This is a genomic window from Rhodococcus sp. NKCM2511, assembly GCF_014905595.1.
In the GTDB taxonomy this organism is placed as follows: domain Bacteria; phylum Actinomycetota; class Actinomycetes; order Mycobacteriales; family Mycobacteriaceae; genus Rhodococcoides; species Rhodococcoides fascians.
Genome location: NZ_BNHJ02000001.1, coordinates 692,132 through 749,321, shown reverse-complemented (window position 1 = coordinate 749,321; position 57,190 = coordinate 692,132). Strand labels below are relative to the sequence as shown.

Annotated in this window: 50 protein-coding genes and 2 tRNA genes (1 of these 52 only partly in view); 37 read left to right on the top strand and 15 right to left on the bottom strand. The window is 66.0% G+C overall.

Annotation, left to right across the window (positions count from 1 at the left end; genetic code table 11):
• Positions 1-607: 607 nt before the first annotated feature.
• Positions 608-2,764, bottom strand: a complete 2,157-nt coding sequence (gene glgX, locus JLZ96_RS03315; RefSeq protein WP_052057338.1) for a glycogen debranching protein GlgX — start codon at positions 2,762-2,764, stop codon at positions 608-610.
• Between the two features lie 61 nt (positions 2,765-2,825).
• On the opposite strand from glgX, the gene JLZ96_RS03310 reads away from it, so the two are divergent.
• Genes JLZ96_RS03310 through JLZ96_RS03290 form a run of 5 tightly spaced genes read left to right on the top strand, consistent with a single transcriptional unit; the run spans position 2,826 to position 7,656 of the window.
• Entirely contained in the window at positions 2,826-3,647 is an 822-nt protein-coding gene (locus JLZ96_RS03310; protein ID WP_027496614.1) for an ABC transporter ATP-binding protein, read from the top strand.
• A 47-nt stretch (positions 3,648-3,694) separates the two neighbouring features.
• Positions 3,695-4,510 carry an NUDIX domain-containing protein gene (locus tag JLZ96_RS03305; RefSeq protein ID WP_032387202.1) on the top strand — a complete coding sequence of 272 codons (816 nt, stop codon included), beginning with the start codon at positions 3,695-3,697 and terminating at the stop codon, positions 4,508-4,510.
• Between the two features lie 24 nt (positions 4,511-4,534).
• Entirely contained in the window at positions 4,535-5,314 is a 780-nt protein-coding gene (locus tag JLZ96_RS03300; protein ID WP_201009495.1) for an enoyl-CoA hydratase/isomerase family protein, read from the top strand.
• 56 nt (positions 5,315-5,370) lie between these two features.
• Positions 5,371-6,429, top strand: coding sequence for a class I SAM-dependent methyltransferase (locus tag JLZ96_RS03295; protein ID WP_032387204.1), 1,059 nt, complete (start codon positions 5,371-5,373; stop codon positions 6,427-6,429).
• Between the two features lie 54 nt (positions 6,430-6,483).
• Entirely contained in the window at positions 6,484-7,656 is a 1,173-nt protein-coding gene (locus JLZ96_RS03290) for a class I SAM-dependent methyltransferase (protein ID WP_201009494.1), read from the top strand.
• Here JLZ96_RS03290 and JLZ96_RS03285 read toward each other — a convergent pair.
• Positions 7,644-8,972, bottom strand: a complete 1,329-nt coding sequence (locus tag JLZ96_RS03285) for a PQQ-binding-like beta-propeller repeat protein (RefSeq protein WP_201009493.1) — start codon at positions 8,970-8,972, stop codon at positions 7,644-7,646. The two genes, JLZ96_RS03290 and JLZ96_RS03285, sit on opposite strands and share 13 nt — an antisense overlap.
• 151 nt (positions 8,973-9,123) lie before the next feature.
• Between JLZ96_RS03285 and JLZ96_RS03280 the strand changes: the two genes are divergently transcribed.
• The gene (locus tag JLZ96_RS03280; protein ID WP_027496620.1) at positions 9,124-9,885 is read left to right on the top strand and encodes an acyltransferase; all 762 of its coding nucleotides are present in this window, start codon (positions 9,124-9,126) and stop codon (positions 9,883-9,885) included.
• Between the two features lie 53 nt (positions 9,886-9,938).
• Here the strand turns inward: JLZ96_RS03280 and JLZ96_RS03275 are convergent, their stop codons facing one another.
• Genes JLZ96_RS03275 through JLZ96_RS03265 form a run of 3 tightly spaced genes read right to left on the bottom strand, consistent with a single transcriptional unit; the run spans position 9,939 to position 13,560 of the window.
• A complete protein-coding gene (locus JLZ96_RS03275; protein ID WP_032372654.1) occupies positions 9,939-11,186 on the bottom strand; it encodes a glycosyltransferase family 4 protein in 1,248 nt (415 codons plus the stop codon).
• Complete coding sequence (locus tag JLZ96_RS03270; protein WP_057474180.1) at positions 11,183-12,697, bottom strand: glycoside hydrolase family 57 protein; 1,515 nt, start codon at positions 12,695-12,697, stop codon at positions 11,183-11,185. Before JLZ96_RS03270 ends, JLZ96_RS03275 begins: the two co-directional genes overlap by 4 nt.
• A 23-nt stretch (positions 12,698-12,720) precedes the next feature.
• On the bottom strand, positions 12,721-13,560 hold the full coding sequence (locus tag JLZ96_RS03265) for a bifunctional 2-polyprenyl-6-hydroxyphenol methylase/3-demethylubiquinol 3-O-methyltransferase UbiG (protein WP_032366359.1): 840 nt from the start codon (positions 13,558-13,560) through the stop codon (positions 12,721-12,723).
• A 173-nt stretch (positions 13,561-13,733) separates the two neighbouring features.
• Here JLZ96_RS03265 and JLZ96_RS03260 point away from each other — a divergent pair, with 173 nt between their 5' ends.
• From JLZ96_RS03260 to ligA, 10 genes are all read left to right on the top strand, one after another.
• Positions 13,734-14,534, top strand: a complete 801-nt coding sequence (locus JLZ96_RS03260; RefSeq protein WP_027496624.1) for an electron transfer flavoprotein subunit beta/FixA family protein — start codon at positions 13,734-13,736, stop codon at positions 14,532-14,534.
• A 43-nt stretch (positions 14,535-14,577) separates the two neighbouring features.
• Positions 14,578-15,534, top strand: coding sequence for an electron transfer flavoprotein subunit alpha/FixB family protein (locus JLZ96_RS03255; RefSeq protein ID WP_027496625.1), 957 nt, complete (start codon positions 14,578-14,580; stop codon positions 15,532-15,534).
• A gap of 153 nt (positions 15,535-15,687) precedes the next feature.
• Positions 15,688-16,506 (top strand): GNAT family N-acetyltransferase, encoded by an 819-nt coding sequence (locus JLZ96_RS03250; protein WP_201009492.1) that lies wholly within the window; start codon positions 15,688-15,690, stop codon positions 16,504-16,506.
• Complete coding sequence (locus tag JLZ96_RS03245; protein WP_201009491.1) at positions 16,503-17,432, top strand: 1-acyl-sn-glycerol-3-phosphate acyltransferase; 930 nt, start codon at positions 16,503-16,505, stop codon at positions 17,430-17,432. Before JLZ96_RS03250 ends, JLZ96_RS03245 begins: the two co-directional genes overlap by 4 nt.
• A gap of 82 nt (positions 17,433-17,514) precedes the next feature.
• The gene (locus JLZ96_RS03240; RefSeq protein WP_201009490.1) at positions 17,515-18,753 is read left to right on the top strand and encodes a cysteine desulfurase family protein; all 1,239 of its coding nucleotides are present in this window, start codon (positions 17,515-17,517) and stop codon (positions 18,751-18,753) included.
• A complete protein-coding gene (mnmA, locus tag JLZ96_RS03235) occupies positions 18,753-19,841 on the top strand; it encodes a tRNA 2-thiouridine(34) synthase MnmA (protein ID WP_027496628.1) in 1,089 nt (362 codons plus the stop codon). Before JLZ96_RS03240 ends, mnmA begins: the two co-directional genes overlap by 1 nt.
• Positions 19,838-20,857, top strand: a complete 1,020-nt coding sequence (locus JLZ96_RS03230) for a methionine synthase (RefSeq protein ID WP_027496629.1) — start codon at positions 19,838-19,840, stop codon at positions 20,855-20,857. Before mnmA ends, JLZ96_RS03230 begins: the two co-directional genes overlap by 4 nt.
• A gap of 155 nt (positions 20,858-21,012) precedes the next feature.
• Positions 21,013-22,200 (top strand): diguanylate cyclase, encoded by a 1,188-nt coding sequence (locus JLZ96_RS03225; protein ID WP_201009489.1) that lies wholly within the window; start codon positions 21,013-21,015, stop codon positions 22,198-22,200.
• Between the two features lie 25 nt (positions 22,201-22,225).
• Positions 22,226-22,408 (top strand): hypothetical protein, encoded by a 183-nt coding sequence (locus JLZ96_RS03220; RefSeq protein WP_027496631.1) that lies wholly within the window; start codon positions 22,226-22,228, stop codon positions 22,406-22,408.
• Positions 22,409-22,462: 54 nt separating this feature from the next.
• The gene (gene ligA / locus JLZ96_RS03215) at positions 22,463-24,607 is read left to right on the top strand and encodes an NAD-dependent DNA ligase LigA (protein ID WP_370878680.1); all 2,145 of its coding nucleotides are present in this window, start codon (positions 22,463-22,465) and stop codon (positions 24,605-24,607) included.
• 30 nt (positions 24,608-24,637) lie between these two features.
• Here ligA and JLZ96_RS03210 read toward each other — a convergent pair whose 3' ends face one another.
• Positions 24,638-25,288, bottom strand: coding sequence for an amino acid-binding protein (locus tag JLZ96_RS03210; protein ID WP_027496633.1), 651 nt, complete (start codon positions 25,286-25,288; stop codon positions 24,638-24,640).
• A gap of 292 nt (positions 25,289-25,580) precedes the next feature.
• Between JLZ96_RS03210 and gatC the strand changes: the two genes are divergently transcribed.
• From gatC to JLZ96_RS03195, 3 genes are read left to right on the top strand one after another with little or no spacing between them, the layout of a single operon-like run.
• Complete coding sequence (gene gatC / locus JLZ96_RS03205) at positions 25,581-25,880, top strand: Asp-tRNA(Asn)/Glu-tRNA(Gln) amidotransferase subunit GatC (RefSeq protein WP_027496634.1); 300 nt, start codon at positions 25,581-25,583, stop codon at positions 25,878-25,880.
• Positions 25,877-27,349 carry an Asp-tRNA(Asn)/Glu-tRNA(Gln) amidotransferase subunit GatA gene (gatA, locus tag JLZ96_RS03200; protein ID WP_032366363.1) on the top strand — a complete coding sequence of 491 codons (1,473 nt, stop codon included), beginning with the start codon at positions 25,877-25,879 and terminating at the stop codon, positions 27,347-27,349. Before gatC ends, gatA begins: the two co-directional genes overlap by 4 nt.
• Before the next feature lie 6 nt (positions 27,350-27,355).
• On the top strand, positions 27,356-28,438 hold the full coding sequence (locus tag JLZ96_RS03195) for an esterase family protein (RefSeq protein WP_052053330.1): 1,083 nt from the start codon (positions 27,356-27,358) through the stop codon (positions 28,436-28,438).
• Positions 28,439-28,473: 35 nt separating this feature from the next.
• Here JLZ96_RS03195 and JLZ96_RS03190 read toward each other — a convergent pair whose 3' ends face one another.
• A complete protein-coding gene (locus JLZ96_RS03190) occupies positions 28,474-29,868 on the bottom strand; it encodes an alpha/beta-hydrolase family protein (RefSeq protein ID WP_057474112.1) in 1,395 nt (464 codons plus the stop codon).
• A complete protein-coding gene (locus JLZ96_RS03185; RefSeq protein WP_032407037.1) occupies positions 29,868-30,509 on the bottom strand; it encodes a hypothetical protein in 642 nt (213 codons plus the stop codon). The genes JLZ96_RS03190 and JLZ96_RS03185 overlap by 1 nt, the downstream gene beginning before the upstream one ends.
• A 220-nt stretch (positions 30,510-30,729) precedes the next feature.
• Here JLZ96_RS03185 and JLZ96_RS03180 point away from each other — a divergent pair, with 220 nt between their 5' ends.
• The 4 genes from JLZ96_RS03180 to gatB all read left to right on the top strand — a co-directional run bounded on the left by JLZ96_RS03180 (position 30,730) and on the right by gatB (position 35,305).
• Complete coding sequence (locus tag JLZ96_RS03180; protein WP_094622414.1) at positions 30,730-31,917, top strand: sensor histidine kinase; 1,188 nt, start codon at positions 30,730-30,732, stop codon at positions 31,915-31,917.
• 10 nt (positions 31,918-31,927) lie between these two features.
• On the top strand, positions 31,928-32,590 hold the full coding sequence (locus JLZ96_RS03175; RefSeq protein WP_032366365.1) for a response regulator transcription factor: 663 nt from the start codon (positions 31,928-31,930) through the stop codon (positions 32,588-32,590).
• Positions 32,591-32,691: 101 nt separating this feature from the next.
• Entirely contained in the window at positions 32,692-33,723 is a 1,032-nt protein-coding gene (locus tag JLZ96_RS03170) for an ATP-dependent 6-phosphofructokinase (RefSeq protein WP_032366581.1), read from the top strand.
• Positions 33,724-33,793: 70 nt separating this feature from the next.
• The gene (gene gatB / locus JLZ96_RS03165; RefSeq protein ID WP_027496639.1) at positions 33,794-35,305 is read left to right on the top strand and encodes an Asp-tRNA(Asn)/Glu-tRNA(Gln) amidotransferase subunit GatB; all 1,512 of its coding nucleotides are present in this window, start codon (positions 33,794-33,796) and stop codon (positions 35,303-35,305) included.
• A 72-nt stretch (positions 35,306-35,377) separates the two neighbouring features.
• Here gatB and JLZ96_RS03160 read toward each other — a convergent pair whose 3' ends face one another.
• Complete coding sequence (locus JLZ96_RS03160; protein ID WP_027496640.1) at positions 35,378-36,526, bottom strand: sorbosone dehydrogenase family protein; 1,149 nt, start codon at positions 36,524-36,526, stop codon at positions 35,378-35,380.
• Between the two features lie 93 nt (positions 36,527-36,619).
• On the opposite strand from JLZ96_RS03160, the gene JLZ96_RS03155 reads away from it, so the two are divergent.
• Positions 36,620-37,567 carry a DoxX family protein gene (locus JLZ96_RS03155; protein WP_032370766.1) on the top strand — a complete coding sequence of 316 codons (948 nt, stop codon included), beginning with the start codon at positions 36,620-36,622 and terminating at the stop codon, positions 37,565-37,567.
• Between the two features lie 76 nt (positions 37,568-37,643).
• On the opposite strand, the gene ilvD is transcribed toward JLZ96_RS03155, so the two are convergent.
• A complete protein-coding gene (ilvD, locus tag JLZ96_RS03150; protein ID WP_032370767.1) occupies positions 37,644-39,485 on the bottom strand; it encodes a dihydroxy-acid dehydratase in 1,842 nt (613 codons plus the stop codon).
• 59 nt (positions 39,486-39,544) lie between these two features.
• Positions 39,545-40,084, bottom strand: a complete 540-nt coding sequence (locus JLZ96_RS03145; RefSeq protein WP_179274019.1) for a PH domain-containing protein — start codon at positions 40,082-40,084, stop codon at positions 39,545-39,547.
• A 257-nt stretch (positions 40,085-40,341) separates the two neighbouring features.
• On the opposite strand from JLZ96_RS03145, the gene JLZ96_RS03140 reads away from it, so the two are divergent.
• The 5 genes from JLZ96_RS03140 to JLZ96_RS03120 all read left to right on the top strand — a co-directional run bounded on the left by JLZ96_RS03140 (position 40,342) and on the right by JLZ96_RS03120 (position 46,697).
• On the top strand, positions 40,342-42,300 hold the full coding sequence (locus JLZ96_RS03140) for an acetolactate synthase large subunit (protein ID WP_032366369.1): 1,959 nt from the start codon (positions 40,342-40,344) through the stop codon (positions 42,298-42,300).
• Positions 42,297-42,800, top strand: a complete 504-nt coding sequence (gene ilvN / locus JLZ96_RS03135; RefSeq protein ID WP_008717436.1) for an acetolactate synthase small subunit — start codon at positions 42,297-42,299, stop codon at positions 42,798-42,800. Before JLZ96_RS03140 ends, ilvN begins: the two co-directional genes overlap by 4 nt.
• Positions 42,801-42,861: 61 nt before the next feature.
• Complete coding sequence (gene ilvC, locus JLZ96_RS03130) at positions 42,862-43,863, top strand: ketol-acid reductoisomerase (protein WP_186439992.1); 1,002 nt, start codon at positions 42,862-42,864, stop codon at positions 43,861-43,863.
• Between the two features lie 184 nt (positions 43,864-44,047).
• Entirely contained in the window at positions 44,048-45,643 is a 1,596-nt protein-coding gene (gene serA, locus JLZ96_RS03125) for a phosphoglycerate dehydrogenase (RefSeq protein ID WP_027496645.1), read from the top strand.
• Positions 45,644-45,686: 43 nt separating this feature from the next.
• Positions 45,687-46,697 carry a 3-isopropylmalate dehydrogenase gene (locus JLZ96_RS03120; RefSeq protein WP_201009488.1) on the top strand — a complete coding sequence of 337 codons (1,011 nt, stop codon included), beginning with the start codon at positions 45,687-45,689 and terminating at the stop codon, positions 46,695-46,697.
• An 83-nt stretch (positions 46,698-46,780) separates the two neighbouring features.
• On the opposite strand, the gene JLZ96_RS03115 is transcribed toward JLZ96_RS03120, so the two are convergent.
• A complete protein-coding gene (locus JLZ96_RS03115) occupies positions 46,781-48,016 on the bottom strand; it encodes an MFS transporter (protein WP_201009487.1) in 1,236 nt (411 codons plus the stop codon).
• Between the two features lie 132 nt (positions 48,017-48,148).
• Here JLZ96_RS03115 and JLZ96_RS03110 point away from each other — a divergent pair, with 132 nt between their 5' ends.
• Genes JLZ96_RS03110 through JLZ96_RS03100 form a run of 3 tightly spaced genes read left to right on the top strand, consistent with a single transcriptional unit; the run spans position 48,149 to position 51,462 of the window.
• Positions 48,149-48,922, top strand: a complete 774-nt coding sequence (locus tag JLZ96_RS03110) for a fumarylacetoacetate hydrolase family protein (protein ID WP_201009486.1) — start codon at positions 48,149-48,151, stop codon at positions 48,920-48,922.
• Between the two features lie 7 nt (positions 48,923-48,929).
• Positions 48,930-50,405 (top strand): glutamate--tRNA ligase, encoded by a 1,476-nt coding sequence (gene gltX / locus JLZ96_RS03105; protein ID WP_032372644.1) that lies wholly within the window; start codon positions 48,930-48,932, stop codon positions 50,403-50,405.
• Between the two features lie 46 nt (positions 50,406-50,451).
• Positions 50,452-51,462 (top strand): YihY/virulence factor BrkB family protein, encoded by a 1,011-nt coding sequence (locus tag JLZ96_RS03100; protein ID WP_201009485.1) that lies wholly within the window; start codon positions 50,452-50,454, stop codon positions 51,460-51,462.
• Here JLZ96_RS03100 and JLZ96_RS03095 read toward each other — a convergent pair.
• Positions 51,414-52,985 (bottom strand): bifunctional 3'-5' exonuclease/DNA polymerase, encoded by a 1,572-nt coding sequence (locus JLZ96_RS03095; protein ID WP_201009484.1) that lies wholly within the window; start codon positions 52,983-52,985, stop codon positions 51,414-51,416. The two genes, JLZ96_RS03100 and JLZ96_RS03095, sit on opposite strands and share 49 nt — an antisense overlap.
• 240 nt (positions 52,986-53,225) lie before the next feature.
• On the opposite strand from JLZ96_RS03095, the gene JLZ96_RS03090 reads away from it, so the two are divergent.
• Positions 53,226-53,297: transfer RNA gene (locus JLZ96_RS03090), tRNA-Gln, on the top strand.
• Positions 53,298-53,396: 99 nt separating this feature from the next.
• Positions 53,397-53,469 (top strand) — tRNA-Glu (locus JLZ96_RS03085).
• Between the two features lie 91 nt (positions 53,470-53,560).
• Here the strand turns inward: JLZ96_RS03085 and JLZ96_RS03080 are convergent.
• Both JLZ96_RS03080 and JLZ96_RS03075 read right to left on the bottom strand, forming a co-directional pair.
• A complete protein-coding gene (locus JLZ96_RS03080) occupies positions 53,561-53,728 on the bottom strand; it encodes a DUF5302 domain-containing protein (RefSeq protein WP_157889886.1) in 168 nt (55 codons plus the stop codon).
• Positions 53,729-53,849: 121 nt separating this feature from the next.
• Positions 53,850-54,578 carry an IclR family transcriptional regulator gene (locus tag JLZ96_RS03075; protein WP_201009483.1) on the bottom strand — a complete coding sequence of 243 codons (729 nt, stop codon included), beginning with the start codon at positions 54,576-54,578 and terminating at the stop codon, positions 53,850-53,852.
• A gap of 145 nt (positions 54,579-54,723) precedes the next feature.
• On the opposite strand from JLZ96_RS03075, the gene leuC reads away from it, so the two are divergent.
• The 3 genes from leuC to JLZ96_RS03060 all read left to right on the top strand — a co-directional run.
• Positions 54,724-56,178: a 3-isopropylmalate dehydratase large subunit gene (leuC, locus tag JLZ96_RS03070; RefSeq protein WP_032366379.1), complete on the top strand. Its 1,455-nt coding sequence runs from the start codon at positions 54,724-54,726 to the stop codon at positions 56,176-56,178.
• Between the two features lie 47 nt (positions 56,179-56,225).
• On the top strand, positions 56,226-56,843 hold the full coding sequence (leuD, locus tag JLZ96_RS03065; protein ID WP_032366380.1) for a 3-isopropylmalate dehydratase small subunit: 618 nt from the start codon (positions 56,226-56,228) through the stop codon (positions 56,841-56,843).
• 149 nt (positions 56,844-56,992) lie between these two features.
• A protein-coding gene (locus JLZ96_RS03060; protein WP_027496655.1) for an HU family DNA-binding protein crosses the window boundary here: on the top strand, positions 56,993-57,190 show its beginning. 498 nt of this gene lie beyond the right edge of the window; the window shows 198 of its 696 coding nt (coding positions 1-198); it begins with the start codon at positions 56,993-56,995; its stop codon lies off the right edge, out of view.

The window sequence follows — 57,190 nt, the reverse complement described above, 5'->3', positions numbered from 1 at the left end:
GGCCGGACACTGACACCATGCCTTTCTCACCGCTACGCGTCGCCGGCCGTCGTCTCCCGTCTCGCCTGACGGCGCTCTACGTCGGCCTGTGGCTGTACGGCGCGTCCATGTCGCTGATGATCGCCGGTGGGCTCGGCGTCAACCCCTGGGATGTGTTCCACCAAGGTCTGTCGCGGCACCTGTCACTCAGCTTCGGAACCATCACTGCCATCACCGGCGTGGCGGTGCTCCTGATGTGGATACCGCTGCGGCAGCGTCCGGGTTTGGGGACCGTGAGCAACGTGATCGTCATCGCTGTCGCCGTGGATACGACGTCGGCGATTCTGCCCCATCTGGACGGGCCGATCGTTCGGACACTGGCAATGGTGTCGGGCATCGTCGTCAATGCCTTCGCCACGGCGCTCTACATCGGTGCGGGAATGGGCCCGGGCCCCCGAGACGGTTTGATGACCGGGTTGGTGGCGCGCACCGGATGGTCGATTCGCCTCACTCGCACGGGAATCGAACTGACAGTGGTACTCACCGGCTGGCTGCTCGGCGGAACTCTCGGTGTGGGTACGGTGCTCTACGCGCTCGGGGTAGGACCGCTCGTGCAGCTGTTCATGACTCACCTACCGGCGCTGCGGAACACGAGAACGGTCGAGCCGGTCACCGAAATCTTCGAACCTGCCTCGAGTGCAGTGGTATCGGGTGGGACGCCGTCCACGCGAGAGGAATCGAGGACGGGCACGAATCGAGACGACGACCAACTGGGGCAGGCCAGCGTGATCTCCGCGGGACCGCCGGAATGCAAGATCAGCAACGAACTCGCGTCGTCCACCTGCCCGCCGTCGGAGGCGTAGGAACGCACGTCGGACCCGTCGACCCAGGCGGAGATCGTGCGCACCGAATCGTCGTTCCATCTGTCGTGATCGAATTCGATTCCGGCGGAATCGAACCAGACGAGGTCCGGTCGACCGGTCGGCGTCGCCCGGCCGGTGAAGAACTCCTGCTGACGCAGTGTCGGGGCGCTCGCACGTACGCGCAGCAGGCGCGCGACGAATCGAATCATGTTCTGATCCGCGCTGTCCCAGTCGACGGCCCAGGCGTCGGATGCCGGTGCATCGTGAGATACGCAGTAGGCGTTGTTGTTTCCGCCCTGGCTGTGGCCGAGTTCGTCACCTGCGAGCAGCATCGGTGTTCCGGTCGACAGCGTCAGGGTGGCAAGCAGAGCACGGACGTGTCGTCCACGGTCGTCGAGGACGGAGGGATCGTCGGTCGGACCCTCGACGCCGTAGTTGACCGAGGAGTTGTTGTCGGTGCCGTCTCTGTTCTCTTCGCCGTTGGCTTCGTTGTGCTTTCGTTCGTACGAGACCAGATCGTGTGCGGTGAATCCGTCGTGTGCGGTGACGAAATTGATCGACGCCCACGGCAGTCGACCGCTGCCGGCATAGAGGTCCTCGGAACCGGCCAGGCGGGAAGCCAATTCGCGCACTCCGTGATGGCCGGCCCAGAATCCTCGCACAGTATCTCGGTAGCGGTCGTTCCACTCGGACCACATGACCCCGAAGTTGCCCACCTGATATCCGGCACCGGTCGCATCCCAGGGTTCGGCGATCAACTTGACGCCCGACAGCAAGGGATCGGTACCGATCGCCGTCAACAGCGGTGCACGAGAATCGAATCGCCAACCGCCCGGTCGGCCGAGCGTACTGGCCAGGTCGAATCGGAATCCGTCCACGCCCATGTCCTGCACCCAGTACCGCAGGCTGTCGCACACCATGCGAACCACGGCGGGAGACGCCGAATCGAGTGTGTTGCCGCAACCGGTCAGGTCGACGTCGGATCCGCGACCGTCGAGCAGGTAGTACCCCGGCGCGTCGAGACCCCGCCAACTGATCGACGGCCCGTCGACCGCGGATTCGCACGTGTGGTTGTAGACCACGTCGAGAATTACTTCGATTCCTGCGCTGTGCAACGCGTCGACCATCGTCCGGAACTCGTCCACTTCGTTGCCTCGTACGGCGGCGAAACGCGGATCGGGAGCGAAATACGCGCCCGTGGAGTAGCCCCAATGGTTTCGCATCCCTCGAGCGCGTACCCCGGGTTCGGTGAACGTGGTGTGGACCGGCAGCAATTCGACCGACGTGATGCCCGTTCGAGCCAGGTGTTCGAGTACGGCCGGTTGCGCGAGCCCGAGGTAGGTGCCACGGAGGTGTTCGGGTACGCCGTTGTGGCGCGCGGTGAACGACCCGACGTGCAATTCGTAGAGCACGGTTCTGTCCCAGGGAACGGCAGGCCGAACCGGCCGGTCGCCGTTGTCCGACGATCCGCGGACGACGCCGAGCGGGAGGTGGCCGAGGGAATCGCGACTGCTGGGGGCTCCGAACGGGTCGTCCTCGTAGGCCAACAGGGCCGCGGGATCCCCGAAGTCCCCGGACACCTGGCGGGCGGACGGGTCGAGCAGGATCTTGGCCCCGTTGAATCGTCGGCCCGAGTGGGGATCCCAGGTGCCGTGCGCGCGAAAGCCGTACCGCACGCCTGGTCCGACGTCAGGGACGAAGGTATGTCTGATGCCGAAGGTCCGGTTGGTCAACTCCACGCGCCGCTCGCCGCCGTCCGGGTCGATCAGACATACCTCGACGCCATCCGCACCGGGAGCGTGGACTGCGAATTGCGTACCACTGGGATGCGCAGTGGCACCCAGGGGGAACGGCTGCCCGGGCGGGTTCACGCGAGTGACCCCGTCGACGGGACGGCGGGAGGTGCGAGGTACATCGTCAATGGGCGACACGCGTGCACATCCTGCCGTGTCTGCGCGGGCAGTGTGCGGGAGGATAGGAGCCGTGTCTGAACCGGATCCCGACCTGCTCGTAGATTTCACCGATGTCGTAGTCCGCCGAGGTGGCGTGACGTTGGTGGGTCCCGTCACCTGGAAGGTGGAACTGGACGAACGGTGGGTCGTACTCGGGCCCAACGGTGCAGGTAAGACGTCGCTGCTCCGTATCGCTGCCGCCGAGATCCACCCCACGTCCGGTGTCGCTCACGTTCTCGGTGAGGTGATGGGCAGAACCGATGTCTCGGAACTGCGTCCTCGCATCGGCCTGTCGTCGTCCTCGTTGGCGCACCGAATCCCTGCCGACGAACTCGTCTCCGATCTGGTCGTATCCGCCGGCTACTCCGTGCTGGGGCGTTGGCGGGAGAAGTACGACGCGATCGACACCGAACGGGCCGTCGAGATGCTCGAGAGCCTCGGGGCCGAACATCTGGCGACGCGGACCTACGGCACCCTGTCGGAGGGTGAGCGCAAGCGTGTACTGATCGCCCGTGCCCTGATGACCGACCCCGAACTGCTGTTGCTGGACGAGCCCGCTGCCGGCCTCGATCTCGGTGGCCGCGAGGAATTGGTAGCCCGGTTGGCCGATCTGGCCGCCGACCCCGACGCTCCCGCGACCGTGCTGATCACCCACCACGTGGAGGAAATCCCGCCCGGCTTCAGCCACGCACTGCTCCTCAAGGAGGGCGGCGTGGTTGCTCAGGGCCTGGTCGACGACGTCATCACGGCGGAGAACCTGACCGAGGCATTCAGCCAGTCGATCACCCTCGATCGCGTCGACGGTCGCTACTTCGCGCGGCGCACGCGCGCTGCCGGGGCGCACCGCCGCTAGAGCGGACCCCGTGCCCGGGCGCACCGGCTCAGCGGTACGTTGCGGAGATGAGCTCGAGCACCGCCGCCGATTCCGTTCCAGCACGTGATGCGTCGACCGTCATTCTGATCCGTGACGGCCGATCACAACCCGGCATCGAGGTGTTCCTTCTCGAACGCGTCGGCGGGATGGCGTTCGCGGGCGGCATGACGGTATTTCCCGGTGGCGGTGTGGATCCGTCGGATGCGGCCGCGGACATCGAGTGGGCAGGTTCGCCGCCGTCGTGGTGGGCCGACCGGTTCGGCACCGACGAGGGGAAGGCGCAGGCGCTGGTGTGCGCAGCGGCGCGCGAGACGTTCGAGGAGTGCGGCGTGTTGTTGGCCGGTCCGACGGCGGATTCGGTGGTCGCCGACACCGCCCCGTTCTCTGCGGAACGCGGTCGACTGGAACGCCGGGAGCTGTCGTTCGCCCAGTTTCTCACCGACCACGATCTGGTTCTGCGAGCAGACCTGCTGCGGCCGTGGTCGCACTGGATCACCCCCATCGGGGAAGCCCGACGGTACGACACGAGGTTCTTCGTTGCCGTGCTCCCCGAGGGCCAGAACGCCGACGGTGAGACCAGCGAGGCGGCGTCGGTGAGCTGGCGTTCGGCCGAGGACGCGTTGACGGACTGGCGTTCGGGGACCACCGTCCTGCTGCCACCGACGTGGAGCCAGCTCGATGCGCTCGGCCGATTCGACACGGTGGCCGACGTTCTCGATCACGAGCAGACGATCGCGGCGGTCCTGCCCGTCCTGACCCGGGAGAACGGCACCGTCCGAGTGGAGTTCGACGGCGAGGACGCGTACTACGCGGGCACGGTCCATCCCTGGTCGGATCGCTGAACTCGGGCGCGGTAGCCTTCGGCCATGGCTGAGTTCGTGACTCTCGAAGTATCCGACGGTATCGGCACCATTCGCTTGGATCGCCCACCGATGAACGCGCTCAATCGTCAGGTGCAGGAGGAGATCCGGGCTGCGGCACGCGAAGCCACCGTGAACTCCGACGTCAGAGCGGTCATCGTCTACGGCGGCGAAAAGGTGTTCGCGGCCGGTGCCGACATCAAGGAAATGGCGGCCATGTCCGTCGTCGAGATGACCGATATCGCGGCGGAACTGCAGTCTGCCCTCGGCTCGCTCAGCACGATTCCCAAACCGGTCGTGGCCGCAGTGACCGGATACGCACTGGGCGGTGGACTCGAGGTCGCGCTCGGCGCGGACCGACGCATCGCCGGAGACAATGTCAAGCTCGGCGTTCCCGAGGTGCTGCTCGGAGTCATTCCAGGGGGCGGCGGCACGCAGCGCCTGGCCCGTCTGATCGGGCCCAGTCGCGCCAAGGGCATGGTCTTCACCGGCCGTTTCGTCGGAGCCGAGGAGGCCCTGCGCATCGGTTTGGTGGACGAGGTGGTTGCGCCGGACGAGGTGTACAACGCGGCACGCGCATGGGCGGGGCAGTTCACGACCGGAGCGTCACGCGCTCTGGCTGCGGCCAAGGCGTCCATAGATCAGGGGTTGGACGTCGACCTGACCAACGGACTGCGCGTCGAGGCACAGCAGTTCGCGGCTCTGTTCGCCACCGAGGACCGCACCGTCGGGATGGAATCCTTCATCGCGAACGGACCGGGAAAGGCCGCTTTCACCGGGCGTTGAGCATCGAGGTCGGTGGACGAACTTGTTCCATGGCTACCGGATAGTAGGCTCGCCTCATGACTGCAAGCCCCCACGACGGTGCGAATCGACCGACTGCTTCTGTGACGCCTCTCGTCTCGGCCGAGGCGCGAGACCGCGAGGTCGATCCGGCACCGAATCCGCACGCCACGGCCGAGCAGGTCGAGGCAGCGCGGTCGGACACCAAACTGGCGCAGGTGCTCTACCACGACTGGGAAGCCGAGACCTACGACGACAAGTGGTCGATCTCGTACGACGAGCGCTGCATCGATTACGCCCGAGGCAGGTTCGATCAGGCGGTGTCCGGTGACGCGTCGGCTCGAGCGGATCTGCCGTACGGTCGTGCGCTCGAATTGGGTTGTGGCACAGGTTTCTTCTTGCTCAACCTGATGCAGGCCGGGATTGCCGACAAGGGCTCGGTCACCGACCTCTCACCCGGAATGGTCAAGGTCGCGCTGCGCAACGCCGAGCACCTCGGACTCGATGTGGACGGCCGGGTGGCCGACGCAGAAACGATTCCGTACGACGACGACACCTTCGACCTGGTGGTCGGTCACGCCGTGCTCCACCACATCCCGGACGTCGAGCAGTCTCTTCGAGAAGTTCTGCGCGTTCTCAAGCCCGGTGGACGCTTCGTCTTCGCAGGCGAGCCGACCACGGTGGGCAACTTCTACGCTCGCTGGCTGGGCCGTATCACCTGGGAAGCGACCACTCGTGCCACCAAGCTGCCGTTCCTGGCGGACTGGCGCAAACCACAGGAAGAACTCGACGAGTCCTCGCGAGCTGCAGCACTCGAGGCCGTCGTGGACCTGCACACGTTCGATCCGACCGACCTCGAGAACATCGCGTTGTCGGCAGGTGCCGAGGCCGTTCAGGCGAACACCGAAGAATTCGCTGCCGCTTTGCTCGGGTGGCCGGTGCGCACGTTCGAGGCTGCCGTTCCAGCAGGCAAGCTCGGCTGGAACTGGGCCAAGTTCGCGTTCAACGGGTGGAAGACACTGAGCTGGGTCGACGAGAAGGTCTTGCAGCACGTGGTACCGCGAGGCATGTTCTACAACGTGATGATCACCGGAACCAAGCCCTCGCCCCGCGCTTGATTCGTTCCACCACCGTCGGCCGTACGGCCGACGCTGCATCGATCGGTCCCAACCGTGGGCTATGACTTCACCGGCACCGACCTCGACTTCCTGCGAAGCGAGGCCGGTGCCGAGGCACTCGGTGCAGTCGACCGACTCGAGCTCGACGCGCGAACTTCTCTGCGCGATATCGCCTCGGTACGCGCCCGCTACCCCGAGCACGTTGCTGCCCTCGTCGAGACGGTGACGGTGCGGCGGAAAGCACGGGCGAAGCTGCTGGGGTCCGACGGCTGGCTCGTCACCGACGACGCGGTGCAGCAGGCGACGCCGACGATCGTCGCTCGCAGGCGCGCGGACCGCCTGGCCGGACGGCGGGTGCACGATGTCACCTGCTCCATCGGCAGCGAGCTGGCGGCGTTGGTCGACACGACCGAACTTGCGGTGGGAAGTGACCTGGACCCGATTCGGGTGCGCATGGCTGCCCACAACGTGCCCTCCGCGACGGTGCTGCGCGCCGACGCACTGACCCCGACGACACGGGGGACCGTGATCGTGGCCGATCCCGGACGACGCGTCGGTGGTCGTCGACGGCACGATCCCGCAGCGCTCGAACCTCCGTTGCCCGATCTCCTCGACGCGTATCGGGGGCGAGATCTGGTCGTCAAATGCGCTCCCGGGCTGGATTTCGATGCCCTCGATTGGCCCGGTGAGATCGAGGTGGTCTCCCTCGACGGGGGAGTACGCGAGGCGTGCCTATGGTCGGAAGGTCTCGGCGACAGCGGAATTCGGCGTCGTGCCGCGGTCCTGCGATCCGACGGAAGTGCGCTCGAGATCACCGACGCCGAGTCGGACGAGATTCCCGTTCGGCCGCCTGGTGAATACATCGTGGATCCGGACGGTGCGGTCGTGCGGGCCGGACTGGTGCGGCATTACGGTGCCAAATTCGGCCTCTGGCAATTGGATCCGAGGATCGCGTACCTGACGTGCGACGCCGTACCCGTCGGCGTACGTGGTTTTCGAATCCTCGAACAGTCGAAGTTCTCGGAGAAAGTGCTTCGGCAGCAACTCAATCGACTGGGGTGTGGCGCGGTGGAGATCCTGGTGCGCGGAGTCGACGTGGATCCCGCGTTGCTCAGGCCCAAACTCAAGCTGCGGGGCCGGGTCTCGCTGTCGGTCGTCATCACTCGCATCGAGCGCTCGGCCGTGGCGTTCGTCTGCGAGCCGGGCGCGGTCCGTCAGCCGGTGTAGGTGAAGATCTCGCCCAGGTAGCTCGCCGTGACGACCTGCCCGTCGGGACCGACGGACGTGCCCACGGTGGTGCCGACGACATCGGGTAGGGGCTGCGAATCGATGCTGTCGCCCGTCGCCGCGTCGAACGTGAGCAGAGCCAGCCCGTCGCCGTCGCGAACGACGGTGTGGCCGCGCCCGTCCGCGGATTGTGCTGCTGCCCCGGCCTGTTCGACGTCGTCGCGAACCCACACGCGCTCGGCCGAGTCGCCGTTGTCTCGAAGTCCCATCAGGGTGCCGTCGCCGCCGGCCGGGACGATGGTGCCGTCCGAGGCGATCGATGGACTGCCTCCGATTCCGAGTCCCGTGCCCTCGGTCCACTTCTGTTTCCCGTCTGAGGTGTCGAATGCGGTCAGTCGCCCGTCGACGTCGGCGATGTAGACCGTCGTTCCGTCCTCGGAGAGCACCGGGCTCGACGCGACGCCTGCAGGGAGGAGCTCCGAGGACCACCGTTCGACGAGGCCAGGTGCGCCGTCGCGGGAGTACTGCAGCGAGACCAGTTGCGGCGCAATCGAACCCGGTCGCCACAGGGTCAGGTAGATGGCGTCGCTGTCGCGGTCCACCGCGGGCGCGGCGGGCACAGCGCATTCGGATTCGCCCGAACTGCACTGGGCGAGTCCGGTGTCCATCGGCTCGAAGTCCGCATCGGGGTCGGTCAAGAAGTCCGGTGCCGGAACGAGATCGAGAATGGGTACTCGCAGTTGGCCGTTCTGGGAATCGAGGACACTGACCTGACCCATCTGGGTGATCGACAGCACGCTGCCGTCGCCCAAGAACTGGGCGGATTTCGGAACACCGTATACCGGTGTACGCCAACGTAATTGCCCGTGATCGTTGTACGAGTTCAGCCCGCCTTCGTCGCCGATGTAGACGTTGATCGCAGAATCGACGGTGGGGGTGGCGGTCACCACGGAAGGGCCGATCCGGTTGCACCAGCGTTTGCGGGCGGACTCGATCTCGAACGAGAACAGATTGCAACCCGATTCGGTTGCGGCAGTGACGAACATCTGACCGTTCGAGCCGATCGATACCGGTGACGTCACGGTGCCGCCGGTGGGTCGAGTCCAGTCCAGCGTCAGTGGAGCACCGACCGATACGTCCGTCGAGCCACTGTTGCGAAGGTTCGCGTGCGCCGCGGGCCAGGAGTCGGGCGAGAGCGGTTCGATGGCAGCAGGTTCCGTGCTGCACCCGGCAAGGGTCAACAGGACCGTCGCAGCCAATGCAGTCAGACCCTTGCCTGCTCCGGACGTCGAACCTGCACCGAACCCGACACGCATTCGAGCACTCCCCATGATGTCCGTTGTGCCCTTTCGATCGGCGGTCGCTCGGCCTGCTGCGCCGATGCCCGGGCATCGGTCGAGAGACAACACTAGCCCGCTGACGGGTGCCGGCAGAGAGCGGGCGAGCGAGAAACTAGGGTGAACGTCCATGACGAGTATGTGGAACGCGCCGCTGCGAACACGCTGGCGCGGGTCGAGACGACGCGACAGCGAGCAGGCGCGGTTTCTCACGCGGGCGTCCCTCGACTGGGTGCTCGCCAACAAGGCCTACACCCCCTGGTACCTGGTTCGGTACTACCGTCTGGCCAAGTTCAAGCTCGCGAACCCGCACGTGATCCTGCGGGGCATGGTCTTCCTCGGCAAGAACGTCGAGATTCACTCGACCCCTGAACTGTCTCGCCTCGAGATCGGTCGGTGGGTCCACATCGGCGACGGCAATGCCATCCGGTGCCACGAGGGTTCGCTCCGCATCGGAGACAAAGTGGTGTTCGGCAAGGACAACGTCGTCAACACCTACCTCGACATCGAGATCGGCGCGTCGACGCTCGTAGCCGACTGGTGCTACATCTGCGATTTCGACCACCGGATGGACGACGTGAACATGCCCATCAAGGACCAGGGAATCGTCAAGGGCCCGGTACGAATCGGACCCGACACCTGGATCGCCGCCAAGGTGACGATCCTGCGGGAAACCAGAATCGGGCGAGGCTGCGTCCTCGGTGCCCATGCCGTCGTCAAGGGTGAGATTCCGGACTACAGCATCGCCGTCGGTGCCCCGGCCAAAGTCGTCCGCAATCGCAAGACGGCCTGGGAGGCCGGCGCAGCCGAGCGAGCTAAGTACATCGCGGCACTCGAAGACATCGCGCGCAAGAAGGCTCTCGGTCAGGCCGAGGCGGCGCGGGAGAGCTGAGACCCATGTCAGTGGAACCTCGTAGTGGACTACGAGGTTCCACTCACATGGGGTCAGCTGCGATCGGGCAGGGCGCGTTCGACGATGTGCGGGCGACCCAGCGGATGGCGAACCTTGCGCTTGGCTTCGAGGTACACCCGAGCCGTCGACTCCGCGACGTGCTTCCAGTCGAAGTCGACGGTGAGACGTTCCCGAGCGGCGACGGCTCTCTCCTGCGCCGCATCGGCGTTGTCCAACACCCGCCGCACCGCCGCCGTCAGCGCGGCCACATCACCCGGCGGAAAGGACAGCCCGGTGACGCCGTCGACGATCGCCTCGCCGAGTCCGCCGGCCGTCGATGCCACCAACGGAATGCCTGCTGCCGCGGCCTCGAGGGCGATGATGCCGAAGGGTTCGTACCGGCTGGGAAGGACGATGGCGTCGGCGCCGTGCAGCCATCCGAGCAGATCGGAGTGGTTCAGGTTGCCGAGGAACGACACCGACCTGGCGACGCGGTGGGTGCGTGCCAGACCTGCCAGCCACCCGAACTGAGTGCCTTCGCCGGCGATGTGCAGCGTGGTGCCGGGGTGACTTCGTCTGACGCGTGGCAGAGCGGCTATGGCGTCCTGGATGCCCTTCTCGTATTCCAGACGACCGACGAAGAGCAATTTCGCGGGCTCGGAGCGGGGCTGTCGGCGTCGGAAACTCCACGCGGATCCGTCGATGCCGTTGTGAATGACCGAGACCGTCGATTCGGCGACGTCGAACAGGGCTGTGACCTCGTCCTTCATCGACGCCGAGCACGCGATGATCGCGTCGGAATCGTTCGCGAGCCACCATTCGATCGAATGGACCTGGCGGTTGACGGTGCCCGAGATCCAGCCGCTGTGGCGTCCGGCCTCGGTGGCATGGATGGTCGAGACCAGCGGCACGTCGTAGAACTCCGCCAGAGCGATGGCCGGGTGCGCGACCAGCCAGTCGTGGGCGTGGACGACATCGGGCTGCCAGCCGTCGCCGAGGCCGGGTTTACCGAGGGCGACCCCTGCCCGCACCATGGCGTGCCCCATCGCCAGAGTCCACGCGAGCATGTCCTCTCCGAACACGAAGTGCGCCGGATCCTCGGCGACGGCGACCACCAGTACGCCGTCCTCGATGTGGTGGGAGGTGGGATGGGTGGACGCGTCGGTGCCGGTGGGTCGGCGAGAGAGAACGACGACCTCGTGCCCGCAGCGCACCAGCTCGGTCGCCAGGTGATGAACGTGGCGACCCAGCCCGCCGACCACGACGGGTGGGTACTCCCACGACACCATCAGAACTCTCATCTACGCCCCCCTGGGCCTTCTCGGCGTGCACCGGGCAGTCTGCGTGCGTCCAGCGCCGCGAACAGTCCGTCTGCGTGATTCCATTGCCGTGCCAATTCTTCGGCTCGGGCCGGGTGCTGCTGCGCGGCAGCGATTTCACGTAGCGCATGTGCGTGGACGTGAGCTCGCTCTCGGGCGTATCCGGCCGCGGAGTCCTTGCTGACCATGAACGCCCAGTCGCTGGCCACGGCCATGAGTGTCTCACGCAGAATCTGATCGTCGACTCGATTGCGCAGTTCGGGGCCACCCGCCCGGCTTCGGACGGCACGGGAGGCGTCGACGGCATCGAGCGCGGTCCGGGACACCTCGGCGTTGAGCTTCACCAGGTCGGCGACGTCGTCGCCCGCCCACACGCGCCAGTCCTTGCCCGATCCCCAGGAAGAATCCTGCAGTTCGAGTGGGGCTCCCACGTATCCCCGTTCCCGGGCATCGTTCAGCGTTCCGACGGTGACTCCCGCGGCGGGCAGTGCGCGCATCAACTTCTCGAGCCACTGTGGCCCCTCGTGCCACCAGTGTCCGAACAGTTCGGTGTCGAACGCGGCCACCACCACGGCATCGCGGCCGATCCGCTCGGATTCGGAGATCAAGCGCCGACGCACCACGTCGACGAAGTCGGCGACGTGACGGTCCACTGCTGCCGCGGCACGCTCGGGTTCGTAGGGAGCCTTGTCGTTCGAGTCGACGGTGCGGCCGGTGACCCGGGCCGGTTTGAGTCCGGTCGCGTGGTCGTAGGTGTGGAAATCCCGGTAGGCACCGTGGCCTGGGTAGCCGGACTTCGGTGACCAGACGCGGTAGCTGACCGGGAGATCGCGCCCGAACGCGACGACGTCCGAATCCCACACGGGCCGGCCGAGGGAGGTGTCGCCCCGCATGGCGGGGCCGTCGACCATGAAGTGCGAGACACCTGCGGCCGCGTATTCGGTTTCCATGCCGGGGGTGAATCCGCATTCCGGTGCCCAGATACCGCGGGGCGTGGTGCCCCATCGGGCGGCGGCGTCGCGTAGGCCCTCGCTCAGGGAGAACCGCCGCAGTCTTTCGTCGAGCAACGGTTGGAACGGGTGCGCGAGCGGCCCACCCAGCAGTTCGACGATGCCCGTGTCGATCAGCGGACGAAGTACTGCCGAGCCGCCGTGTCGCCATCGCGTCTCGAAGCGGTCCAGAGCCGCGGCGGATGCCCGGTGTTCACGTATCGAGAGCGCGGGGTCGGTTGCCTCGTGCGCGCGTAGCTGCCAGTTTCCGAGCCAATGGTGCATGCCGGCCAGGCAATGCGGATCGTCGAGCTGGGCCGCGAGTACCGGGGTGACGCCGAGCGAGAGGACGTCGGTGTAACCGTCGTCGGCCAGCCGTTCCAGTGCCGCGGTCAGTGGGAGGTAGCAGTCGGCCCAGGACTGGTACAGCCATTCCTCGCCGACGGGCCACCTGCCGTGATTGGCCAACCAGGGCAGGTGGGAGTGCAGGACGAGGGAGAACATGCCCGGCACGGTGGCACCGGATGTCACCCGATCACCGCAGCCGAGCTCTTTCGGGCGACGGCGACCAGGTCGAGGCTGTCGTCGATTCGATCGGCCGCGATGTCGAAGTCGGCGATGGTGATCGCGGCGACGTCCTCGGCGAGTTCGGCAGGCCAGGGTTCACCGGCGAGTGCTCGTTCGATCTGCGCGTCGATGAAGGATCCGCCGTGTTTGGCGTCGAGGGCGGCCAGCGTGCTGCCGTGCCGGACTCCGGTGAGCTCGGTGACCTCGAGGCGGGCGGCGACGAGCAACTCGGTCAGTTCTGCCGCGTCGAGTTCGCGGGTGTGGAAGGGGTTGAGGGGAGTGTCGCGTCCGGGCGAGAAGGTGATGCGGTTCGGTGTGCTGATCAGCAGCGTGCCGCCGGGCTCGAGGACGCGGTGCACTTCGGCCAGGAACGCTCCTTGATCCCAGAGGTGTTCGATGACCTGGAAGTTGACGACGACACCGACCGAGGAATCCGCGAACGGAAGGCGGTCGAGATTGCCGCGCACCATCGTCACCGCGGGGTAGCGCGCGTGGACGTGCGTCGCGGCCGAGACGTCGTAGTCGAGGCCGACGACGCAGGCCGCAACCTCGGCAATCATGTTGGCTCCGTAGCCTTCTCCCGATCCGGCTTCGAGCACCGTGCGGTCGCGGCACCGCTCTGCGAGGGCGCGGTAGACCACCTCGTGACGGCGGAACCAGTAGTTCTCCTCGGCGATGCCGGGCACAGTTCGCTCGCCGGTGAGGGGGAGTGGTTCCGGTGCCGGTGTCCGAGCCGATGAATCGTTCACCGACGGAAGGTTAGTGCCTCCGGCGATGAGGTAAGCCAACGTGGTCTCCATAACAGTCGGGGTGCGGATGTATGGTCGATCGGGCAGGGAGGTAAGTTACCCACCAGTAACTACGGTGGGGTAACCTCGTAGCGGAACGTAGAACTGCACCAACCGTTCGACTTGCAGCAACCGTTAGAACACTCACGATCAGCAGAACATGACCAGGAGGTCGACGCAGACCCATGACGAACATCGTTGTTTTGATCAAGCAGGTTCCAGACACATGGTCCGAGCGCAAGCTCAGCGACGGTGACTACACCCTCGATCGCGAGGCTGCAGACGCCGTTCTCGACGAGATCAACGAGCGGGCCGTCGAAGAAGCCCTGCTCATCAAGGAAGCTCAGGGCGGTGAGGTCAAGGTTCTGTCCGCAGGCCCCGATCGCGCCACCGACGCGATCCGCAAGGCTCTGTCGATGGGCGCGGACAGCGCGGTACACCTCAACGACCCGAGCCTGCACGGCTCCGACGCCATCCAGACCGGGTACGCCCTGGCTGCGGCACTGGGCAACGTCGCGTTCGAGAACGACGAGCCTGCCGATCTCATCATCGCGGGTAACGAGGCCACCGACGGCCGCACCGGCGCAGTTCCGGCGATCATCGCCGAATACCTGCAGATCCCGGCCTTGACGCAGCTGCGCAAGCTGTCCGTCGCAGACGGCAAGGTCACCGGCGAGCGCGAGACCGACGAGGGCATCTTCGGACTCGAAGCCACGCTGCCCGCCATCGTGAGCGTCACCGAGAAGATCAACGAGCCGCGGTTCCCGTCGTTCAAGGGAATCATGGCCGCCAAGAAGAAGACGGTGCAGACCATCACTCTGGCCGACATCGGTGTCGAGGACGGCATCGTCGGCGTCGACAACGCCGGAACGACGGTCACCTCGTCCACCCCCAAGCCTCCCAAGACTGCCGGCGAGCGGCTCACCGACGAGGGCGACGGCGGCGACAAGATCGCCACCTACCTCGTAGGCCAGAAGATCATCTGATCCCGCCCCACCGAGCAATCGAAGACCAACGAGGAGCAAAGTCATGGCAGAAGTACTCGTGCTCGTGGAGCACGTCGAAGGAACACTGAAGAAGGTCAGCTCCGAGCTGATCACCGCGGCCCGCGCACTGGGTGAGCCGTCCGCGGTCGTCACCGGCCCGGTCGGTACCGCCGACAAGGTCGCCGACGCGTTGACCGAGGCCGGTGCCGAGAAGATCTACGTCGCCGAGTCCGACGACGTCGACGGTTTTCTCGTCACGCCGAAGGTCGACGTCCTGTCGTCCCTCGCCGAGTCGGTCTCGCCTGCGGCGATCATCACCGCAGCGACGATCGAGGGCAAGGAAGTTGCCGGCCGCCTCGCCGCCCGTCTGGGCTCGGGCTACCACAACGACGTCGTCGCGATCAACGGCGACGGCAGTGCCGTCTACTCCATCTTCGGTGGTGCGTTCACCGTCGAGGCCAAGGCCAACGGCGACGTCCCCGTCCTCTCGCTGCGCCCCGGCGCAGTCGAGGCAGAGCCGAAGGCCGGAGCGGGAACCCGCGAGACCGTCGAGGTCCCGGCGCAGGAAGAGGGCACCGTCAAGGTCACCTCGCGTGACCCGATCGTCGGCGGCGACCGTCCGGAACTGACCGAAGCAACGGTCGTCGTCTCCGGTGGCCGTGGCGTCGGCAGCGCCGACAAGTTCACCGTCGTCGAGGATCTGGCAGATTCGCTGGGTGCCGCAGTGGGTGCCTCGCGTGCCGCCGTGGACTCCGGTTACTACCCGGGCCAGTTCCAGGTGGGCCAGACGGGCAAGACCGTCTCCCCGCAGCTGTACGTTGCACTCGGCATTTCCGGAGCCATCCAGCACCGTGCCGGCATGCAGACCTCGAAGACCATCGTCGCGGTGAACAAGGACGAGGAAGCTCCCATCTTCGAGATCGCCGACTACGGCATCGTCGGTGACCTGTTCAACGTCGCGCCTCAGCTGACCGAGGCCGTCAAGAAGCACAAGGGATAGCCTCTCGGCGAAAATCTCTGCTCGACGGGCCCTCATCGCGATTGCGGTGGGGGCCCGTCGCGTTTCGGCGGGCGCAATCGTGTTCATGCAAACTCTTCCGACACTTCTCCTCGGCGATGCCCGGTAGTCTTCCCCACTCGTTAGACACACCTCATGACCACTTCCGTCATGAGCTCGACTGCATCGATCGTCCCGGCCACCGACCGCTATTCGCTCGTGTTGTCCACCGACCCCGAACACCGACTCGCGGCGCAGCGCCTGCGCTACGACGTGTTCGCCTCCGAGCCCGGCTTTGCCATACCCACCGACACGGACGGTCTGGACGCCGACCGGTTCGACGATTTCTGCGACCACCTTCTCGTTCGCGACCAGTGGACCGACACGTTCGTCGGTTGCTATCGCATGTTGCCGCCGCAGGCCGCGGTGACGGCAGGCGGCTATTACACCGCAACCGAATTCGACATCTCCGCGCTCGATCCCGTCGGGATGAACATCGTCGAAATGGGTAGGGCTGCTGTGCATCCCGACCACCGATCGGGGTCGGTCCTCGGCCTGATGTGGGCGGGAATCCTGCACTACCTCGACGTGACGGGATACGAGTGGGTGATGGGTTGCGTGTCGGTTCCGATGCAATCGGCTCCCGGGGAAGCGGTCGGGGCCAACGTGCGTGGTGTTCGCGACCGGCTGTTGGATCGACACGCGACAGCGGTCGACAGGCGGGTCGTGCCCTACAACCCCGTGGTCGTCGACGGCGTCGATCTCCTCGACATTCCGGCCGCGAAGCGAACGTCCATGCCGCCGTTGATGAACGGGTACCTCCGGCTCGGTGCCTCCATCTGCGGTGAGCCCGCCCACGACCCGGAATTCGGAGTGGCGGATTTCGTCGCGCTCCTCGGCCTGCACGAGGCCAACACCAGGTATCTGGACCGTCTTCGTTCTGCAGCAACGACATTCGAGTCGGGTGCCCGATGACGCAACCCCTGGTTCGCGCACACGCCTGGATGCCGTCCTCGCCGTGCGGTGACGGGTGTCTGCCGAAGAATCCGCCCACGGTGTGTCGAATCGTCCTCGTTCTGCGCATCGCTGCGGCGATCGCGGCCTTTGCGCTGTTGCCGCTGTTGGTCGTCCTGGGGGTGCCCTTTCCCCGGGTTCGGCACGCGTTGACGCGGCTGGGCGCTCGGATGCTGCTATCGGCCATCGGCATCGATCTCACCGTGCTCGATACACGCTCGGAGCGGGAGCGGTCGCGTACGGCAGGTGGTGCCCTGCACGTTTCCGGACACATTTCGTGGACCGACGTCGTCGTCCTCACGGCAGTGCGCCCGTCGACGTTCGTTGCGCGAGCCGATCTGGTGGACTGGCCGCTACTCGGGCGACTGGCCCGGGCCATGAAGGTGCTTCCCATCGATCGCGCACGACTGCGTGAGCTCCCGGCCGTTGTCGACCAGGTTGCCGACCGAATCCGCGCGGGCGCATCGGTCGTCGTGTTCCCCGAGGCCACCACCTGGTGTGGGTTGGCCTACGGATCGCTTCGCCCGGCCCTGTTGCAGGCTGCCATCGATTCCGAGACGTGGGTGCAGCCCATCCGGCTGCGCTATCTCGATCGACACGGCGAACCGACCACCGCGACGTGCTTCGTCGGAGACGAGACGATCGGAGCGTCGATCGGCCGCATCTTCCGGCTCGCCGGACTGCGCGCCGAGGTCGAGTTCACCGCCCCGGAAGCGCCCGGCGGCGATCGACACGACCTCGCGCGGCGCTGCGAGGTGGCGATTCGACGCGACGACGGAATGGAGCCTGCGGAACGACCCCGGAAGGACGTCTACGACCCGACGGTGCACGAGGTGGTGGCCGAAGCCGAGCGAAGCCCCAGCGCGCCGACGGTTGCGGCCGCCTGATCCACAGCTGAACCGGGCGACCGTGGACCCACCTCGCGCAGGTAGGTCCGCGGTCGCTCGACCGGGTATCGTCGAGCGCGTTATGCCTTCTGTGCGCAGTACGCCTGCCCCCGCCCCGCCGCAGCCATCGGTGTACCTCGATCACGCCGCGACCACTCCCATGTTGCCGTGTGCGATCGAGGCGATGAACTCGGTGTTCGGCACCGTCGGGAACGCGTCGTCGCTGCACACCTCGGGCCGGTCCGCCCGTCGCCGAGTCGAAGAATCTCGCGAGTCGATCGCCGCGGACCTCGGTGCGCGCCCGTCCGAGGTGATCTTCACCTCCGGTGGTACCGAAAGCGACAATCTCGCCGTCAAGGGCATCTTCTCGGCCCGTCGAGACTCGAACGCCGCACTGACCAGGATCATCGCCAGCTCGGTGGAGCATCACGCCGTGCTCGACGCGGTGGAGTGGCTCGTCGCGCACGAAGGGGCGACTGTCACCTGGCTCCCGGTCGACGACGAAGGCCGGGTCACCCCCGATGTGCTGCGCGCCGAGCTGGCTCTGCACGCAGACGAGACCGCGCTGGTGACGGTCATGTGGGCCAACAACGAGATCGGCACCGTCATGCCGATCGCCGAACTCGCATCGGTGGCCGCGGAGTACGGCGTTCCGATGCACAGCGACGCCGTGCAGGCCGTACCGCACCTACCAGTGGGATTCGCCGACAGCGGTCTGTCCGCCCTGAGTATCGCCGCACACAAGTTCGGGGGCCCGCAGGGCGTCGGAGCCCTGTTGCTGGGCCGTCAGGTCCCGTGCGTGCCGCTGTTCCACGGTGGTGGACACGAACGTGACGTCCGGTCCGGCACGCCCGACACGGCCGGCGTCGTCGCGATGGCGGCCGCACTGCGCTCGACGGTGCAGAATCTGTCGCTGCACGGGGAACGAACTCGCGCGTTGCGTGATCGACTCATCACCGGGGTTCGCGAGGTGGTGCCCGACGCCATCCTCAACGGCCCGGAGGGCGACGGGCGGCTCGCCGGAAACGTGCACTTCACCTTCCCCGGGTGCGAGGGGGATTCGCTGTTGATGCTTCTCGACGCCGCGGGCATAGAATGCTCGACGGGATCCGCCTGCACGGCGGGTGTGGCGAGCGCGAGCCATGTTCTGATCGCGCTCGGGTGCGATCCGGGCGTGGCCCGCGGATCCCTTCGGTTCTCTTTGGGAACCGGCTCGTCCGATTCGGACATCACCACTGTGCTTGCGGCCCTGCCGCAGGTCGTCGAACGTGCTCGTGCCGCCGGACTCGCCGGCGTCGGAGCTCGAGGAGGAAATCGCTGATGCGTGTTCTTGCTGCCATGAGCGGGGGAGTCGACTCCGCAGTCGCCGCGGCTCGAGCCGTCGACGAGGGGCACGACGTCGTGGGCGTTCATCTGGCGCTGTCCACCGCTCCCGGGGCGCTGCGGACCGGCTCTCGCGGGTGCTGCTCGAAAGAAGACGCCGGGGATGCACGCCGAGCTGCCGACGTCCTCGGAATACCGTTCTACGTCTGGGACTTCGCGGATCGGTTCAAAGAAGACGTCATCGACGACTTCGTCGCCTCGTACGCCGCGGGGGAGACTCCCAACCCGTGCCTGCGGTGCAACGAGAAGATCAAGTTCTCCGCGCTCGCGGACCGCGCGTTGGCACTGGGCTTCGACGCCGTCGCGACCGGGCACTACGCGCAACTGCACGACGGAGTTCTGCGGCGTGCGGTGGACGCCGACAAGGATCAGTCCTACGTGCTGGCCGTCCTGAACCGCGGGCAGCTCTCGCGTGCGATGTTCCCCATCGGCGACACCCCCAAGTCCGAGATCCGCGAGGAAGCAGCCGAGCGGGGTCTCGCCGTCGCCGACAAGCCGGACAGTCACGACATCTGCTTCATTCCCTCGGGCGACACCCGGGCCTTCCTCGGCGCACACATCGGCGTTCGTCCCGGCAAGGTCGTCGACTCCGAGACCGGAGCCGAGTTGGCGGACCACGACGGTGTGCACGGCTTCACCATCGGCCAGCGTAAGGGTCTCGGGGTGGAAGGACCGGCCGTGGACGGCCGTCCGCGCTACGTCACCTCGATCGAACCGGACACCGGCACCGTCATGGTCGGTTCGGCGCAGAAGCTGGACGTCTGGTCCATCACCGGAGACCGCGCAGTGTGGACCGAGGGCACCGCGCCCACCGGGCCCATCGAATGCGTCGTACAGGTTCGGGCGCACGGCGGGCTGACCGACGCGGTTGCCGAGGCCGTCGGCGACGGGATGGAGATCCAGCTCCGGGCACCCTTGACCGGTGTCGCCAAAGGGCAGGCAGCGGTGTTGTACCGCAAGGACATTCACGGTGACATCGTGATCGGCAGCTCGACCATCTCGGGCACCCGATCCGAGCGCGAGTGACCCCGAGCACGTTCGGAGGGCTGGCGACCGGCATAGGTTCGTGGCCCGGCACCGACGTTCGTGAGGCCGTCGCCATCGTCCTCGGCGAGCTGGGTGAACTGCCACACGTGGTCGAACTGCCAGGGCGCGGGCTCGGTGCCGACATGATCGGCCGCACCGGAGCCATCATGGTCGACGTCGAACTCGACGTCCGGACGTCGGGCTACCGCGTCGTACCGCGTCCGATGCTGGCCGGTCGCCGTGCGACCGACTTTCTCACCGAGGATCTGGACGTGCTCGAGGAACTGTGGGAGGTCGCGGGACTACGCGGTGCCGGCCGGACCATCAAGGTGCAGGCTGCAGGACCGTTCACCATGGCCGCGCAGGTCGAATTGCGGCACGGACACCGCGCGCTGACCGACCGCGGCGCTCTACGGCACTTCGCGGAATCCCTCGGCGAAGGGCTGCGCCTGCACTGCGCAGAAGTGGCACGCAGACTCTCGGCGAACGTGGTGGTCCAACTCGACGAACCCAGTCTCGCCGCCGTTCTCGCGGGCAGTCTGACCGGGATCACCGGTATCGACTCGGTGCGCGCGATCCCGGAACCGGAGGTTCTGGACCTGCTCGACTCACTGATCGACACCATCGCGTTACCGGTCGCTGTGCACTGCTGTGACGGGGGAGCTCCCGTCGATCTGCTGCGCCGAACCCGAGCCGTCGCGGTGGCCGTGGATGCACACGAGCTGCGCCGAACCGACCTCGATGCGCTGGGAGAGCTGCTCCAGGCCGGCAAGACCCTCGTACTGGGATCGGTGCCGTCGGCAACCCCGGACCGACCACCCTTGTGGCGCGAGTGCGCCGAGCCCGGTGTGAAGTTGGTCGACAGCCTCGGCTTCGATCGTTCGATACTCGCTTCGCAGGTGTCGGTGACGCCGTCCTGCGGCTTGGCCGGAAGCACGCCCGAGTGGGCTCGTCGAGCAACGGCTCTCACCCACGAGGTTGTCGCGGCTTATCGGGACGCACCCGAATCGTTGTGACCACGGACCGGGACATTGTGACGAAACACAGTGTGCCGAGTCGGAATGCCTGGAGCGTCCTGCGGCTCCGTCCCGGGTCGTTCGGGACGCACAACAGGTGTGACATCATTCACACGGCCGTCGGGGGTCTGCTTTGAATCGGTGGGAGTTCGTACATGGCATCAGGTGGTCGCGGCTTCGATGAAGTCGCCTCCCTCCGACGTTCCGGCCGGCATCGACGCGGAGTTCTGGCCAAACTCGCCGCCGCCTCGTCGGATTGGTACCGGGCTCCGCACGACTTCGAATGGATCCTCAACCACCGGTCCACTCGTCCACTGACGGGAATCATCCGGGTCGTCTTCGGCACCGCCGTCCTGATGTATGCCCTCACGTCGATTCTCATGTTGTTCAGCGATCTCGGCCCCACCGGCTCGCCGGCAATCGGGTGGGTCTTCTTCGTCCTGTTCACGCAGGTACTCGTTGCCGCACGGTGCGTGTTCGGCCCGATCCCCGGGAAGAAGTTCTTCGTCGGGTTCCTGGCGTTCGGCGACATTCTGACGACCTCGGTGCTGGTGTTGTACGCGCCGGTCGCGTCCTTGATCGGAACGGTGCTGTTCGCCGTCACCGGAGCGTTCTGTACGTATTTCCTCAGTCCTCGATTGCTCGTAGCCCACCTGGTGTGGACGGCGACGTTCATCATCGGCTTCGGTATTCGCACGTTCCTCGCTGTGATGGACGGCGAGGTGGTTGCCGTCGACGGACCGGCGGTCGCGACGGCGACGGTGGTGCTGTTGCTGGCAACGGTGGCGGTACCGGTGTTCGCGCAGGTGGCGTGGACGACGTTGTCCAACGACGCCAAGCGGTCGGTACTCGATCCTCTGACCGGGGTGTACAACCGCCGCGGTATCGACAGTGAACTGCTCGACCTGTGGCAGCTCGCGAACAAACGCGGACTGTCGATGGCGTTCCTGGTGGTCGACATCGACAAGTTCAAGGCCGTCAACGACCGCTACGGCCACAGCCGGGGCGACGAGGTCATCGTCCGGGTCGCGGATCGGCTGCGCAGACTCGCCCGCCACCACGGCGGAGTGCTCGCGCGAACCGGTGGCGAAGAATTTCTGCTGGCCGTCGTCGGACATGCGCAGAGCACCGTCGACCTCGGCGTCGATGTGGTGCGCGTGCTGTGCGACCACCGGGACGACATTCCGGTCACGGCGAGCGTCGGTATGGCACTGCTGCGTGAGGACTCCGCGCTGTGGGACGTGGGCACCTCCGTCGTGGGACGAGCGGCTCGCACGGCGGACGCGGCGATGTACCGGTCCAAGCAGTCCGGCGGGAACAGTGTGGTCGTCGACGAGATCTGACACGGGGATCTGCGATGATCGAGACATGTATCGACTCTCGGACGCCCAGCGGCGCGGTCTGCCCGCCGGTGTCCTGCTCTCGGTGATGGCCTCCGTCCTCGGCGGTATCTACTCCGACGACTTCCTGACCGGATTCGCGCTGACTGCCGGAATCTGCGCGGTGGCGTTGATCGCCGCCACCCTGCTGCTGGGCCTGATGGGCAGATAGCCTTCCGGACGCAGGATCGTTTCGATGTCGGTGCCGTCGGATAATCTTCGTCACGTGCCTGAGCCGACCGAACTGCCTGCAGGAACCGACGATGCCGCCGAGGCTGCCGGAGTCGAACTCGATCCTGCCACCCCTGCCGACCGCGAGCGGTGGCAGACACTGGCCGAGGAAGTACGTGGACATCAATTCCGCTACTACGTACGTGATTCGCCCATCGTCTCGGACGGTGAATTCGATGCCCTGCTGCGCGAACTGAACGATCTCGAACAAGCCCACCCGGACCTGCGTACGGCCGACTCACCGACCCAACTCGTGGGCGGTGGTTTCGCGACGGAGTTCACCGCCGTCGACCATCTGGAACGAATGCTGAGCTTGGACAACGTGTTCGATCACGACGAGCTCCGTGCGTGGGCCAAGCGGGTCGAGACCGAGGCCGGTCCGGATCTGCACTACCTGTGCGAAGTCAAGATCGACGGTGTGGCGTTGAACCTGGTGTACGAGAACGGCACTCTCGTGCGCGGTGCGACCCGAGGTGACGGGCGGACCGGCGAGGACGTCACGCTCAATGCTCGGACGATCGACGACATCCCCGATACCTTGACCGGCAGCGCCGAATATCCGATTCCGGAGCTGCTCGAGGTGCGCGGTGAGGTGTTCTTCCGGCTCGAGGACTTTCAGGCGCTCAACGCGGCGCTCGTCGAAGAGGGCAAACCCCCGTTCGCCAATCCACGGAACTCGGCGGCGGGCTCGCTGCGCCAAAAGAACCCGGCCGTGACCTCGAAGCGGCGTCTCGGCATGATCTGTCACGGATTCGGACGGATGGTCGGCTTCACCCCCGATTCGCAGTGGCACGCCTACGAGGCTCTGCAGGCGTGGGGTCTGCCGATCTCGACCCACACGACGCGCGTGCAGGGCATCGATGCCGTCGTCGAGAAGGTCGAGTACTGGGACAAGCACCGCCACGACGTCGAGCACGAGATCGACGGCCTGGTGGTCAAGATCGACGAGATGTCGTTGCACCGTCGGCTCGGAACGACGTCGCGAGCACCGCGGTGGGCCATCGCGTACAAATACCCACCTGAGGAAGTCACCACCACCCTGCTGGACATTCGCGTCAGCGTCGGCCGAACCGGTCGAGTGACTCCGTTCGCGTACATGACGCCGGTGCTCGTCGCGGGGTCCACGGTGTCTCTCGCGACCCTGCACAACGCGTCGGAGGTCAAGCGCAAGGGTGTTCTGATCGGTGACACCGTCACGATTCGCAAAGCGGGAGAGGTCATTCCGGAGGTGCTCGGCCCGGTCGTCGACGCGAGGACCGGCGACGAGACCGAATTCGTCATGCCCACCGAATGCCCGGAATGCTCGACGCCGTTGGCACCGGCGAAGGACGGCGACGCGGACCTGCGCTGCCCCAATTCGCAGTTCTGCCCGGCGCAACGCCGTGAGCGTGTGTTCTTCGTGGCCGAACGGCAGCGTTTCGACATCGAGGGTCTCGGATACGAAGCGGCGACGGATCTTCTGGCCACCGGTGCGATCGAGGACGAGGGCGATTTGTTCTCGCTCACCGAAGAAGACCTGATGAAGACTGCGATCTTCCGCACGAAATCGGGCGCATTGTCGGCCACCGGGCGCAAACTGCTCGACAATCTGTCCTCCGCCAAGAATCAGCCTCTGTGGCGAGTGCTGGTGAGCCTGTCCATTCGCCACGTCGGCCCCTCCGCTGCACGAGCCCTCGCCGGAGAATTCGGCAGCCTCGAGCGCATCGAAGCAGCGTCCGTCGAGGAGTTGTCGGCGGTGGACGGGGTGGGCGGCACCATCGCGGCTGCTGTGTCCGAATGGTTCGAGGTCGACTGGCACAGGGCCATCGTGGAGAAATGGCGGAATGCCGGTGTGCGGATGGAGGACGAGCGAGACGCCTCCATCGAGCGAAATCTGGAAGGCCTGTCGATCGTCGTCACCGGTTCGCTCGACTCCTACTCGCGCGACGAGGCCAAAGAAGCGATCTTGCTGCGGGGTGGAAAGGCCGCAGGTTCGGTTTCGAAGAAGACGGCGTTCGTCGTCGTCGGTGAATCGCCCGGTTCGAAGCACGACAAGGCCGTCGAGCTCGGCGTACCGGTCCTGGACGAGGCAGGGTTCACGCGTCTGTTGACCGAGGGCCCGGACGCAGTGTCGGAGCCGACGACGGACACCGACGCGTAGCAGTAGGGGAGACCGGGCGAGTTCCGGTGATCAGGTAAGGACGGTTGCGACGATCCCGGCGAGGTAACCGAGCCGGGCTACCTCCGACGGCCTGAACTCGGGCCCTCCCGGCCGGCCGAGCATCAGCACGGTGCCGGTGGTGCCGAGGGGAGCGGCAGCGATCTTGGTGTCCATGTCCCGCCACACCTGAGGTACCCAGTCTGCGTCGGAGTCGAGTGCAGCGGGAGAGGTCAACGGGAACCAGGGCAGTTCGGCGGCGTGTGTTTCGGGTGCGCCCGGGCTACCGACCAGGCGGAACGGACCGTGCGCGTTGGTGGCCACCACGGTGCTCCAGCCCACGCGCAGAACGCGGGGAGCGCCGTCGACCAGAACTTGCAGACGGTCGTCGGATGCCGCTGCGACCCGGTCGATCAGTTCCAGTTCGCGATGGGTGTCGAGAACGCCGGTGTACGGGCGGATCGAGTCGACGCGGACGTCGGTGAGGTTCTCGGCTGCAGTGATCAGTGTGTCGGGAAGCGAACCGGGCGCAACGTCGACCACCAGGTCGTCGACCGCGTAGCCGTCGCCGCGTTCGATGACGTCGAGCGAGAGGATGTCCGCTCCGACCGAGCCGAGGGCCACGGCCAGCGATCCGAGGCTGCCCGGCCGGTCGGGCAGCTGCACGCGGAGCAGGTAGGACATGGCACGCTCCCTTTCGACGTCTGGCGTAGTTCAGGGAACACTGTGCACCCCCGGCGCGAGCAATCTTTGCATCTTCGACCTGGCCGGCTCGACACGCAACGCGGGACGTGACAATTCTGACACTCGTGCGGGCGAGATCGGCGGCCGATCGAGACCGCTGACCGGGAGTGAGGTCGGCGAAACGGTGCGCACTAGGCTGGACCGCGTTCGCGGACCTGTGCGGTTCGCTCTGCGCAAATACGGGGCCGGTTCCTGCAGGCCCCACTCCTACTGTGTGAAAGGGGTCTACGCGGTGCCCGATATCTCCCGCGACGAGGTCGCTCACCTCGCCCGGCTGTCGCGCTTGGCTCTCAGCGACGCCGAACTCGACGAGTTCGCCGGCCAGTTGGATTCGATCCTCCATCACGTCAAGACCGTCGCCGAGGTGGCGACGGACGACGTTGCGCCGACAGCCAACCCCAGCGACATCGTCAATGTGACGCGTCCCGACGTGATCGTTCCCGGTCTGACGCCGGAGCAGTCGCTGTCCGGTGCACCGAATGCCGAGGAGGGCCGTTTCGCGGTGCCGCAGATTCTGGGAGAGAGCGAATGACCGACCTGACCAAGCTCGACGCGTCCGAGCTCGCCGACCGTATCCACTCGCGGGACGTCAGTGCGGTGGAGGTGACCCGGGCACATCTGGATCGGATTGCCGAGGTCGACGGCGACCTTCACGCTTTTCTGCATGTGGCAAGCGCGCAGGCGCTGGCCGCGGCGAACGACGTCGACGCCGGGCTGGCCGCGGGCTCGGCACCGGCCTCACCGCTCGCCGGGGTGCCGTTGGCGCTCAAGGACGTGTTCACCACCACCGACATGCCGACCACCGCCGGCTCGAAGATTCTCGACGGGTGGGTGTCGCCGTACGACGCGACGCTGACCTCGAAGCTGCGAGCGGCGGGCATTCCGGTTCTCGGCAAGACCAACATGGACGAGTTCGCGATGGGCTCCTCGACCGAGAACTCCGCGTACGGACCGACCAAGAACCCCTGGGACACCACCCGGATCCCGGGCGGCTCGGGAGGCGGAAGCGCGGCTGCGCTCGCCTCGTTCCAGGCACCGTTGGCCATCGGCACCGACACCGGTGGATCCATCCGGCAGCCCGCGGCACTGACCGGCACCGTGGGAACCAAGCCGACGTACGGCAGCGTCTCGCGGTACGGACTCATCGCCTGCGCCTCCTCGCTGGATCAGGGTGGACCCTGTGGTCGTACGGTGCTCGACACCGCGTTGCTGCACGAGGTCATCGCGGGTTACGACCCGCGGGATTCCACGTCGGTCGACACCCCGGTTCGTCCCGTCGTCGAGGCGGCCCGAGAGGGCGCTCGCGGCGACCTGACCGGAGTGAAGGTGGGTGTGGTCAAGGAGTTGCACTCGGACAACTATCAGTCCGGTGTCATCTCGTCCTTCGACGCCGCAGTGGCCGCATTGACTTCGCTCGGCGCCGAGGTGGTCGAGGTGTCGTGCCCCAACTTCGTCCACGCATTGGCTGCGTACTACCTGATTCTCCCGTCCGAGGTGTCGTCCAACCTGGCTCGGTTCGACGGAATGCGGTACGGCCTGCGTGCGGGCGACGACGGCCACCACAGCGCCGAATCGGTCATGGCCACCACCCGCGCTCAGGGGTTCGGGCCGGAGGTCAAGCGCCGCATCATGATCGGCACCTACGCGCTGTCGGCCGGTTACTACGACGCGTACTACGGCTCGGCCCTGAAGGTCCGCACCTTGATCGCGCAGGACTTCGACGCGGCATACGAGAAGGTGGATGTGCTCGTATCGCCGACGACCCCGACGACGGCATTCCCGTTGGGCGACAAAGTCGACGACCCGATGGCGATGTATCTCAACGATCTGTGCACCCTGCCCACCAACCTCGCCGGCCACTGCGCGATGTCGGTGCCGTCCGGACTGGCGTCCGAGGACGGTCTGCCGGTGGGTCTGCAGATCATGGCTCCCGCGTTCGCAGACGAGCGGCTCTACCGCGTCGGCGCTGCGTACGAGGCTGCCCGCGGCGATCTGCGGTAGTTCGAGGTGCTGCATCGGTGGGCCGCCCGGTTGGCGCATCTGCCCTTGCTCGGTGGAGCGGTCCCGGTCATCGGATTGGCGGCGGCCACGGTGCTGGCGATCGTGGCCGCCGGTGCGATCGTGGTTCGCATCCGCCGTGGCCGTCCGCTCGGCTCGCCCGTCGGTGGGCTGAGCGCACTGGGCCTGGCAGCGGCGCTCCTGGTGGCGACCGCCGTACTGACCAACCTGACGGTGACGCGGTACCCCACGGCCGCGTCGGCACTCGGGCGTGCGCCGGTCGTGCACGTCGAAGGACACGGCCGGTTGTTCGACGTGGAGGTGCCCGGCACGGTGTCGCAGTTCCGTGCTCGTCCGGCGACGGTCTATCTCCCGGCCGCGTACGACGACGGGGCGGACGACCTCCCGGTACTGGTGTTGCTCACGGGACAGCCCGGCCATGTGGTCGACTGGATCGAAGGTGGCCGACTACCGCAGACGATGGACGCATTCGCGGCACGTCACGGCGGCGTCGCCCCGGTTGTCGTCGTTGCCGACGGGCTGGGGGACACCGAAGCCAACCCGATGTGCATGGATTCGGACCTCGGTAATGCTGCGACGTATCTGACAGTCGATGTCCCGCAGTGGGTTCGGTCGAACCTCCACGTGTCCTCGGACCCGCGATCCTGGGCGGTCGGCGGGTACTCCTACGGCGGAACCTGCGCCCTTCAGCTCGCGACGACGGACCCGTCGGCGTACCCCACATTTCTCGACATCTCCGGTGAGGACGAACAACGTCGTGGCACCAGAGCGGAGTCGGTCCTTGCTGCGTACGGGGCGGACACACCGGCCGACGAGGATCGGTTCGATCGTTCTACGCCGCTGAACGTGCTCTCCCGCAACAGCTTTCCCGACTCTGCCGGTGCCTTCGTCGTCGGAGCCGACGACGAGGAGTTCAGGCCGCAGACCGAGCGGGCCTACCGGGCAGCCGCCGCCGCGGGCATGGATGTGCACTACAGCGAGCTGCCGGGAGGACACTCGATGCAGGTCTGGGCGCCGGCGCTCGATCAGGAGATGGACTGGCTCGGCAATCGGCTCGGTCTGCTCGGCTGACGGACCAGCACTCCCTTTTCCGGCGGCCCCTCTCGTTAGCGGCAGCGAGCCATGGCCTCGCCTTGGTCGGTCCCGTATCGATGGCCGTGGCCCGACGTGACATCCAATGCGGCGAGCAGGTCGACGGACGTCTGCAGGAAGCCGACGACAGGCAACCACGGCGGCCGTGGGGCGTCGATCGTGAACGTCGTCGTATCCGGCGGCGACCACAACAGATCGAGAGACCATCGCGCGACGGGGTCCGAGGAGTTGGCCAGGACGGCGGCACCGTCGGTGTCGACCGATCCCGCGGGCGGGCCGGCCCAGACAGCCCCGCAGAGTGACGAAATGTTCTGTTGCACGGCAAGGTACGCATCACTTCCTGCAACCGAACCCAGGCTCTGGCCGTACACGACGACTTTCGGTGTGGTCGGCTCCGCCGCCGCTCGTGTGGCGACCGCTCGAACCACGGCGTTCGCGGACCGGCGGGCGTCGTCCTCGGCGAACAGGAAGGTCGCCCAACTTGGCTTGTCGGAGTACTGCACCGCCACCGTCGCGACGTCACCGCCGAACGTTCTTTCGGCCCCGGTGATCGCATTCTCGTCCACCCAGCCGGACCCGGTGGGAATCGCGACCACGACGACGCTGCGTTCGAAGGCTCCAGCCCGTTCCATCTCGGAGACGGCCAGTGCCACACGCTCGTCCGGTGTCGCGGCCGACTCGAGTCCCACGTACGTGCGTACGGTGTCGAGATCCTGCCCTCCCGACGCGAACGCGCGGCCCTCGCGTCCCAGCGTGCGCCACGGTGCCGAGGATCCGGGACCGCCGGATCTCGTCTCCGATGTCGGGGCGGCCACTGCGTCGTCCATCGCCGAGTTCGAGGCCGAGTACGAGGCCGACAGAGTGGACCGCACGAACGGAACGGCCAGGGTGTACGACAATGCAGCGACCGTGACGAGCAGTGCCACGCAACGGTTCCGGCCCAGAGCGGAGAAGATTCGCCGGAGCGCGCTACCGGCTCCGCACAGTACGAGCGCAACGCACAGGGCACCCCCGGTAACGTCGACGGCGTAGCTCCAGCTCACCGGCTCGACGTCCATCGCGGCTCGTAATCGATTCTGCCAGTGCATGTTCGAGGCCAACGCGACGCCCGAGATCAATGCAGCAGTGACGACGGTCCACGCTCGTAGCCGTAGCGACGCGGGCCGTCGTGGCCCGAACACCCGTCGGCCCGCACATGCGACCGTCAGAGCGAGTGCCACCATGAATCCGGTGAACAGGGCCGCAGTGACGGCGGAGCGGGGCAGAAGTGACGGAGCCGAGGAGATCGCCACAGCCGCTGCAACGGACACCGACGTGCCGAGTCTCGGCAAGCGAAGACGGTTGGGCGACTCGACATCCGATGCGACTGGGGTCTCGACCTCGCGGTCCGGGATGGCCGTGGTGGACATCAGCGTCGGTCCGTGCGGGTCGGGGTCATCGACACACGTCGGTACCGCGCGACAACGGACGCGATCAGCAGCGTCAGCGCCAGCACGGCTCCGAACAGTGTCAGGGGCATGGCGGGTTCGGCGACCGGTGCACCGAACGATTGTCGCCAGGAATTGAGGTCGACTGCCGTTGCCGCCACGACCGCAGCTGCGTCGCAGATCTGCCGGGACCCGTCGTCGGTGCGATGGTGACAGGCGTCGTGCATGCGACTGTCGAGTTGGGCGTCGATCGCCCTGCGCCACTGTGGGTCGACGGTCGTGCCCGTCGCGTTCGCGTAACGGAGGAGGTCGTAGCCCAGGTCGTGGGCTCGGCACGCAGCCTCGAACTCGGGTGGCAGTGGGATCGGGGACGAGCAATCCCCGCCGGGATTGCTCGCCATCCCGTCCTGCACCGCGGGCCGGTAGCCCATGACGTCTGCGAAGTCGCTCGGGATGGTCGACGCAGCGTCCTCGGCGGGTTCGGTGACCAGTGCACGAACGGTCTGTGCCACGGGGGAGCGACGGTCCTCGGTGGGTGACGACGTTGCTGCTCCCGTCGTGGCGGTCACGACGACGATGGCAGCTGCCACGCACATCAGGGTGCGAGATATGTTCCGGCTCATGAGGATCGACGCTAAGTTCGGCCGGCCGAGGCAAGCATCGCTCCGAGGTTCGGCTGTGGTGAGTGCCCCCGGGACCGGTTCGACGCGGTCCTGATACCTCCGAGCCATGCCGAACCGATACCCCGGTACGAGGACGCCGGCGGTCGATGCTGCCTAGGCTCGAGACGTGCGAAAGAAAAGGTCGACGAGTCTCGAACTCGGGGTACGTGCTCGGCGCCGGGTGCCCGAGCAGATCGGCGGCGTCCGTTCGGTCGACGTGCTGATCATCGCGGTGACGGCAATTCTGTACTCGATCGCGTGGCCGACACTGACGGTCACGCATCAGGTTTCGGTTCCGTTGCTACCGTTCGTCGCAGCGTTGGCAGCGTTTCCGTTCGCTCTGATCAGACTCAATCCCGCGATGGGGTGGGCGGTATCGGCGCTGTCCGCGTTGGTGATTCCGGCGGCGTTCGACCGCGTTCCGGATTACGACTACCCGTGGCAAGTGGTGCACATCCTCGTCCTGTTGGCGTTGCTGTTCGCGGTCGCGCTGCGTTCTCCGGCGCAGGTGCTGTTGGTGGCGTGGTTGGCCAGCATGCTGGTGTTCTTCGCGTACATGCCGGGCTCCGACGGAATCGGGTGGTCGGTGGGCCTGACTGCCGTGGTCGTGTTCGGGCTGCTGATCCGGTGGCTCGTTCTTTCGCGCAGGCAGCTCGCGCAGCAGGAGGAGGTCAGCGAACTCGAACGCACTCGCCGCACGATTCTCGAGGAGAGGGCGAAGATCGCCCGCGATCTGCACGACGTCGTGGCACACCACATGTCGATGGTCGTCGTTCAGGCCCAGAGTGCGCCGTACCGACTGGACGACGTGTCACCGGCCGCGGCTCGAGAATTCGAGTCGATCGGCGCGAGTGCACGCGAGGCGCTCAACGAGATCCGGGGGATGCTCGGGGTACTGCGTAGCGATGGAGCGCAGATGCAGGACGCGCCCGCGCCGAGTGCACTGGATCTCGAACGCACATTGCAGGCAAGTCGCAGAGCGGGCATGAATGTGCGGTGGGCCATCGCCGGTACCGTCGAATCGGTCTCGGAGACAACAGGACTGGCCCTGTTCCGTATTCTGCAGGAATCGCTGTCCAATGCCGCGCGCCATGCGCCCGAAGCCGAGGTGGAGGTGGATATCGCGATCGGCCCTGCCGTCGTGGACATGACGGTGGTCAACGCACCGGCTCCGAACCCGAGCATCTCCCGCACTCCCGGAAGCGATTGCGGCGGGCACGGAATCGCGGGAATGCGCGAGCGAGCGCAGGCCGCACACGGCCGGCTGCATGCCGCCCCTCTGCCCGGCGGTGGGTTCGAGGTTGCGGTTCGTGTGCCGACCGGAATGTCGACTCCGCCGGCAACGGCTGACGCCGGCGACGCGGTTTAGGCTGTCACGCGTGGTTACAACGGTGTTCATCGCCGACGATCAAGCGATGGTGCGGCAGGGGTTCGGTGCACTGCTCGGCGCTCAGGACGACATCTCGGTCGTCGGCGACGCCGACAACGGTCGCACCGCGGTCAGCGAGGTAGCGCGGCTGTTGCCGGACGTAGTGCTGATGGACGTGCGCATGCCCGAGATGAACGGGCTCGACGCGGCCCGCGCGATCCTGTCCGCGTCGCACGCGTCGCCGGTCCGTGTCCTGATGCTGACGACCTTCGACATCGACGATTACGTCTACGAGGCCCTGGCTCTCGGGGCCAGCGGATTCCTCCTCAAGGACGCGCCGGCCGAGGAACTGATCAGAGGCGTACGGGTCGTCGCGGCCGGCGATGCGCTGCTGGCACCGTCGGTGACCCGACGGCTCATCTCCGACGTCACGACTCGTCGCGGTGCGCGGAGGAACACTCCTTCGCGCCTGGCCGATCTGACGCCGCGCGAGCGCGAGGTTCTCGAACTGATCGCGACCGGTATGTCCAATGCGGAAATTGCAGGTGCGCTGTTCTTGGCCGAACAGACGGTCAAGACCCATGTGGGCAAGGTGCTGAGCAAGCTCGGGCTACGCGACCGCGCGCAGGCGGTCGTGCTGGCCTACGAAACCGGTGTCGTCACGCCCAAGTGAGGCCGACCGGTACCGGCGCGCGCGGGGACCCACGCCCGATTAGGCTGATGTTCGTCACTTCGGTCCGCTCCGCGGGCCTGCGAGCAGAGAGGCCAAAATCGATGCGCATCGGAGTTCTGACCGGAGGCGGCGATTGCCCAGGGCTCAATGCGGTGATCCGCGCTGTCGTTCGCACCGCCGACGCGCGATACGGCTCCACGGTCGTCGGATTCCAGGACGGATGGCGCGGGCTTCTCGAAGACCGTCGGGTCCAGCTGCGCAACGACGACCGCAACGACCGTCTGCTCACCAAGGGCGGCACCATGCTCGGGACGGCTCGAACCAACCCCGACGTGCTGCGGGCCGGTCTCGACCGAGTCAAGCAGACCCTCGAGGACAACGGCATCGACGTGTTGATTCCGATCGGCGGTGAAGGAACTCTGACGGCAGCTGCGTGGCTGTCGGAGGAGGGTGTACCGGTGGTCGGTGTCCCCAAGACGATCGACAACGACATCGATTGCACCGACGTCACATTCGGCTTCGACACGGCGCTCACCATCGCCACCGATGCGATCGACCGACTGCACAGCACCGCCGAATCGCACCAGCGAGTGATGCTGGTGGAGGTGATGGGGCGACACGCAGGCTGGATCGCGTTGCACGCGGGATTGGCCTCGGGCTCGCACATGACTCTCATCCCGGAGCAGCCCTTCGACGTCGAAGAGGTATGCACGTTGGTGCGCAAGCGTTTTCAGCGGGGCGACTCCCACTTCATCTGCGTCGTGGCCGAAGGGGCCAAGCCCGTCGAAGGGTCGATGCAATTGCTCGACGGCGGTATCGACGAATTCGGGCACGTCCGATTCACCGGAGTCGCACATCAGCTCGGCGTCGAGATCGAACGTCGCATCAACAAAGAGGTACGCACCACGGTGCTCGGTCACGTGCAGCGCGGCGGCACTCCCACTCCGTACGACCGTGTGCTCGCAACGCGATTCGGTGTCAACGCCACCGATGCCGCGCATTCCGGAGACTTCGGAAAGATGGTGTCGCTGCGCGGTGCCGAGATCGGCCTGGTGTCGTTGGCCGAGGCCACCAAGCAACTCAAGCGGGTCCCTCAGACCCGGTACGACGACGCAGCAGCGTTCTTCGGCTGACCCCGAAGCGATCGGTGCCCGAGGACACGTGGTTACTCGGGTGGCGAATGCAATGCATAAACTACGGAGCATGACTGCTGCAACCGTCGATCTGATCGATTACGACGATGTGCTCGCCACGTTCGACCCCGTGCTCGGCATGGAGGTCCACGTCGAGTTGGGTACGGCCACCAAGATGTTCTGTGGTTGCCCCACCGCGTTCGGTGCGGAGCCCAATACGCAGGTGTGCCCGGTGTGCCTGAGCCTCCCCGGCGCACTGCCGGTGGTCAACGCTGCTGCGGTGGAGTCGGCGATCCGTATCGGGCTGGCGCTCAATTGCTCGATCACTCCGTGGGGACGGTTCGCGCGGAAGAACTACTTCTACCCGGATCAGCCGAAGAACTACCAGATCTCGCAGTACGACGAGCCGATCGCCACGGAGGGTTACCTCGACGTCGTGCTCGACGACGGCAGCACGTTCCGCGTCGAGATCGAGCGTGCCCACATGGAGGAAGACACCGGCAAGTCGACGCACGTCGGTGGCGCAACCGGACGAATCGAGGGCGCATCGCATTCGTTGCTCGACTACAACCGTGCCGGTGTGCCCCTGGTCGAGATCGTGACCAAGACCATCACCGGTACCGGGGCGCGGGCCCCGGAGGTGGCGCGGGCGTACGTGACCGCATTGCGTGACCTGTTGAAGTCGCTGAACGTCTCCGATGTGCGGATGGATCAGGGTTCGTTGCGTTGCGATGCCAACGTCTCGTTGATGCGGAAGTCCGCCACCGAGTTCGGTACTCGCACCGAGACGAAGAACGTCAACTCGCTCAAGAGCGTCGAGGTCGCCGTGCGCTACGAGATGCGCCGTCAGGCTGCAGTGCTCGAATCCGGCGGCGAGGTGACGCAGGAAACCCGACATTTCCAGGAGTCCGACGGCACCACCACGGCGGGCCGGAAGAAGGAGACCGCGGAGGACTACCGCTACTTCCCGGAGCCCGACCTCGCTCCCGTGGCCCCGGATGCGGCGTGGATCGAGGAGCTGCGAGCCACTCTGCCCGAGCTGCCGTGGTTGCGCCGCGGGCGAATTCAGAAGGACTGGGGCGTCTCCGACGAGGAAATGCGCGACTTGGTCAACTCGGGTGCTCTCGAACTCGTGGCGGCGACCGTCGACGCGGGCGCGTCGGCGCAGGCTGCGCGGTCGTGGTGGGTGTCCTACCTGGCGCAGCAGGCCAACATCGCCGGCGTCGAATTGGGGGATCTGGCGATCACTCCGGCTCAGGTGGCCGAGGTGGCAGCCTTGGTGGCCGACGGCAAGGTCAACAACAACGGTGCCCGTCAGATCGTGGACGGCGTCTTGGCCGGTGAGGGCGAGCCCGCAGAGGTGATGTCGGCGCGGAACCTGGTGTTGGAGAAGGACGACACCAAGCTCCAAGCCGCCGTCGACGAAGCACTTGCCGCGAACCCCGGTGTGGTGGACAAGATTCGCAGTGGCAAGGTCCAGGCCGCCGGCGCCATCGTCGGCGCGGTGATGAAGGCGACGCGGGGACAAGCCGATGCCGCCCGAGTCAAGGAACTCGTGCTGGCGGCGTGCGGTCAGTCCTGATCGACGCATGAGCAGGGCGGCCGGGCAGCGATTGCTGCCCGGCCGCCCTGGTCGTTCGAAGGAGCTGTCGGATCAGTCGAAGCCGCCACCACCGCCGGCAGGGAACGGCACCTTGACGACGCGGTCGTCGGTGGGGCCGACGGCAGTGCCGTTCTTGTTCACCGTCCCCACCAGAATCTGACCGTCGCTCGTGCTGGTCGCCCCGTTCAACTGCCCGTACTTGTCCTGGATCAACAGGGTCGGCTCGGCGGACACGGCTCCGGTATTCGGGTCCGTGGCCAGTGCTGCAACAGCTTTCGCTGTGGTGAGGGCAACCGCGACGCCGCTCTGACCGGCGGCGCACCCGGCCACACCCGGACGGTCGGGCCAGGTCCACACCGGGGAGAACACTGCTCCCAGCTTGTCGATGCGCTGCAGGCGATCCTCGGTGGCGGTGCGGTCGGTGACGTAGATGTTGCCGCTGCCGTCGGTGCACACGTCGCCCGCTGTACCGATGCCACTGAGCGCGATATCCGGACGCGGGGGAGTGGGAGTGGGCGACAGTGATGTCACGCGTAACAGCTTGCCGGACAACGAGTTCGGGTTGGCGGCGGCGACGGGATCGCCGTTGTCGCCGGTCAACACCAGAAGTTCGTTCGGCGTGTAGAACTCGAGGGAACCTCGAACTCCCGCGGCCCCGCGGGGGATTCCGGTCAAGATATCCTTGGGTACGTCCCCCTGCGCGAGCCGAACGACCCGCGTATCCGACGCCGTCGTGATCAGCGCGTAGAGCAGTTTGTCCTCTGCGTACGTGGGCGAAAGTGCGATGTCCAGCAGACCTCCGTCGCCCGTGCCGTCGACGGGGATCGTGGCCACCTGCTGTGGCGTCCGGCCTGCGGTGACCTCCATGATGCGGCCGGTCCTGCGTTCTGCCACGAGGCTGCTCTGGCCGTCGGGAAGAGCTACGAGTCCGCCCGTGGTGTCGAGGCAGGTGGCGATCACTGCCGGGTCGGGATCCACGCACGGTCCCGATACGGGCTGCGGGGCGTTCGGACCCGCCGGGGGCGAGGTCTCGCTGGGAGTGGTGGGTTTGAGCTCGGCAGCTCCGACATCCGGCGCGGGGGTGAACGGGGACGAGTTGGAATCGTCGAATCGGGCGCACCCGGCGAGCAGAACAGCCGTCGTCGACAGGGCGACCACAGCCGCGCGGGCAGTTCGTGACGATGCTCCGAGCGGCTTCATGGTTCGAACGTTACGGAACGTCGAGTCCGACGCGCCACGCGGCCGTGAGCGTCAACGTCGGTGGCGCGGGGTTGTCGGCCTTAGTGTGGGGAGGTGACCGATACACCGCGTGACCCCAACCAGCAGGATCCCTCGTACGAACCGGCCGAGAGCCCGTACGACAACCCCACCGAGAAGATTTCGCCCACGCGTTCGGGTTCCGACGCGTCCGGTGCATCGACCACAGCGTTCGGTGCGCAGCGTTCGGATCGTCTGCCCCGAACCGACGACGAGTTGGACTTCCCGCATTCCTCCGCATCCGACAAGCGGAGCACCGATGCGGCACCGACAGAGAAGATCCCGACGTACCGTCCGTCGGCTTTCGCCGACTCGCCGACCCAGACGCCGACGACGGCTACGACGGCCGGTGCCACCTCGAACGCGTACTCGGATCGTCCGACGGAGTATCTCGGTGAGTCCTCCGATTCGACGGTCGCTGCCCCGGCAGCCCCGGTGCGCACCGAGACCGTGGAAGTTCCGGCCCGACGCGGCACCACCGATCTGGGCCTGTTCGTCCTACGCGTCGCCATCGGAGCAGTGTTCCTCGGGCACGGACTGCAGAAGCTCGTCGGATTGTGGAACGGTCCCGGGCTGGACGGATTTCAGAATCTCCTGGAGGAGTCCGGGTTCCGATACCCGGAGATCCTCGCCATCGCGGCCGCGGCCGGCGAAACCCTCGGCGGCGCACTGCTGATCCTGGGACTGGCGACGCCGCTGGCCGGTGCAGCTGTGTTGGCGACCATCATCAACGCCTGGTGCTTCAAGCAGGTGGCGGAGCCGGGGCTGCAGTTCTCCGGTGCCACCGGCGTGGAGTACGAAACCGTTCTCGGCTTCGCGGCCGCGGCCATCATTCTCACCGGACCCGGAAAGATCGCGTTCGACGGCCGCCGCGGTTGGGCGACCCGCCCGCGCATCGGATCGTTCCTCGCACTCGCGGTGGGAATCGCTGCGGGCGTGTGCATCTGGATCTTCCTCAACGGAGCGAATCCGGTCGTCCGCTGATCCGGTCGACAACCAACCATGTGAGTGGTTCCTCGTACCCTGCTACGAGGAACCACTCACATGTCTTTTAATCTGCTCAGGGCACGTAGCGCACAGCACCCTTGTCCGCGGATGTCGCCAGTGCGGCGTACGCGCGCAGCGCCGTCGTGACCGTGCGCTGTCGGTCGACCGGCTGCCACGGCCGCTCGGACGCGAGCATCTTCGCGCGTCGAGTCTCCAGAGTTTCCTCGTCGACGAGGATCTCGAGCGTGCGCGTGGCGACGTCGATGCGGACCTGGTCGCCGTTCTCGACGAGGCCGATCACGCCGCCGGCCGCAGCCTCGGGGGAGATGTGTCCGATGGACAGGCCCGACGTACCGCCGGAGAACCGTCCGTCGGTGATCAGGGCACAGACCTTGCCCAGACCGGCACCCTTGAGGAACGCGGTCGGGTGCAGCATCTCCTGCATTCCCGGTCCACCCTTGGGTCCCTCGTACCGCACGACGAGCACGTCACCGGGTTGGATCTTCTTCTGCAGGATGGCCGAGACGGCTTCTTCCTGAGACTCGACGACCAGCGCAGGTCCCTGGAACGAGAAGAGGTCCTCGTCGATGCCCGCGGTCTTCAGAATCGCGCCGTCGACGGCAATGTTGCCGCGCAGCACCACCAGACCGCCCTCGACCGTGTAGGCGTGTTCTAGATCGCGGATGCAACCACCCGCGGCGTCGGTGTCGAGGGAGGACCAGCGATTGCTCGTGGAGAACGGTTCGACGGTTCGGACACCGCCGGGAGCGGCATGGAACAGCTCGATCGCCTCGTCGGATGCGGCACCGGAGCGGATGTCCCACGTGTCGAGCCACTCGTCGAAGCTCTTCGTGTGGACGGTCGAGACGTCGGTCTCGAGCAGATTCGCACGCCGCAGTTCACCCAGCAGGGCGGGAATTCCACCCGCCCGGTGCACGTCTTCCATGTGGTAATCCGAATTGGGGGACACCTTGGCCAGACACGGCACCTTGCGGCTGATGCCGTCGATGGTGTCGAGATCGAAATCGACCTCGCCCTCCTGCGCCGCCGCGAGCGTGTGCAGCACGGTGTTGGTCGAGCCGCCCATCGCCACGTCCAGTGCCATCGCGTTGCGGAATGCCGCCGGGGTGGCGATGTTGCGGGGCAGCACCGACTCGTCCTCGTCCCGGTAGTACTTGATCGCCGCCTCGACGATGGTCGTGCCGGCCCGGGTGAACAGGGCGCGGCGGGCCTCGTGGGTGGCCAGAGTGGAGCCGTTGCCGGGCAACGCCAGCCCGAGCGCTTCGGTGAGGCAGTTCATCGAGTTGGCGGTGAACATGCCCGAGCAGGACCCGCATGTAGGGCACGCGCTGCGCTCGACCTCGTCCAGGCCCTCTTCGGATACGGCATCGTTCGCGCTGGCAGAGATCGCGGTGATCAGGTCGGTGGGTGCCTGCGCGACCCCTCCGACGACCACCGCTTTACCGGCCTCCATCGGCCCACCGGAGACGAACACCGCCGGGATGTTCAATCGCATGGCCGCGTTGAGCATGCCGGGGGTGATCTTGTCGCAGTTGGAGATGCACACGAGTGCGTCCGCAGTGTGGGCGTTGGCCATGTACTCGACCGAGTCGGCGATGATCTCGCGGCTGGGCAGCGAGTACAGCATGCCCCCGTGCCCCATGGCGATTCCGTCGTCGACGGCGATGGTGTGGAACTCGCGAGGGACTCCGCCTGCCGCGCGGACGGCGTCGGCGACGATCTCGCCGACGTTCTTCAGGTGAACGTGGCCGGGTACGAACTGGGTGTACGAGTTCGCGATGGCGACGATCGGTTTACCGAAATCCGAATCGGTCATTCCGGTGGCGCGCCACAGCGAGCGCGCGCCCGCAGCATTGCGTCCGACAGTGGTGACCCGTGAGCGTAGCGGCGGCATAGTGCAGTTCCTCGTTCGTTGCAGCGGTGATCGCAACGAGGAGGTTACTCGGCCCCTCGTCAGCGATCCTTCGGTGCCTGTTCGTCGTCGTGCTCGGCATTCTCGGCCTCTGCGCGTGCCTGATCCTCCGCCGCAGCTGCCGCGGCATAGGGGTCGGTGATGCGACCGCCGCTGGCGGCCGCGAGTTGGGGGAGCCGATCGAACCGCACGAGCGGAAGTGACTTCTCCGTCTTGTCGGTGAGCACCACGCGTGCCCAGCGGCGATCGGGGAAGTGCAGTCCGACCACGGACTCCCACTCGATGACGTCGGAGCCGATGAAACGGCGGGCCGTGATCGCCTCGGGGGTGATGACGGTGCGCACACGCAGCACCCAGATGCACGCGACGATCGGCAGAATCAGCAGCCAGCCCAGTGCGGCGGGCCAGCTCGCTGCAGGCAGAGAGGTACTGAACAGGAGCAACCCGACGCCGATCAGGGCCAGACGCGGGAGGCGGATGACCTGCCTGCTCGACGGCGGTGGCCCGTCGGCACTGTTCGGTTGCTCGGAACCGGTGTGGGATGATGGCCGAGGTGGTTCGGACTGCTGCGAAGACGACACCCATTCATCTTCGCATTGCATCTACGCGATCTCACATAATGGGATTGCGTCGTGACGAGTTTGACTCTTCCCTGTGCGCGCGCCTACCGTTCAGTGCGTGAAGCGGAATTGGATACTCGTAATCGGCCGGCGCGTCAACGCCTGAGCCGGTTGTTCAAACTCGCATCGACGCGCCACCCTCGTACAGCTCACGCTGACGGGGGTTTTTTCTTGCCCAGAGATCGCCCAGCAATTTCACATTCCTGAGGAAGCAATCAGTGAGCGCACCAACCGCACGCCCAGGGCCCACGACACGTAAGTCGGGGACAGCCACGAGCCCGTCGACCAGCAACCCGTCCGCAGACGCGGCGACCAACGGATCGCGACGCCACGTCGCACCCGAGAAGGTCAGCGGCGCACAGTCGGTCGTACGAGCTCTCGAAGAACTCGACGTCGACACCGTATTCGGCATTCCCGGTGGCGCGGTTCTCCCGGTCTACGACCCGCTCTTCGACTCCGTCAAGGTGCGCCACGTGCTCGTTCGCCACGAGCAGGGTGCGGGTCATGCCGCCACCGGCTACGCCCAGGCGACCGGCAAGGTCGGCGTCTGCATGGCGACGTCCGGCCCGGGTGCGACCAACCTCGTCACCCCGTTGGCCGACGCGCAGATGGACTCGGTTCCCATCGTCGCGATCACCGGTCAGGTCGCCCGCAGCCTCATCGGTACCGATGGGTTCCAGGAAGCCGACATCTCGGGTATCACGATGCCCATCACCAAGCACAACTTCCTGATCACCGACGGTGCGGACATCCCGCGCATCATGGCCGAGGCGTTCTACATCGCCGCGTCGGGTCGTCCCGGTGCCGTCCTCGTCGACATCCCGAAGGATGTGCTGCAGGCGCAGACCACGTTCTCGTGGCCACCGGAAATGCGGCTGCCCGGCTACCGCCCGGTCACCAAGCCGCACGGCAAGCAGGTTCGCGAAGCGGCACGCTACATCGCCGATGCCAAGCAGCCGGTGCTGTACGTCGGCGGCGGCGTCATCAAGGCCAACGCCTCGGCAGAACTGCTCGAGCTCGCCGAACTGACCGGTATCCCGGTCGTCACGACGCTGATGGCGCGCGGGGCATTTCCCGATACCCACCAGCTGAACCTGGGCATGCCCGGTATGCACGGCACCGTCGCGGCGGTCGCCGCTCTGCAGCGCAGCGACCTGCTGATCACGCTCGGTGCCCGGTTCGACGACCGCGTCACCGGTCAGCTCTCGTCCTTCGCTCCCGATGCCAAGGTCATCCACGCCGACATCGACCCGGCCGAGATCGGCAAGAACCGATACGCGGACGTACCGATCGTGGGCGACTGCGGCGAGGTCATCACCGAGCTGATCGAGGCCCTGCGGGCAGATCGCGCCACCGGAACGACTCTCGACCTCGAGCAGTGGTGGGTCTACCTCGACGGCATCCGCAAGACGTACCCGTTGAGCTACGACCGTCCGTCCGACGGTTCCATGTCTCCCGAGTTCGTCATCTCCTCGGTCGGCAAGTTCGCCGGTCCCGACGCGATCTACTGCGCAGGCGTCGGCCAGCACCAGATGTGGGCCGCTCAGTTCATCAACTACGAGAAGCCGCGCACGTGGCTCAACTCCGGTGGTCTCGGCACGATGGGGTACGCGGTTCCGGCCGCCATGGGAGCCAAGATGGGCCTGCCCGACGCCGAGGTGTGGGCCATCGACGGCGACGGCTGCTTCCAGATGACCAACCAGGAGCTTGCTACCTGCGCGGTCGAGGGAATCCCGATCAAGGTCGCGCTCATCAACAACGGCAACCTCGGCATGGTTCGGCAGTGGCAGACCCTGTTCTACGAGGAGCGCTACTCCAACACCAATCTCGGAACTCACGGTGCCGTGCGCATCCCCGATTTCGTCAAGCTGGCCGAGGCGTTGGGCTGCGTCGGTTTGCGATGCGAGCGGGAAGAGGACGTGGATGCGGTGATCGCCCAGGCACGCGCCATCAACGATCGTCCGGTCGTCATCGACTTCATCGTCGGTGCCGACGCCCAGGTGTGGCCGATGGTGGCCGCCGGAACGGGTAACGACGAGATCATGGCCGCCCGCGGCATCCGTCCGCTGTTCGACGAGGACGAGACCGTGGGCAGTGAGCCAGGACTCGACGACGCGATGGAACGCGAGCAGGCACCGCACCCGATGAACAACGACGCGAAAGGCACGGACCTGTGAGCACCAGCCATACCCTCAGCGTTCTCGTCGAGGACAAGCCAGGTGTGTTGGCGCGCGTGGCCGCGTTGTTCTCGCGCCGCGGCTTCAACATCTCCTCACTCGCCGTCGGCGGCACCGAGATTCCCGATATCTCGCGCATGACGATCGTGGTGACGGTCGACGAGTTCCCGCTCGAGCAGGTGACCAAGCAGCTCAACAAGCTGATCAACGTCATCAAGATCGTCGAGCAGGACGACGATTCCTCGGTGGCGCGCGAGTTGGTCCTGATCAAGGTCCGCGCCGATGCCAGCGTTCGGAGCGAGGTCATCGAAACGGTGAATCTGTTCCGCGCCAAGGTCATCGACGTCTCTCCCGAGGCGGTGACGGTCGAGGCGACGGGCACCCGCTCCAAGCTCGACGCGTTGCTGAAGATGTTGGACCCCTATGGAATTCGAGAAATAGTTCAGTCGGGAGTCGTTGCCGTCGGACGTGGACCGAAATCGATCACTGCGTCGCGTTAGCGGCCCCGGTGACGAACATGCGTAAAACCCAAGAGGAAAGGTACAACCAGTGGCAGTCGAGATGTTCTACGACGACGATGCTGATCTGTCGATCATCCAGGGCCGCAAGGTCGCTGTGATCGGCTACGGAAGCCAGGGCCACGCGCACTCGCTCAGCCTGCGCGACTCCGGCGTCGATGTTCGCATCGGCCTGGCGTCAGGCTCGAAGTCCCGCGCCAAGGCGGAGGAGCAGGGCCTGAAGGTGGGAACTCCCGCAGAGGTGTCCGAGTGGGCCGACGTGATCATGGTGCTCGCACCCGATACCGCTCAGGCCAAGATCTTCTCCGAGGAGATCGAGCCCAACCTGAAGGACGGCGACGCGCTGTTCTTCGGCCACGGCCTCAACATTCACTTCGACCTGATCAAGGCTCCGGAGTTCGTGACCGTCGGCATGGTTGCCCCCAAGGGCCCCGGCCACCTCGTGCGTCGTCAGTTCGTCGACGGCAAGGGTGTTCCCGCGCTCATCGCCATCGATCAGGACCCGAAGGGTGAGGGCCAGGCCCTCGCGCTGTCGTGGGCCAAGGGCATCGGCGGCACCCGCGCAGGCGTCATCAAGACCACGTTCAAGGAAGAGACCGAGACCGACCTGTTCGGTGAGCAGGCCGTGCTGTGCGGCGGCACCGAAGAACTCGTCAAGACGGGCTTCGAGGTCATGGTCGAGGCCGGCTACGCACCCGAGATGGCGTACTTCGAGGTGCTGCACGAGCTCAAGCTCATCGTCGACCTCATGTACGAGGGCGGCATCGCCCGCATGAACTACTCGGTGTCCGACACCGCGGAGTTCGGTGGGTACCTCTCCGGACCGCGCGTCATCGACGCAGGCACCAAGGAGCGCATGAAGGCCATCCTGGCCGACATCCAGTCGGGCGAATTCACCCGTCGCCTCGTCGCCAACGTCGAGAACGGCAACACCGAGCTCGAAGGCCTGCGCAAGGCCAACGCCGAGCACCCCATCGAGGTCACCGGCAAGAAGCTGCGCGACCTCATGAGCTGGGTCGACCGCCCGATCACCGAGACGGCCTGATTCTCATCGAATCGCGTTGTCACGCAATCTGATCGAAGGGCACCCCTGGATTGCCGGGGGTGCCCTTCGGTGCGTGAGTCCGGTGGCGTCACCGTGTGACGTCTCGGACCTCTAAACTGTTCGTGCTGCACAGCCCGCCGAATTTTTCCGACCACGTCTCGAACCGATATAGGGAGTTTTTCACGTGAGCCAGCCAGGCCGTCCTGTCGTTCTGATCGCCGACAAACTTGCGCCGTCCACCGTCGAGGCACTGGGCGACGGCGTCGAGGTTCGCTGGGTCGACGGTCCGGATCGCCCCGCGTTGCTCGCTGCGGTTCCCGAGGCCGACGCCATTCTCGTGCGGTCCGCGACCACGGTCGACGCCGAGGTGCTCGCTGCCGGGACCAACCTCAAGATCGTCGCGCGCGCCGGTGTCGGCCTGGACAACGTCGACGTACCCGCAGCCACCGAGCGCGGCGTCCTCGTCGTCAACGCACCGACCTCCAACATCCACACGGCCGCCGAGCATGCGGTGACGTTGCTTCTCGCCGCCGCGCGCCAGATCCCCGCTGCCGACGCCACCCTGCGTCAGCACGAGTGGAAGCGCAGCAAGTTCAACGGTGTCGAGATCTTCGGCAAGACCGTCGGCGTCGTCGGACTCGGCCGAATCGGCCAGCTGTTCGCGCAGCGTCTGGCCGCGTTCGAGACCCACATCATCGCCTACGATCCCTACGTCTCGGCAGCGCGCGCGGCGCAGCTCGGTATCGAACTGGTGAGCCTGGACGAGCTGCTCGAGCGGGCCGACATGTTCTCGGTGCACCTGCCGAAGACGCCGGAGACCAAGGGCATCATCGGCAAGGAAGCCCTCGCCAAGACCAAGCCCGGGGTCATCGTCGTCAACGCCGCACGCGGTGGACTGGTCGACGAGCAGGCACTGGCCGACGCCATCACCTCCGGTCACGTGTTCGCCGCGGGCATCGACGTCTACGCCTCCGAGCCGTGCACCGACAGCCCGTTGTTCGAGCTGCCGCAGGTCGTCGTCACTCCCCACCTCGGGGCATCGACCACCGAAGCGCAAGACCGAGCGGGCACCGATGTGGCCAAGTCCGTATTGCTGGCTCTCGCAGGCGAATTCGTGCCCGACGCGGTCAACGTCAAGGGTGGGGCCGTCGGCGAAGAGGTATCGCCGTGGCTCGAAATCGTGCGTAAGCAGGGTGTGCTGCTCGGAGCCCTGTCCGACGAGCTGCCCACCTCGTTGTCGGTGGACGTTCGGGGCGAACTCGCGAGCGAGGACGTGCAGATCCTGAAACTGTCCGCGCTGCGCGGACTGTTCTCGGCCGTCATCGAGGATTCGGTCACGTTCGTCAACGCTCCGTCGCTGGCCGAGGAGCGCGGTGTCACAGCAGAAGTGACCACCGCTCCCGAGAGCGAGAACCACCGCAGTGTCGTCGACATTCGCGCCGTCTACGGTGACGGATCGGTCCTCAACGTTGCCGGCACTCTGACGGGCACCTCGCAGGTCGAGAAGATCGTCAACATCAACGGCCGCAACTTCGACCTCCGCGCCGAGGGCAAGAACCTCATCGTCAACTACGCGGATCAGCCCGGCAGCCTGGGTCGAATCGGCACTCTGCTCGGCGACGCCGGAATCGACATCCAGGCCGCAGCACTGAGTCAGGACTCCGAGGGCGACGGCGCAACGATTCTGCTGCGCGTCGACAAGGACGTTCCGGCGGAACTCAGTGCGAGCATCGCCACCGCTGTGGGTGCCTCCACCATCGAGCTGGTCGACCTGTCCTGATCGCTCGCAGCCGATCGGACCGACACGAACTACGAGGAGTGAAATGAAGCTGGCCGTCATCGCCGGGGACGGAATCGGACCGGAGGTCGTCGCCGAAGCGCTTGCCGTTCTCGACGTGGTCGCACCCGGAGCCGAGAAGACCGAGTACGACCTCGGGGCGCGGCGCTACAACGCCACCGGAGAGTTGCTGCCGGATTCGGTGTTGGCAGAACTGCGTGAGCACGACGCAATTCTGTTGGGAGCCATCGGCGATCCGTCGGTGCCCAGTGGTGTGCTCGAGCGTGGGCTGTTGCTGCGGGCGCGATTCGAGCTCGATCACCACATCAATCTGCGGCCGGCCAAGTTGTACCCGGGCGTGGTCGGTCCGCTGGCCGGGGACAAGAAGATCGATGTCGTCGTCGTTCGGGAGGGTACCGAGGGGCCGTACACCGGCAACGGTGGTGCACTGCGCGTCGGTACACCGCACGAGGTGGCCACCGAGGTCAGCGTCAACACTCGTTACGGCGTGGAGCGGGTGGTGCGCAACGGTTTCGAGCGGGCGCTGACCCGCAGGAAGCACCTGACGCTGTTGCACAAGACCAACGTGCTCACGTTCGCCGGTAGCCTGTGGGCCCGCACGGTCGAGGCAGTCTCGGCGGACTTCCCGGACGTCGAGGTCGCGTATCAGCACATCGATGCCGCGATGATCCACCTCGTCACCGATCCCGGCCGGTTCGACGTGATCGTCACCGACAATCTGTTCGGCGACATCGTGACCGACCTCTCGGCTGCCGTCACCGGCGGAATCGGTTTGGCCGCAAGTGGAAACATCGACGCCACCGGTACCAATCCCAGCATGTTCGAGCCGGTGCACGGTAGCGCGCCCGACATCGCGGGACAGCAGAAGGCCGATCCGACCGCTGCCATCCTGTCGGTGTCCTTGCTACTCGCTCATCTCGGCGACGCGGCGGGGGCCGCGCGAGTAGAAGCCGCTGTCGCAGCGGATCTCGCCGAGCGGGGAACCACGACCGCGTCGACGAAAGAGATCGGCGCTCGGATCGCCGCTCGCCTGTAACTCTCACGCCACGACATGCCACGGTGGGCCGACAGCCCACCGTGGCATGTCGTGTATCACGGGCAGGTCACCCCTTGGGCACGTCAGCCGGCGCGGTCTGCACCGGTGTCGGACGTCTCGTCCGTGGGCTCGGGTGCTGGATCGTCGGGCACGATCGGTACGGAGAGCGCGGGAAAGACCGCCGAGACCAGGAACGCCACGGGGAAGCTGATGGCCGCGATCGCCCCGAACACCGGCGGTACAGCCGAAGCGAACACGTACTGGCTCGTGTTCTGTACCCCGAGAGCGCGTCCGCTCCAATACGGTCCCGAGATTTCCGCGACAGCAGTGAACGCGAGGCCGTTCGGGGCAACGGTGGCAACGGACGCGACGACGAGCAGGACGATGGCGGCGGGGGAGTCGAACCAGTCGGCGATGCCGAGCCCGAGCATGCTGGCAGCGGCCGTCACGGCCACCCACCGCAAAGGCCGCATGCGGCTACCGACACGATCGGACAACGCGCCCACGCTCATCCGACCCAGTGCGCCGAGAATCTGGGTCAGCGTGACGAGGACACCCGCGGCCGCGGCCGTCCAGCCTCGGTCGGTCATCAGCCACACGAGCGCATACGTCCACACCACGTACTGCGGCACCACCAACAGGATGGACGTGGCGTGAATGCGCCACAGTTGGCTGCTGTTGCGGTACGGATTGTCGAGCAGACCCTGCGCCGCCGCATCGGTGCGGTTCGGACGGGGAGGGTCGACCACGGACAGGCACAGCAGAGCGCTCACAGCGCAGACGGCAGCAGGCACGAGCAGGGCCGCGCCGACGCCGTGGTCACGCGCGACAGGCGGGATGGTCAGTGCCGCGACGGCCACGCCGAGGGGAACCGACATCTGTCTGATGCCCATGGCCAGCCCACGACGGTGCGGCGGAAACCACCCCACCACGACGCGTCCGCTCGCGCTGTTCGCGCTGGCCGCAGACATACCGCCGATCAACAGCAGGGCGGCGAGCGCCGGAATGGACGTGCTGACCACCGCAGCCAGGCTCGCGGCAGCGGTGAGCCCGAGCCCGATCACCAGAACGAGACGTTCGCCGATGCGGTCGACGAGCACGCCCCACGCGATGAGGGTCAGCATGATGCCCACGGTCGGCATCGCAACCACGAATCCTGCGGTCGCAAGTCCGAGTCCCCGGTCGTCGTGCAGGGCGGGAATGAGAAATGCAGCACCGTTGATGAAGACGGCACCGGCAGTCTGCGCGAGCATCCCGAGCACGAGCATGAACCACCGTCGCGTCTCGCCGATACTGGACAGCTGCTTCGTGGCGCTCATTCGGGCCTCTCGTCTCACTATGTGAACACGTAATCTTGCTATCTGGATACAGATCGAAACATTACACCGGCGAAAGATCGACGGACAGGACGGCATCGGCGTGCGGAGAACGGCGGTCGATAGACTTTCGACATGCGTCTCGGTCGAATTGCAAGTCCTGATGGTGTGGCATTCGTGAGTATCGAAGGTGAGGGGGATGCCCGGACGGCGAAGGAAATTGCCGAACATCCCTTCGGCACACCGACGTTCACGGGTCGATCGTGGCCACTGGCCGACGTGCGACTGCTCGCACCGATCCTCGCCAGCAAGGTGATCGCCATCGGTAAGAACTACGCCGCGCACGCCGCCGAGATGGGTGGTGAAGCGCCGGAGACTCCTGTCATCTTCATCAAGCCGAACACCTCCATCGTCGGTCCGGGTGCGGCCATCGTGCTGCCGCCGTCGTCGAACGAGGTGCACTACGAAGGCGAACTCGCCATCGTGATCGGTCGTCCGTGCAAGGACGTGCCCGCCTCCAAGGCGTACGACGTGGTGCTCGGATACACCGTCGCCAACGACGTCTCGGCACGCGACCATCAGAAGCACGACGGGCAATGGACCCGGGCGAAGGGGCACGACACGTTCTGCCCCCTCGGGCCGTGGATCGAGACGTCCCTCGATCCTTCCGACCTCGAGATCAAGACCGAGGTCGACGGCGTCGTCAAGCAGCAGAGTCGTACTTCGCTTCTACTGCACGATGTTCCGAAGATCATCGAGTGGGTGTCCGCGGTGATGACCCTGCTGCCCGGAGACGTCATTCTGACCGGAACGCCCGAGGGTGTCGGCCCCATCACCGACGGAGACAGTGTGTCGATCACCGTCGAGGGAATCGGTACCTTGACCAACCCAGTCGCAGCGAAGAAGTAGGACAACGATGACCACAGCAGCAGATGTCCGCGTTCGGTTCTGCCCGTCGCCCACCGGCACACCGCACGTCGGTCTGGTCCGCACCGCCCTGTTCAACTGGGCGTTCGCGCGACATCACGGCGGCACCTTCGTCTTTCGGATCGAGGACACCGACGCCGCTCGCGATTCCGAGGAGTCCTACGCAGCGTTGCTCGACGCGCTGCGATGGCTCGGTCTGGATTGGGACGAGGGCCCCGAGGTGGGCGGTCCCTACGAGCCCTACCGCCAGTCGCAGCGACGCGACCAGCATGTGGCTGTCGTACAGCAACTGCTCGATGCAGGCGAAGCCTACGAGTCGTTCTCGACGCCCGAGGAAGTCGAAGCGAGGCACAAGGCCGCCGGGCGTGACCCCAAGCTCGGCTACGACAACTTCGACCGCGACCTGACGCCGGAGCAGCGGCAGGGATTCCTCGACGAGGGACGCGGGGCCGTCGTGCGGCTGCGCATGCCCGATCACGATCTGACGTGGAACGACCTCGTACGCGGCGAGACCACGTTCAAGGCGGGGACCGTACCGGACTTCGCCTTGACTCGCGGCAACGGAGTTCCGCTGTACACGTTGGTCAATCCGGTCGACGACGCACTGATGAAGATCACGCACGTGCTGCGCGGCGAGGACCTGTTGTCGTCGACGCCTCGACAGCTCGCACTGTACGAGGCCCTGATCCGAATCGGTGTGGCCGACCGCACCCCGGAGTTCGGACATCTGCCGTTCGTGATGGGCCAGGGCAACAAGAAGCTGTCCAAGCGTGACCCCGAATCGAACCTCTTCATCCACCGCGACCGAGGCTTCGTCCCGGAGGGGCTGCTGAACTACCTGGCGCTTCTCGGGTGGGGCATCTCCGACGATCACGACGTGTTCTCGCTCGACGAGATGGTGGCGGCGTTCGAGATCTCGTCGGTCAATTCCAACCCTGCGCGCTTCGACCAGAAGAAGGCCGACGCGATCAACGCCGAGCACATCAGGATGTTGGCTGCAGACGACTTCGCGGCACGGTTACGCGAATTCCTCGTTGCTCGAGGGCATCTCACCGAGCCGGTCGACGAGAAGATGTTCGCTGTCGCGGCGGATCTGGTGCAGACGCGCATCGTCGTGCTGTCGGATGCGTGGGGCCTACTGAAGTTCCTCTTCGTCGACGACGCGGAGTTCGAGATCGATCCTGCAGCGGCGGCCAAGAATCTCGGCGCAGACGCGGCACCGGTACTCGACGCCGCCATCGAAGCACTGACCGCAGTGACGGATTGGTCGACGGCCGAGCTGGAAGTCGCCCTCAAGGACGCGCTCATCGAGAAGATGGAACTCAAGCCCCGCAAGGCCTTCGCGCCGGTTCGGGTGGGAGTCACCGGCTCCCACATCAGCCCGCCGCTGTACGAGTCCATGGAACTTCTCGGCCGCGAGAGGACCCTCGCTCGTCTGACCGCCGCACGTACCCTTATCGCGTGACGGCGGTGCGACGTCGGCCGTCGAGGTCGGTCGGAGACTTTCGCACATGAGCGTCACCGACCGACTGGATCGACTGCAGCGCAGGCGTCCGGTTCTCGGATTTCCGATTGCGGTGGTCTACAAGTTCGTCGACGATCAGGGTGGTTACCTGGCCGCGCTGATCACGTACTACGCATTCGTCTCGCTCTTTCCTGCGCTACTGCTCTTCTCCGTGATTCTGGGCATCGTGTTGATGGGCAACCCGGAGTTGCAACAACAGATCCTGAACTCGGCACTCGGTCAGATCCCGGCGATCGGGGAAGAACTGGGGCGTCCCGAACGGATAGGTGGCGGCACGGTCGGTCTGACGGTGGGTATCCTCGGGTCGCTGTACGGCGGACTCGGCGTGTCCGTTGCGCTGCAGAACGCGATGAACACCGCATGGGCCGTACCGAAGAATCTTCGGCCCGATCCCATTCGAGCCCGAGTGCGGGGATTGGGTTTGCTGAGCACCGTGGGTCTGGCGGTACTGGCGATCACCGCACTCAATGTGCTCAGTGCTGCAGGATATTTCGGCCCGGAATCCGGTCTCGTCGTGTTCGTGATCGGAACGCTGCTGTACGTCGGGGTGTTCGTCGTTGCGTTTCGGCTCGCCACAGTGCGAGCGGTGTCGATCGGACAGGTACTCCCGGGAGCCATAGCAGCCGGTCTGACGTGGCAGCTGCTGCAGACCTTCGGCGGTGTGTACGTGAAGTACGTCGCTGCAAGTGCGACGGTGACGAACGGTGTCTTTGCGGTCGTGCTCGGGCTGTTGGCCTTTCTGTACGTGACCTCGGTATCGATCGTGATCTGCATCGAGATCAACGTGGTTCGTGTCGACAGGCTGTTCCCGCGGGCCCTTCTGGCCCCGTTCACCGACGACGTCGACCTGACCGAAGGTGACAAACTCACCTACACCGGACAGGCAGAAGCGCAGCGCAGTACTGCGTTCGAGGAAATAGACGTGACGTTCGAGGACCCACCGAGCGCTCAGTCGGACTCTGGCCCGAACTCCGGCTCGGCAGCCGGGGCACCGTAGAAGCGGTCGATCCTGGTCTCCATCGGGAAGAGCACTGCCGTGTCGCCGAACATCAGACGCGTAGCCGACTCTGCCGCCGCCGCAACGGCCTCGGACACCCACGGTGCGTCTCCGAGTGGACAATGCACGACTACTTCGTCGTGCTGAAAGAACACCAACTCACTTCTGCTCGACCGCAATCGCCCGCGCAGATCTGCCAACAGGCACAGCGCCCACTCGGCTGCGGTCGCCTGCACCACGAAGTTGCGCGTGAATCGGCCACGCGCGTGGGCGTCACCGGTGGACCACCATTGCGGCGTAGGGGGAGGGCACGCTCGGCCCAGCCACGACCGGACCACCTCGCCCCGCTCGCCGGCCCGCGCCGCCTCTTCCACGACCGCCACCGCGTCGGGGAATCTGGCGCGTAGGCGGGTCAGCAACGCACGAGCCTCACCCGACGTCGCGCCGTACAGCACTCCGAGAACAGCGACCTTGGCGTGCGCACGATCACCGTCGAACGACTCGGCCGCGACGGGGGCATAGAGATCCGCTGTTCCCGCAGCGGCGACCATGCGTGGGTCACCCGACATCGCGGCGAGAATGCGGGGCTCGAGCTGGCCGGCGTCGGCGGCGACGAAGGTGTACCCCGAGTCGGCGATCACGCTGGCGCGCAGGGGTTTCGGGATCTGCAGACCCCCACCGCCCCGGCTCGCCCAGCGGCCGGAGACGACGGCCCCCGGCACGTAGACCGGCCGGAAACGATCTCCGCGAACCCACGCGTCCAGCCACGTCCACCCGTTGGTGCTGTGCAGTTTCGACAGATCTCGGTGGCGAAGCAACAGCGGCACCGCAGGATGGTCGATGTCTCGGATCACGTGTGCTCGAGTGGATGTGAGCTCGATACCGGCGCGCGCGAACGCGGCGACCACCTCTGCGGGTGAACCGGGGTTCACGCGGCGCCCGAACACCGACGAGATCTCGTTCTCGAGCTTCACCAACGCAGGAGGAGTCGATCCGTCGACCGGCCTCGCACCGAGGGTCGCGTCGAGGTGCCGCCGATGCGCAGCGGCCGAGAACGGCAATCCGTCGAAGGTCATCTCCGCCGCGGCCAGACCTCCGGCCGACTCGGCGGCCGCCAACAGCTGCAGCGCCCGATCGTCACCGATCTCCTCGCTCTGACGGCGGTAGTCGGCGAGCACTGCCACCGGATCGGCATGCGGGTCGGCGTCGAACAATCCGGGTCGCAGGTCTGCGGGTGTGGACGGTGTCGTGGTGCGCCCCGTTCGCATCGCCAGAATGGCACCGACGAGGGCGAGATCGTGGCAGCGCCGGACCCGCACCCCTCCGTCGAGCAGTCGCGGGTAGATGCGGCTCGTGTCCTCCCACACCCAACGGGGAGCGTGCTCTCGCTCGACAGCGGCCACGGAGCCCACCAGATCGTCGGTCACCTCCTCGGCAGGGGAACTGCCGCCGGACGGGGAGCCGTCCTCGTCGAGGCGGATCAGCACGGCCCGGTTGCCCTGGGGAACGAGCAGCACCTTCATCGGCGTCTGCGAAGTTCGAGAACGCTCACGACACAGAAGTCTGCTGCATGCTCTGCGGCCGACGAAGCGCGGGTTCTGCGTTCACGCGATGGTGTCCGAGCGGGCCCCGGGGGCGGTCGAGGGCGGTTATCAGGGCTCTGAGCAGCCGATTTGGAGAATGGGTAGTGACCTTTGATAGTCTCTATCCCGGCTCGAAACGCAGTGCACATCGATCGGATGCGTATTTCGATTCAAGTCCATTGGGGTATGGTGTAATTGGCAACACAGCGGTTTCTGGTACCGCCATTCTAGGTTCGAGTCCTGGTACCCCAGCGAGCAGGTGAGCGGCGATTTTGCCGCCGATGCCGAGGCAGTTAAGCTACCTCAGCATCACGTGTTCGATACAGCGTCAACAATGCAGGTGAAGTTCCTGGCCCCGTCGTCTAGCGGCCTAGGACGCCGCCCTCTCAAGGCGGTAGCGCGGGTTCGAATCCCGTCGGGGCTACGAAGACAGAACCCCCTCGATCTCCGGATCGAGGGGGTTCTGTCGTTTCGGTGTGACCGTCGTTGCTGTCGTGCGGTGGTGTCGCTTCGCGTCAGACGCTCTTGCGGCGGAACATCTTCTGGTGATCGGCCGGACCGTGGACATTGTTCACCTTGGGGCCACCGTCCTTGTGGTCGACGGAATTGTGCGACTTGCTGTTCTTCTGTTCGAGAACCTCGCGGAACTTCTTCTTCAACTCTTCGCTGCCGGATTCTGACATGGGGCACTCCTTGCAGTCGGCGACCGGCCGGGTGGGCCGTTCGAGACGAACGTACTCCACTTCTGCGGCCTCTTCAGCCGGTTTTTGGTGGGGTGCCGCTCGATCGGCCTCGGTTCGGCGCTCAGAGGCGCTTGTGCAGCGCGTCGGCGGCGGCGAGCAGGTCTGCCGCCCAGCGTGCGCCCGGCTTGCGTCCGATGCGGTCGATCGGGCCGGACACCGAGATCGCCGCCACGACAGTGTCGTTGCAGTCGCGAACGGGAGCCGAGACGCTCGCGACCCCCGGCTCACGTTCACCTGCGCTTTGCGCCCACCCTCGCCTGCGGATCTCCAGCAGCACCCGTTCGCCGAATTCGGCGTCCGGCAGCACTGTGCGTTGAGTCTGCGAATCTGCCCACGCCAGAAGAACTTTCGCACCGGAGCCGGCTGTCATGGGTAGCCGGGCCCCGACGAGCACGGTATCTCGGAGACCGGTCGGGGGCTCCATGGATGCGACACAGACGCGAACGGTCCCCTCGCGGCGGTAGATCTGCACGCTCTCTCCGGTGATTTCGCGAAGCCGAGGCAGTACCGATGCTGCGGCGTCGAGCAGCGCATCCGACGCGCTCGCCGCCAATTCCCCCAGCCCCGGACCGGTGCGCCACAATCCGTCGGAATCGCGCACGAGGAGGCGGTGGGTTTCGAGTCCGACCGCGAGCCGATGCGCAGTGGCGCGGGGGAGCGCTGTGCGGGCACACAGGTCGTTGAGAGTGCAGGGTGTCTCGGCCACTGCATGCAACACGGCCATGGCCTTGTCGAGGACACCGATACCGCTCGATTTGTCGACGGCGCCGCTCAGGCTATGCTGTCTCATAGAACGATATTAGCCTCCCGAATGCTGAGATTGCACAACCGCGAGAAGTCCAGCGTGCCGCGGGGGACGATGTCGAGACGATCACGCGAGGTGGACCAGCCCGTCCGCCGGCGCGACGACAGGGAAGACGAGGTCTGCGACAGCGATGTCCGAAACGACGAAATCCGATGCGTCCGTAGCACAAGCGCCGAAGACGCTGGCGGAGAAGGTGTGGGACCAACATGTGGTCGTCCCCGGTGGGGGAGAAGGCGGTGCACGTGAGCCGGATCTGATCTACATCGATCTGCACCTCGTACACGAGGTCACCAGCCCCCAGGCATTCGACGGTCTGCGTTTGGCCGGCCGCGAGCTTCGTCGCCCGGACCTGACGATCGCAACGGAGGACCACAACGTCCCGACGGCCGACATCTTCGCGCCGATCGCAGATCTCGTCTCACGCACCCAGGTCGATACTCTTCGCCGCAACTGCGAGGAATTCGGAGTTCGGTTGTACCCGATGGGAGATCTCGATCAGGGCATCGTCCACATCATCGGCCCGCAGCTCGGTCTGACCCAGCCGGGTATGACCATCGTGTGCGGAGACAGCCACACCTCGACGCACGGTGCATTCGGTTCGATCGCAATGGGAATCGGCACCAGCGAGGTCGAGCATGTGATGGCCACCCAGACTCTGTCTCTGCGACCGTTCAAGACCATGGCCATCACCGTCGACGGAGAACTGGCTCCCGGTGTGACGAGCAAGGATCTGATTCTCGCGGTGATCGCCAAGATCGGTACCGGCGGCGGTCAGGGATACGTGCTCGAATATCGCGGTGAGGCCATCCGCAAGTTGTCGATGGAAGCCCGAATGACCATCTGCAACATGTCGATCGAGGCCGGGGCGCGCGCAGGCATGATCGCACCCGACGAGATCACGTACGAATACCTGAAGGGACGGCCGCATGCGCCCCAGGGGGCGGAGTGGGATGCGGCGGTGGCCGCCTGGAACGAACTGGCAACCGACCCGGATGCGGTGTTCGACAACGAGGTACACATCGATGCGAGCACTCTGACGCCGTTCGTCACCTGGGGAACGAACCCGGGTCAAGGTGCTCCGTTGGGAGATGCCGTGCCCGATCCCGAGGCAATGCTCGACGAGGGCGAGCGCGTATCGGCCCAGAAGGCCTTGCAGTACATGGGTCTCGAAGCCGGTACACCGATCCGCGAGATCTCCGTCGACACCGTGTTCGTCGGCTCCTGCACGAACGGCCGCATCGAGGATCTGCGTGCGGTGGCGTCCGTCCTCGAGGGCCGCCGCGTCGCAGACGGCGTGCGAATGCTGGTGGTACCCGGGTCGATGCGGGTGCGCGCGCAGGCCGAAGAGGAAGGGCTCGGTGAGATCTTCACCGCAGCAGGGGCCGAGTGGCGGCAGGCCGGCTGCTCGATGTGTCTGGGAATGAACCCCGATCAGCTCACCTCGGGAGAGCGTTCGGCATCCACGTCCAACCGCAATTTCGAGGGGCGTCAGGGCAAGGGTGGTCGCACTCACCTCGTGTCGCCTCTGGTTGCGGCGGCCACTGCAGTTCGCGGAACCCTGTCCTCTCCGGCGGATCTCGCGTAGCAGCGAGCCCTCCGACCGGATCGATCGAACTCACAGGAGAAATTTCGATGGAAGCTTTCACTCGACACAAAGGCATCGGCGTTCCGCTCCGGCGGTCCAATGTCGACACCGACCAGATCATTCCGGCGGTCTATCTCAAGCGCGTGACTCGCACCGGATTCGAGGACGGATTGTTCGCCGGTTGGCGATCCGATCCGAACTTCATCTTGAACCTCGCGCCCTACGACCGCGGATCGGTTCTCGTGGCCGGGCCGGACTTCGGCACGGGATCGTCACGCGAGCACGCTGTCTGGGCGCTGTCGGACTTCGGTTTCAGGGTCGTCATCGCATCCAGATTCGCCGATATCTTCCGCGGAAACATGGGCAAGGCCGGCTTGGTGGCGGCCGAGGTGGAGCAATCGGACGTCGAATTGCTGTGGAAAGCCTTAGAAGAACAGCCCGGTCTGGAGCTCGTCGTGGACCTCGTCGACAAGACGGTCACGGCTGGAACCTTGGTGGTGCGCTTCGCGATTGACGACTACACGCGGTGGCGTCTGCTGGAGGGTCTGGACGACATCGGACTGACATTACGCCAGGTAGAGGCCATTACGGAGTACGAAAAGTCAAGGCCTTCATACAAACCCCTCACCCTTCCGGCAAGGATCGAGGAGCCTTCGAAAAGCTGACGGACGGGGGGTCCGACACGCTTTGCGGCCGTGAAGCATTCCGCGACACCGAAATGAAAATTGGCGTGGCGCATAGACTCTTGACGACTTGGGGTTTACCGTTGTAGTAGTCGGTCCGACGATGGGCCACAATATAGCGGAGGAAATCCATGAACAAGGCAGAGCTGATTGACGCCCTGACCGAGAAGTTGGGGTCTGACAGGCGGAGCGCCACAGAGGCTGTCGAGAACATCGTCGACACCATCGTGCGCGCGGTCCACCGCGGCGAAAGTGTCACGATTACGGGCTTCGGCGTGTTCGAGCAGCGTCGTCGCGCGGCGCGTGTCGCCCGTAACCCCCGCACCGGT

What these genes read in the sequence shown, in the direction of transcription:
- JLZ96_RS03305 (WP_032387202.1), top strand. Translation starts at nt 3,695, where the DNA reads ATGAGCTCGAGCACCGCCGCCGATTCCGTTCCAGCACGTGATGCGTCG.
- JLZ96_RS03300 (WP_201009495.1), top strand. Translation starts at nt 4,535, where the DNA reads ATGGCTGAGTTCGTGACTCTCGAAGTATCCGACGGTATCGGCACCATT.
- JLZ96_RS03295 (WP_032387204.1), top strand. Translation starts at nt 5,371, where the DNA reads ATGACTGCAAGCCCCCACGACGGTGCGAATCGACCGACTGCTTCTGTG.
- JLZ96_RS03285 (WP_201009493.1), bottom strand. Translation starts at nt 8,972, where the DNA reads ATGCGTGTCGGGTTCGGTGCAGGTTCGACGTCCGGAGCAGGCAAGGGT.
- JLZ96_RS03280 (WP_027496620.1), top strand. Translation starts at nt 9,124, where the DNA reads ATGACGAGTATGTGGAACGCGCCGCTGCGAACACGCTGGCGCGGGTCG.
- JLZ96_RS03275 (WP_032372654.1), bottom strand. Translation starts at nt 11,186, where the DNA reads ATGAGAGTTCTGATGGTGTCGTGGGAGTACCCACCCGTCGTGGTCGGC.
- JLZ96_RS03270 (WP_057474180.1), bottom strand. Translation starts at nt 12,697, where the DNA reads ATGTTCTCCCTCGTCCTGCACTCCCACCTGCCCTGGTTGGCCAATCAC.
- JLZ96_RS03265 (WP_032366359.1), bottom strand. Translation starts at nt 13,560, where the DNA reads ATGGAGACCACGTTGGCTTACCTCATCGCCGGAGGCACTAACCTTCCG.
- JLZ96_RS03260 (WP_027496624.1), top strand. Translation starts at nt 13,734, where the DNA reads ATGACGAACATCGTTGTTTTGATCAAGCAGGTTCCAGACACATGGTCC.
- JLZ96_RS03255 (WP_027496625.1), top strand. Translation starts at nt 14,578, where the DNA reads ATGGCAGAAGTACTCGTGCTCGTGGAGCACGTCGAAGGAACACTGAAG.
- JLZ96_RS03250 (WP_201009492.1), top strand. Translation starts at nt 15,688, where the DNA reads ATGACCACTTCCGTCATGAGCTCGACTGCATCGATCGTCCCGGCCACC.
- JLZ96_RS03245 (WP_201009491.1), top strand. Translation starts at nt 16,503, where the DNA reads ATGACGCAACCCCTGGTTCGCGCACACGCCTGGATGCCGTCCTCGCCG.
- JLZ96_RS03240 (WP_201009490.1), top strand. Translation starts at nt 17,515, where the DNA reads ATGCCTTCTGTGCGCAGTACGCCTGCCCCCGCCCCGCCGCAGCCATCG.
- mnmA (WP_027496628.1), top strand. Translation starts at nt 18,753, where the DNA reads ATGCGTGTTCTTGCTGCCATGAGCGGGGGAGTCGACTCCGCAGTCGCC.
- JLZ96_RS03225 (WP_201009489.1), top strand. Translation starts at nt 21,013, where the DNA reads ATGGCATCAGGTGGTCGCGGCTTCGATGAAGTCGCCTCCCTCCGACGT.
- JLZ96_RS03220 (WP_027496631.1), top strand. Translation starts at nt 22,226, where the DNA reads ATGTATCGACTCTCGGACGCCCAGCGGCGCGGTCTGCCCGCCGGTGTC.
- JLZ96_RS03210 (WP_027496633.1), bottom strand. Translation starts at nt 25,288, where the DNA reads ATGTCCTACCTGCTCCGCGTGCAGCTGCCCGACCGGCCGGGCAGCCTC.
- gatA (WP_032366363.1), top strand. Translation starts at nt 25,877, where the DNA reads ATGACCGACCTGACCAAGCTCGACGCGTCCGAGCTCGCCGACCGTATC.
- JLZ96_RS03190 (WP_057474112.1), bottom strand. Translation starts at nt 29,868, where the DNA reads ATGTCCACCACGGCCATCCCGGACCGCGAGGTCGAGACCCCAGTCGCA.
- JLZ96_RS03185 (WP_032407037.1), bottom strand. Translation starts at nt 30,509, where the DNA reads ATGAGCCGGAACATATCTCGCACCCTGATGTGCGTGGCAGCTGCCATC.
- JLZ96_RS03170 (WP_032366581.1), top strand. Translation starts at nt 32,692, where the DNA reads ATGCGCATCGGAGTTCTGACCGGAGGCGGCGATTGCCCAGGGCTCAAT.
- gatB (WP_027496639.1), top strand. Translation starts at nt 33,794, where the DNA reads ATGACTGCTGCAACCGTCGATCTGATCGATTACGACGATGTGCTCGCC.
- JLZ96_RS03160 (WP_027496640.1), bottom strand. Translation starts at nt 36,526, where the DNA reads ATGAAGCCGCTCGGAGCATCGTCACGAACTGCCCGCGCGGCTGTGGTC.
- ilvD (WP_032370767.1), bottom strand. Translation starts at nt 39,485, where the DNA reads ATGCCGCCGCTACGCTCACGGGTCACCACTGTCGGACGCAATGCTGCG.
- ilvC (WP_186439992.1), top strand. Translation starts at nt 42,862, where the DNA reads ATGTTCTACGACGACGATGCTGATCTGTCGATCATCCAGGGCCGCAAG.
- JLZ96_RS03120 (WP_201009488.1), top strand. Translation starts at nt 45,687, where the DNA reads ATGAAGCTGGCCGTCATCGCCGGGGACGGAATCGGACCGGAGGTCGTC.
- JLZ96_RS03115 (WP_201009487.1), bottom strand. Translation starts at nt 48,016, where the DNA reads ATGAGCGCCACGAAGCAGCTGTCCAGTATCGGCGAGACGCGACGGTGG.
- JLZ96_RS03110 (WP_201009486.1), top strand. Translation starts at nt 48,149, where the DNA reads ATGCGTCTCGGTCGAATTGCAAGTCCTGATGGTGTGGCATTCGTGAGT.
- gltX (WP_032372644.1), top strand. Translation starts at nt 48,930, where the DNA reads ATGACCACAGCAGCAGATGTCCGCGTTCGGTTCTGCCCGTCGCCCACC.
- JLZ96_RS03100 (WP_201009485.1), top strand. Translation starts at nt 50,452, where the DNA reads ATGAGCGTCACCGACCGACTGGATCGACTGCAGCGCAGGCGTCCGGTT.
- JLZ96_RS03095 (WP_201009484.1), bottom strand. Translation starts at nt 52,985, where the DNA reads ATGAAGGTGCTGCTCGTTCCCCAGGGCAACCGGGCCGTGCTGATCCGC.
- JLZ96_RS03080 (WP_157889886.1), bottom strand. Translation starts at nt 53,728, where the DNA reads ATGTCAGAATCCGGCAGCGAAGAGTTGAAGAAGAAGTTCCGCGAGGTT.
- JLZ96_RS03075 (WP_201009483.1), bottom strand. Translation starts at nt 54,578, where the DNA reads ATGAGACAGCATAGCCTGAGCGGCGCCGTCGACAAATCGAGCGGTATC.
- leuC (WP_032366379.1), top strand. Translation starts at nt 54,724, where the DNA reads ATGTCCGAAACGACGAAATCCGATGCGTCCGTAGCACAAGCGCCGAAG.
- leuD (WP_032366380.1), top strand. Translation starts at nt 56,226, where the DNA reads ATGGAAGCTTTCACTCGACACAAAGGCATCGGCGTTCCGCTCCGGCGG.